This is a genomic window from Hahella sp. KA22, from assembly GCF_004135205.1.
Classification (GTDB): Bacteria; Pseudomonadota; Gammaproteobacteria; order Pseudomonadales; family Oleiphilaceae; genus Hahella.
Genome location: NZ_CP035490.1, coordinates 3,354,890 through 3,412,560, shown reverse-complemented (window position 1 = coordinate 3,412,560; position 57,671 = coordinate 3,354,890). Strand labels below are relative to the sequence as shown.

Below are 57,671 nucleotides of genomic sequence, written 5' to 3'. Positions count from 1 at the left end.
CGCACTCGCGGCGCTGTATTGGTCCAATCTCAAGGGCGCGCCCAACGCAGCAAATCAGGACCCATTTTCACCCTGGGCGCAGATCAACAACTGGCGCCTGAATCTGGTGGAAGCGTCGGAATATGAATTCTGGCTCAAGGGCGAATCATTCTCCCTGCTGCTTGAACAGCACCATGACAAGCTAAAAATTGGCGACGGCCAGCACTGGGCGGATGTCAGCTTCAACCGCAACCATTCCCATGTGGATCTGTGGGTGGATGGCGTAAAAAGCTGCTTCCGTTTCGCTATTTCCGAGAGCTGCATCGACCTGTTTAAAGACGGCGCGCATTGGCGCTTCGAGACTCCGGATGACAATACGCTGACCGAGCACCATGTGCAGGATGGCGGCTCCCTTAACGCGCCCATGGGCGGCACTATCGTCAAAACCGCCGTGCAAGCGGGTCAGGATGTGGCCAAAGGCGACATTCTGGTGGTGATGGAAGCCATGAAAATGGAGCACAGCATCCGCGCCCCCGGCGCCGGCACTGTCACGGAAGTGTTGTGCAAAGAAGGCGAAGTGGTCACCGCCAACCAGATTCTGGTGGCGTTTGAAGCCAGCGGCGAAGGAGCCTGATATGTCCTCTGAAGTGAACGCCACGCATATCACCGGCGATCCGGATTTTGTCCGCATCGTGGAGGTGGGCCCTCGCGACGGCTTGCAGAACGAAAGCAAGCTGCTGAGCGTTGAACAGAAAGTCCACCTCATCAAAGGGCTGATCGACGCGGGCGTCAGTTATATCGAGGCGGGTAGTTTCGTTTCCCCGAAATGGGTGCCGCAAATGGCCAGCTCCGCTGAAGTGATCCAGCAGTTGCCGGAACGCAAAGACGTGGTCTACGCCGCCCTCACGCCCAACCTGAAAGGCATGGAAGCCGCGCTACAGACTCAGGCCAACGAAGTGGCGGTATTTACCGCCGCTTCCGAGGCGTTTAACCAGCGCAATATCAACTGCTCCATCCAAGAAAGCATTGAACGCTTTCAACCGGTATTCGCATTGGCGCAGGAGCGCAACATCCCTGTTCGCGGCTATGTCAGCTGCGTACTGGGCTGTCCTTACGAGGGGCGCATTGAGATATCCCAGGTTCTGAAAACCACTCGACTGTTGCTGGACGCAGGCTGTTACGAAGTATCTCTGGGAGACACCATCGGCGTCGGCTCCACCCATCAGGTGGCGAACCTGCTGAAGGCCCTGCTGTCGGAAATTCAGAGCGACCGACTGGCGGTGCATTTTCACGATACCTACGGTCAGGCTTTGGCCAACATCGACACAGCCCTTAACCTCGGTGTTCGCACCGTCGACGCCTCCGTCGCCGGCCTGGGCGGCTGCCCTTACGCAAAAGGCGCCTCCGGCAACGTCGCAACGGAAGACGTAGTGTACATGCTGCACGGCAACGGCTTGAAAACAAACATTGATTTGAATCGCCTCGCCATGGTAGGTAATGAGATTTCCACCCTGCTGGCGCGCAACAACGGCTCCAAAGCCGGTCTGGCGTTGTCGCAGGCGCAATCTTCACAATAAGGATAATATTGGAGTCTTTATGACCGCGCTCCCTTTATGGCGCCCCGGGCACGAGCGAATACAACAAGCACGACTCACCGATTTCATCGCATTTTTAAAAACCAGAAAGCTGGCGCCGCCATCTCACTACGACGCATTACATGCTTGGTCCGTCGAGAACAAAGAAGCGTTCTGGCTGGGAATATGGGAATACTTTCAAGTCAAAGGCGATCTGGGCGGGACGCCGTTCCTGCGCAACGCGGACAAGATGCCTGGCGCGCAGTGGTTCCCCGAAGCCAAAATCAACTTTGCGGAAAACCTGCTTAAACATCGTGGGGAGCAACCCGCCATCATCGTCAGAGGCGAAGACGGCCGTCGTGAGGAACTCAGCTTCAACGAGCTGTACCGCCAAGTCGCCAAATTAGCGCAGTTTCTAAAAGCGAACGGCGTTGGTCCCGGCGATCGCGTCGCCGCGTTTATCCCCAACTGCGCCGAAGCAGTTATCGGCATGCTGGCCACCGCCAGCCTGGGTGGCGTCTGGTCATCCTGCTCGCCCGACTTTGGACTTAACGGCGTTATTGACCGCTTTGGCCAGATCGCCCCCAAACTATTGATCGCCTGCCGCGGTTACAACTACAACGGCAAAGTCATCGACACGACGGATCGAGTGCAGGATATCGTCGGCAAGCTTCCCGCTTTGCAAGGGGTGGTCTGGGTCAACTATTTGAAAAGTTCTAAGGCGGCGCCAACGGACTTGTCAGGCGTCACAGCGACCGCCTGGGAAGACGTTGTGAACACGCCAGGCGAGAGCGCCATCGAATTCGTCCGGCGCGGGTTTGCCGAGCCGCTGTACATCATGTACTCCTCCGGCACCACCGGTCAGCCCAAGTGCATCGTGCATGGTCAGGGCGGCACGCTGTTGCAGCACCTGAAAGAACTGGGATTGCATACCGATCTCAAACCCGGCGACCGCATATTCTATTACACCACCTGCGGCTGGATGATGTGGAACTGGCTGGTGAGCAGTCTGGCCATCGGCGCCACACTGGTGCTGTACGATGGCTCCCCGTTTCACCCGTCGCCTTCTCACCTGTTCGATATCGCCCAGGAAGAGAACATCAACGTGTTCGGCTCCAGCGCCAAATTTTACGCCGCCTGCGAGAAGAATCATCTCAAGCCGGCGCAGACCCATCGTCTGGAAAGTCTCAGAGCCATGCTGTCAACCGGCTCCCCGCTGGCTCATGAAAGCTTCGATTATATCTATCGGGACGTAAAGGCTGACGTCTGCCTGAGCAGCATCTCCGGCGGCACGGACATTGTGTCCTGTTTCGCTCTGGGATGCCCCACACTGCCCGTTTACAGGGGTGAACTACAATGCATCGGCCTGGGCATGGATGTCGAGTTTGTCGACGACTCAGGGCGTTCTCTTGCGCAAGGTAAAGGTGAGCTGATCTGCAAGTCGCCCTTCCCTTCCATGCCGGTTGGATTCTGGAATGACGAGGATGGCGCGCGCTTCCACAGCGCTTATTTTTCCTCCATCGACAACATCTGGGCCCATGGAGACTACGGCGAATTCATCAGCCATGCGGAAAACGGCGAAGTGGTGCAAAAAGGCGTCATCATTCATGGCCGCTCTGATGCTGTGCTTAATCCTGGCGGCGTGCGCATCGGCACCGCCGAAATCTATCGTCAAGTGGAGAAAATTGAAGAGGTGCTGGAAAGCATCGCCGTCGGACAAGCCTGGGGAGATGACGAGAGAGTCATTCTGTTCGTCAAGACCCGCCCTGGCATCGATCTGAACGACGAGTTATGCGGCCGCATCACCCAGACGATTCGCAAGAACACCACGCCCCGACATGTTCCGGCGAAGATCATTCAGATCGCCGACATCCCCCGCACCATCAGCGGCAAAATCGTTGAGCTGGCGGTGAAGAACGTCATTCACGGCAAAGAGGTCAAAAACAAGGACGCGCTCGCCAATCCGGAAGCGTTGCAGTTGTTTGAAGATCTTGAAGAGTTGCGCGGCTAGAACAGCCTGGAGAAGAGATCCCTCCCCGGACTGGGGAGGGAATATTCAAAACTGGCTTAGAGAACTTTATCCAGCTCAGCTTCCAGTTGCGGAACCGCTTCGAACAAGTCCGCCACCAGACCGTAGTCGGCCACCTGGAAGATCGGAGCTTCTTCGTCTTTGTTGATCGCAACGATGACTTTACTGTCGGACATACCCGCTAAATGCTGAATCGCGCCGGAGATACCAACGGCGATGTACAGTTGCGGAGCCACGATCTTACCAGTCTGACCGACCTGCATATCGTTGGGAACGAAGCCTGCGTCAACCGCCGCGCGAGATGCGCCAACCGCTGCGCCTAACTTGTCAGCCACTTTGTACAGCATTTCGAAGTTGTCGCCGTTCTGCATACCGCGACCGCCGGAAACCACGATGTTTGCGCTGGTCAGTTCAGGACGGTCGGACTTGGCCAGCTCTTCTTTCACGAAAGAAGAAATGCCTGCGTCGTGTGCCGCACCCACGGATTCAACCGCAGCAGAACCGCCTTCCGCCGCCACCGGGTCGAAACCGGTAGGACGTACGGTGATGACTTTGATCGCATCGGAGGATTGCACAGTGGCGATCGCGTTGCCCGCGTAGATAGGACGCACGAAGGTGTCAGCGGAATCAACGCGGATGATGTCGGAAATCTGAGCCACGTCCAGCAGCGCTGCAACGCGAGGCATGAAGTCCTTACCAGTGGTGCCGGCGGAAGTCAGGACATGGCTGTAGTCTTTGCCCAGCTCAGCCACCAACAGGCCCAGGTTTTCAGCCAGGAAGTGGCCGTAGGCGGCGTTGTCGGCGTGCAACACTTTCGCTACGCCAGCCACTTTGGAAGCCGCTTCAGCGACAGCGCCGCAATCAGCGCCGGCGACCAGAACGTGAACGTCTCCGCCGATTTTCTGAGCGGCTGCGACAACGTTCAACGTAGCGGGTTTCAGAACCTTGTTATCGTGATCTGCAATTACCAGAATGCTCATCTTAAATCACCTTCGCTTCGTTCTTCAGCTTGTCCACCAGCTCAGCTACGCTGCCCACTTTAATGCCCGCCTGACGTTGCGCAGGGGCTTCCACTTTCAAGGTGGTCAGTCTGGGAGCGATTTCCGCGCCAAGATCCGCAGGAGTGACAGTGTCCAGCGGCTTCTTCTTGGCTTTCATAATGTTGGGAAGAGAAGCGTAACGGGGTTCGTTCAAACGCAGGTCGGTGGTTACGATGGCCGGCAGATTCAGCGCCACAGTCAACAGACCGCCGTCGATTTCGCGAGTCACGTTGACTTTATCGCCCTCAACAACCACTTCGGATGCGAAGGTGCCCTGCGCGTAACCGCACAGCGCCGCCAGCATCTGGCCAGTCTGGTTGTTGTCGGTGTCAATGGACTGTTTGCCCAGAATCACCAGCTTGGGTTGTTCTTTTTCGACAACCGCCTTCAGCAGTTTGGCGGCCGCCAGAGATTGAATCTCTTCGTCGGTCTCCACGTGGATGCCGCGGTCAGCGCCCAGCGCCAGAGATGTGCGGATTTGTTCCTGAGCGGCTTTAGGGCCGATGGAAACAACGACGACTTCAGTAGCGACGCCTTTCTCTTTCAGGCGTACGGCTTCTTCCACTGCGATTTCGCAGAATGGATTCATCGCCATTTTTACGTTTGTCAGGTCTACACCGGTATTATCCGGCTTTACTCGTACTTTAACGTTGTAATCAATTACTCGTTTTACAGCGACCAGAACCTTCATAGATTCCTCGTTTGTGTTGTGATGTGTAATTAACGAAGCATATCCTCGCGGCTCTGGATTTTTATCCCGATAACCACCCTGTCGAAAACCGGGTTCTCGGCCAAAAACTTCAGCCGAAACGCCAGGATATGGTCCAAACAAAGCAGGCTAATACTGAACGCTTATCCCACTCAGGTCAATATTCAGGGGCGCGCCTGACGCGTCCGAAAAGGACCTGCGATCAAAGGACGATCGATTTATTGTTAACGCCGAAAAATATTCGGGTTCACTCCGTCCCGGAATTCAGGAAGCGGCCTCGCAGGCGTCGCCTGAGGCCCCGACGCTAAACGCCGGAAACGCTCGTCTTAACTGCGTGCCGCTTATTAAAGGCGATTTTCCGGGAAAATTCAAACAAACGTTTGTTTGAGTGGGCGAATGATATATGCTACCTGGACTTAATCCATTATACTTCTGACGATTTTTAATAACTGCAGCACAGCGTAGTCGGAAAAATAAGACAGGATAAAATCAGTCAGGGACGCAGCTCGACCGCATCCGCGGAACAGCATCGTCGCAGCTTTTCGCGACCCCCAAAAGCCGTGTTGCCTATAAACTTTTTAGACTGAGAGTTGTGAAGCTAAAAGGAGATCAATGGTGGAACGCGAATCGATGGAGTTTGACGTACTAATCGTGGGCGCAGGACCGGCGGGCTTATCAGCCGCCTGCAAAATTCTCCAGTTGGCCAAGGATAAAGGGCAGGAACTGACCGTATGCGTCGTGGAGAAAGGATCGGAAGTCGGCGCGCATATTCTCGCCGGCACCGTTTTCGAGCCCACCGCTCTGAACGAGCTCTTCCCTAACTGGAAAGAAGAAGGCGCTCCCCTCAATACTCCCGTCGTCCGAGACGACATATTCGTATTACGCAGCCAGGAAAACGCCATTAAGGTGCCCAATGCGTTCGTGCCCCGCAATATGCACAACGAAGGCAACTTCATTATCAGCCTGGGCAATCTGTGCCGCTGGCTGGCGGAACAGGCGGAAGGCCTTGGCGCGGAAATCTATCCCGGCTTCCCCGCCGCCGAGATTCTGTATCATGAAGACGGTAGCGTAAAAGGCATTGTTACTGGCGACATGGGCGTCGGCCACAATGGCGAGCACAAAGATTCCTACACCCCCGGTATGGAGTTGCACGCCAAGTACACTCTGTTTTGCGAAGGCTGCCGTGGTCATCTGGGCAAACAGCTGATCGAAAAATTCAAGCTGGATGAAGGTAAAGACCCGCAGCATTACGGTATCGGCATCAAAGAGCTGTGGGACATCGATCCCGCCAAACATGAACCCGGCCTTGTCGTCCACACGACTGGTTGGCCATTGGCTGAAAGCAGTTCTACCGGCGGCTCTTTCCTGTACCACCTGGAGAACAATCAGGTTTACGTCGGTCTGATCACCGACCTGGGTTACAGCAACCCGCACGTTTCTCCGTTCGAAGAATTTCAGCGCCTGAAGCTACATCCTGAAATCAGCAAATATCTGGAAGGCGGCAAGCGCGTATCCTACGGCGCCCGCGCCATCACCAAAGGTGGTTTCAATTCCCTGCCCAAGCAAACTTTCCCTGGCGGCTTGCTGCTGGGTTGCGACGCAGGCACCTTGAACTTCTCCAAGATCAAAGGCTCACACACCGCAATGAAGTCCGGAATACTGGGCGCCGAAGCAGTGTTTGAAGCGCTCCAGAAAGGATCTGAAGGCAAAGAAGACCTCACCGCCTTTACGGATAAGTTCAAAACGTCATGGCTCTACAAAGAGCTGTACGAAGAGAGAAACTTCGGTCCGGGCATGCACAAGTTCGGCAACATCCTGGGCGGCGCGCTGGCGTTCTTCGAACAGAACATTCTGCGCAGAAGCCTGCCGATCACACTGCGTGATCTGAAGAAAGATCACGAGACACTGAAGCCCGCAAGCGAGTGTCCGAAAATCAGCTATCCGAAGCCGGACAACAAGCTGACATTCGACCGTCTGACTTCGGTGTTCCTGTCGAACACCAACCATGAAGAAGATCAGCCCTGTCATTTGACCCTCAAGGACAAAGACGTGCCGATCAACTACAACCTGCCCAAGTACGACGAGCCCGCGCAGCGCTACTGCCCTGCCGGCGTTTACGAAGTGGTGGAGAATGACGACGGCGGCAAACGCTTCCAGATCAACGCGCAAAACTGCGTACACTGCAAAACCTGCGATATCAAAGACCCCACCCAGAACATCATCTGGGTCACCCCGGAAGGCGGCGGCGGTCCTAACTATCCGAACATGTAGTGAAAACAAAGCCGGCTCACGCCGGCTTTTTTATGTCTGCTGCTTACCGCAAATAATCCAGCCTGATACTCAAGCGGTCAGTCCACCTGCAACCGTACTCTGACCCTCATGGTGTTTTTCTTATCGGGTCTGGCGGCCAGGGCTTCCAGGCTGGGCCAGTATGGCATTTGTTTGTCGCCGCTGTATTCGTAGGTCAGGGTCAGGCTGTCTTTGCTTTGTTCGGTAATGAGGCCGGTGCGCGCCTCACCCAACATAGGAGCGTCGCCCAGTTGCTGTAGCGACTGCCAGACTTCCTGCTCAAACTTCTTCATCCCTTCTTTGATTTCTGCCGGATCATCTCTGCTCGCCAGGGGATAGTCATTGATGCCGTCCGCATTAAGTGTGGGATATAAGCGCAGCTTGATAGGCTCATTGCTGGAGCCGCTTTCATCCAGCACCTGATCAGCGCCCTTACGATCAGTAAGCGTGGTAATATCCCTGACATTCAAAGAAGGCTCCCATTCCGCGGAGAGTTCATAGCCTTGCCCGTACAGCGAGGGTTGCAGGGTTTTGATGGTCAAACCGGTGACCTTCCCCGATGCAGATACTTCGCGCCTGGTGCGCACATAATCCGACGCATCAGGCGTTTGCGAGTCGAAGTACAGACTGACCTTCACGTCGCCCTGCACGACCAGTTCGCTGTCGTCATTCAACGGCATATAGGGTTCTGATTCCCAGCTGCCGCGACCGTATTCAGGGTCCATGTCCGGGATCAGCTTATCCAGATCCGGCCGAATCCAAACCGCCTGATCGCCGTTGGCGACCAGGCTGTATGTCCAATCGATTTGCGTGGTTTCCGGGCCGCTCAAACCTTGATGCACTTTGTGCTCGACTCTGGAAGCCTCCTGCTCGATTTTCAGCTCCACGAACAATCGCCCTTTGCGCCAGCCATCATCGGCGGGATTCCAGTCGAGGGCGTCATCCTGGATATCCTCACCACTCTCTACGCTATAGTCCGGCTGCGCATCTACACCACCATCACTCGGAGATCCCGCGTCGGGAGAAGAGTCAGAGCAGGCGCTCAGGAACGTGACGCCCGCCAGCGTCAGGCAACAGAACAGTAAAGGAAAGGCTGCGACTATTTTCTTATTTTTCATAAGGGTGGACGACTTCCTGAAAATGAGGTGGACGTCATCGCATGCTATCAGGGAGCGATTAAATTAGAAATGTGGAGAGATCACATCTTGGAGGATCATTGACGTCGGAGCGTCACGCTCGCAGCGCTTCCATCAGGGCGGCCCGAGCCAGCAAGCGAGTGGAGTCCAGCGTCGGCAACGGACAATCATCAGGATCGATCAGCAGAGGAATTTCAGTGCAACCCAGCACCACCGCATCGCAACCGCGCTCTTGCAGTCGCTGGATCGCCGCATTGAAACGTAACCTGGATTCTTCCTTAAACACCCCATTCACCAGCTCATTGAAAATCACCTGATCAATGAGTTCGCGATCCGCCTCATCCGGAATCAGACTGTCGATATTGAACTTGCTCAAAGCTTGCGGATAGACCGGCCCGGTCATCAGAAAGCGCGTACCGGTGATTCCCAGCTTGCGATAGCCTCGCGTTTGCGCCGCCTGCGCCACGGTTTCCGCGATATGCAGCCAGGGAATGGGCGACTCGGCCTGCACCATCTGAAACGCCTGATGGATAGTGTTATCCGGGCAGATGGCGAAGTCTGCGCCTATCATCGCCAACTTGCGGGCGGACGACAGCATCAAATCCGCCACTCCGCGCCAATCGCCCTCATTCAGATAAGGCATGTAATCCGCCACGGGATGCGTATGTAGCGATACTTCCGGATGCCGATGCTCTCCCATCAACGCGGGCGCTTCAGCGCAAATAGTGCGATAACAGAGCGCAGCGCCCTCAGCGCTACATGCAACGATGCCTATATGTCGGGACATCTTTACCTACCCCTTTGCTTGCTGCAGTCGGCGCCTCGGGACATGCGCCACGCCCCAAAGCGCCTGTTCTTTCCTTACGCCAGCATCTTCATCGCAAGATAGATGAGTATGCCGAGAGCCAGCATGATCCAGCCTGTTTTGGCGTGTGACTCGCCTTCAGGCCCAGGCGCGGATGGCTGCGCTTGCTGTTGCGGGCTTATCGGCGCGGGCGCTTGCGTAGGTTCGACCTCTACAGAAGATGCAACAGGGGTCGCCTGCGCCTGCTGCGCCGCTTTCTCCGCCTTGCGCTCCTCCTTCACCTGCTCCGCCGTCTTCTCCAGTTCCGGCGCGGCGACTGCTTGCGCCTGCCACCAGTCTTCACGAGGCGCTTCGCCTTTCGCCGCCTTCAGACGCATGCGTTTTTTATTCAACGCCAACACCCGGGACGGCTTCACCTTCACGCCGTATTTCAACTTCAACTGCGCCACTTTTTGCTGCAACGGCACACCTTTTTCAGGATTCACCATCGCCACATAGTTAGCGAATCCATCGATGGCGGCGAACAGCTCTCCCCGCCCCCAGGATTTTCCAGCGGGACCGTCTCTATCGATTTGAAACAACAGTGCGCGAAACCGCTTCAGTTGTTTTCTTTCCACCGAAGCCTTGTCATTCACCACGACGCCGGTGACTTCCTGTCTGCGATGCTTGCGCATGATCCGGGTTTTGTCCGGGTGCACCACAAAACCTTCATCCTTGATGATGCTACGGCAGCGCCACAACAGACGCTTGACGTCATCGTCGGATTTGCCGTCAGCGGAGAAGGTCACGTCGTCCGCGTAACGGGTATAGGTGAATCCAAGTTTGGCAGCCATGCTTTGCAGACGGCGATCGAGTTTCCGGCAGATCACATTACTGATCGCCGGACTGGTAGGCGCGCCCTGAGGCAAGAAACGTTCACCTTCGCTGACAAACCATTTCTGGCCGTCCATTTCCACTTCCTGCACTTTCTGCTGCGAACACAGCAGCCCCAGTATCGTGGCGACTTGTTCGCTGTAGCCGAGATGGCGAAACGCGCCCTTAATGCGCGCATAGGAAACGGTTGGGAAAAAGTCTTTCAAGTCCAGGTTGATGACCACGCCTTTACCTACATGAGGCTGCGCGTTAGACACTATGGAGCGCTCGACGACAAAACCATGAGCGGCCTCATGCAGAGACAGCGGCGCCAGAATATTATCCAGAATCCAGTACTGCGCCCTCTTCATGCGCGGCATGGGAGCGGAAATTTCGCGCACGCCGCCGGTCTTCTTGGCGATGGCGAACTGTTGATAGTGGCTGAGCTTGGACACCTCTTTGTTGTAGGCGAGGAAACGCAATTCGTTGAGCGTCACGCCCATCGCGGCAGCCAGCTCTTCTGCGGCGTTAATGACCGGCAGATTCTGGCTGCGCAGACGCGCTTCGTCCGCAGTCGCGTCCTCCAGCCCCCCTGACACGCCCTCACCGAGATAGGTGATCTGATGCGCCTGCACGTCGCGCCAATGCTGCGCCCGCTGGAAGCGTTCCTCGTTGCGCTTGCGGCGCGTCTCTTCCCGCTTCGCCAACGCCGCCTGCTTGCGCTGCTTATGCATTTCCTTCAGCGCTTTCTCTGGATCGGAGTACAGCATTTGCTGCTGTCCCAACTCCCGCAACGCCGCCTGTAATTCGGTGCGTTTTTTGATAAACGCTTCAGACAAAGAAGGCTTTTCCGAGTTATCCGGCCAGAAGCCAAGGCGCACCATTTCGGAAAGAATATATTCGTCCTTGCTGGTTTCGCGGATGCGTTGGTAGATTTCCTGACGGGTCAGTTTTTTCTCTTCGCTCATCTCAACGCCCTCCTCTCAATGCCAATGACAACCGCGTACTGCAATGACCGACGCGCGCGGAAACGGATCGATTGCCGACAATGACGGATAATGAGCGAGAAGCGGGGAATGATAACGAGGACGCAAAGGAGCGCGCCGGAACGGCGCAAAAAGAAGGCGGTAGCGCGACATGGTTTCCCTTCGTAGAATTCTCAGAACTGGACTGATCAACTCGACGCCGTACGCACCACCTATCGCTCATTGGTTTCGTAGAAACCAAACCGCAATAGCGATAGGTGGTGCAGTACGGCCCAGTAAAGATCTGGCCAGTGAAGCGTGATAAGTCTAATAGCAAGAACGGCGATCCACCGCTCGGATTGCAAGGTAGTTTTGTCGCGCTACCGCCGTCGGGCAGTATAACAACCTGGGCGGAGCAAGCAAACCCCGCCGTTGATTTAACAGGAAAAATTGCGTTCATCGCCCTGCCTCCTCTGCGCCAGCGAGCACATAAGGATGCTGTATCTGATGTTGCTTACGCAGCGCCAGCATGTGTTCACAGGGGCCTTTGCGCAGACGATTGTGCACATAGAAGTGGCACTGGCATTCACCCTGACGCAGTCGTTGATCGGCGTCTATCGACACTTTGGGTCGGTAAGCGACGGCGTTGTCGGTCACTTCTCCCTGCAATGACAGCACGCCGTCGTTGACGTCCACGGCGCTCAGTTTCACTAGATTGGCTTTGTTGAAATTCTCCGCCATCTCCTCGCGCTCATTGGCGTATCGCAACTGCGTCATCGGCAACGGCTCGCGACTCAATTCGCGGATACGGTAAACCCCTTCCGCCAGATCGAACAGAACCTGTCCCTGCTGGCTATAAATGGACAGCGCGGACTGCACCACGGTCTCGTCAAGACCCAATCGGACAGCCAGACTACCGGGGCTTTCCAGCCAGTTTTCCTGCAGCCCCTGATAGACGCGGCGCAGCGTGATCTCGTCCACTTCCGCTCGCGGCGCCATCAGGTCAAAGTTACCCATACGCGACCAGTCGTTGGCGCTCCAGCCGGACAGACCCAAGGTAAAGGTCAGGTCTCCCATTTCCGCCACATAGAAACTGGGCAGGCCATCACCCATGAGATGCACGACGAACCTGTCCGCAACAGGAATCAAGCGCTCCAGAATATGCAGGCGACGACGCCCCCACACACGAATACTGCGCGCCTCATGGCCCTGGTAGATAGAACGGCTGCACACCACCTCTTCGCCCCAGGGTTCGAATATCACCCGCACCGGCTTACCGGGCTCCAGCTCGTAACGCATCGCCCGCGGTCCGACCCGCTCTTTCTTGCGACGCAGCACATAACACAGGTTATGCACGTCCATGGGCTGCAATTCGACCTTCACCATCGGCAACGTCATCGCCGAACTGACCTGCAGAAATCCGCGCACCCAGCTTTCCGGCAAGTCGATTTTCTTCTCATCGAACTGGTCGTCATCGCCAGTCTGCACGCTAAAGCCGCCAGGGTCTACCTGCAACAGCGTTTCCCGATAATCGCGGATTTTCTGGAACTCGTTATACAGACCCTGGGAGTAATCGATGTTCGTGGTGCCGCAGGCGGTATCGCTGATGGTTTCAAACACCTCGTAACCGCAGCTCAATTTGCCGTAACTGGATTCATCTTCGGAAAAGCATTCGAAGAATACCTGGTCCGGATGCACCGTGATCACCGGGTCCAGCACATACCAGGCGTCCAGGTCATGCTTGTATAGATAGTTAAAGTAATTGCGTTGAGCGTCGTAATACGGCTTGAGTACTTTGTCGCTCTGCTTGTTCAGATCGTCCAGCTCGCTGCGCAGAGAGCGAATCTCCGTCTGCAGCGATTCTTTGCGGGACATGAATTCCGCAAGCATGTTCTGCTCTTCCTGAGCCAGCCAGCGTTTGTATTCTTCTTTGTCTTTAGGCTGAAAACGCATGTCGGAAATGACCACGTTATGCAGCGCGGAAATCGCTTCGCGAAAGGCGATATGTTTTCTCAGTTTGCCGACGAAGTGGGTCGGCGGCCGCAGGCTGTCCGGGGCGAAGGACAGATCCGTCTTGCCCGCATTGCTGTCCACGCGGCTGTGTCCGTGATAACGGTAACGAAACTCCATCAACGGCTCCTTAATATTCTCTTACTTCGGCGGGCTTGACGCTGAGCGGCGTTCCCAGTTGCGGATAGTGACGACGCAGATCCAGCAAGGCCTTGATGAGGGAGGCCTTGTCTTTGTGCACGACGGTCAGGGAAATGCGGGTGAACAAGTCCGCCGCCATATTGGCCACCTGTTCATTGAGCAGCGATTGTTCGGACAAAAACGCCAGAATGCGATCCTTACAGACGCGACTGCGATTCACCTGCGACAGCACCGTGGTGAAGTAACCTTGCAGACTGAGAATGCGCTCTGGATGTCCGGCGGCGTATTCGTTGAGGAAGTTGCTGACGAAAAACTGCACATTGGCCGAAGGATGCTGACTGAGCTTCAACAGATACTCAACGCCATTCTGTTCCTGGAAGAAGCGCTGCAGCAGCTCCATACCATAACGCTGTACGTCCGGCCGCACGCTGTCGCACAGGTAGACCACCAGCTCAGGCGTCCACAGGGTTTCGCCTGCTTCCTCATAATGGCTGCGGAAGAAGACGAAGCCGAACTCGCGGCAGTCATCCCAGTCAGAGTCCAGAATGCGCAATCCGTCGCGAATCTCCGCCAGAATACGATCCGGGTTGGCTTCATAGGCGTCATAGGCGTACTGACGCACCACTACATCGGGATGCTTCGCCAACTGCGCCCACTGACGAACGCTAAACTGCAATGGACTGCGCGCCTGCAACAACAGCGCGCCTATCTGCTGCGCGCCGGTGGATTGCGCCTGCAACAGGCGCCAGCAAGTATTATCGTCCACGGCGTCGAACGCGGCGCTGAGCGCATCTTTGAAAAACGCCAGCCACTCTTCCCGCTGACCGTCCTGCTTTTCGCTGCGGAATGTATACGGCAATAAGTGATGCAGAATCGCCTCCGCCCATTCCCGTTGCGCCAGCGCCAGACGCTTCAGAATAGCGGCGGCGGCATTGCGATCATCCGCTTCGCCTTCAAAGAACTGCAGGGCGAGCACGCCCGCCTGCTTGATCAGTTCGGCGTCCGGCTGTTTGCCTAACAGCAAAGTCTGGCACGCGCGCACCGCAGACGACTCCGACTGCATAATGTGCTGCAGCAGGCGCTCAGGAATATCGCCAAAACCGACGCCATGCGCCACCAGCAAACGCGCGCCGAATAGTTGCAACGCCGTGTTGCGCTCCGCCAGCAGGCGGTCGATCAAGTGCAGAGACAACTCCCGGCAGGCGTCGGCGAAGCGGGCGATACAGAAGTCCGCCAGCCATACTGCATGGGATTCCTGCGCCAGAGCCGGCGGCAATTTAGGGGCCGCTTGCAACGCTTGCTCAATCAGAGTGTGCAGGCATTGCGCCTGATCCGCCGCCGTCCAGGGATATTGCGCGGTCTTGTCCGCCGCAAACCGGCGCACTTCTTCGTACTGCGCCAGCAACAACGCCGCCAGTAAGGGCGCTTCGACCAGGGTCGTCTGCGGCATTTGCGCAAGAATTTCCATCCCTAACGCCCGCGCTTCATCCAGACCGCTGTTCAGCAGCGCCAGCAATAAACCGTGTTCGATATTGCCGTCCAGGCGGGTCCGCGCCAACTGCAAGGCAAATCGCTGCGTCGCTTCATAGCGGCTGCGCAGTAGACGCTCAATATCAGAGACAGCAATGTCCGCGCAAAAAGACGTGTTCGCAGCCAATACCTTGCTGGCGAACTCATGCACCGGCTCACACTGGCTCTCCAACATTAAGCGCAGCGCGCAGTCGGGGCGTTGGTCCCATAAATGAGAGAAGGCTTCCTCGCGGGCGTCCGCCGCGCGCTCGTCGGAGACTTTCAACCAGGCTCGCCCGCTGGGGGCCAATTTATAATGCGCGCTATCGCCTCGTAGAATGTGATTGAACGCAATCAGGCCCGCGTAATGATCATAGAAATTACGCGCGACCAGCTTGTGCTCATAACGCCGGCCATTACGCTCCCAGCGATAGATATCCGCTTTGCGGGTTTCTCCCGCGTCCGCATCCGAAACGGTAAGCAGCATTTCCGTGGCCATGTCGACATAGCGTAAATCGCCCACCTGCCCGATGCGCTTGATACTGCGCCAGCTACGACGACGCAGGTAATTGCGGGTCTTATTCGAGTAGGCGACTTTGGGTTCGGGCTTTTTCAGCTCGCTTTTTGGCTTGAAACTGCCCACTCCCGGCAACCAGGCCCAGTCCCACTGGTATTGGAAGAATTCACGACTGGTTTCAAAACGCCGCGCCAACAGGGCGAACATACGGGCGTCCAGACGGAACTCGGCGGCTTTATAGATATAGCGCACGCCGCTGAACACGCCAGGCGCCAGTTTGCACTGACTAAGCCAGCCGTATAACGCCTCGTAAAGAGAGGGATAATGCAACGCCAGCAGATAAGCGTTCTTCAATAGATCATTAGCGCCTGCGGGTGCAGCGTTCAGACCGTTTTCCAGTTGCAGTCGCACGCCCACGTCGTCGCCGGAGGTCAGCGCCTGTTGTAATGGCGACGGCATCTGATTCCATTGCGTTTGCAACAGCGTCATCCTTTGCGAGGGATCGGTCAGGGCCAGGATCGACTCCAAGGCCATGGCGCTGACGGTGCTGTTTTTCGAGTTCTGCAAACGATGCAGATCTTCCATGTAATCTGTCGCGCGAGTGCGTCCCAGCGCCCAGGCCACCGCGAAGTCCTGTAGCCAATCGCCTTTGCCGACGCACGCCGCCAATTCTTGCCCGGCTTCAGGGCGCCCCAATTCTCCCAAACGCCATATCAGACGGGCACGCTTGCCGCTATCCCACTCCTGACGCAGCTTTTCCAGCAACTTCACCAACAGACTGGTCGGTCCCTCAGGCATGGCGGGCTTCGCCACCGCGCTGCTCACTGAGACTGCTGGACCGCCGCTATTGACGTCGTAATAGCCTTTGTTGGTTTTGGAAACGACGACGCTGTCGAACAGCCTTTCCGCCTCTTCCAGCGTCACCGGCGCAGGCGTTTTTGTGCCTTCGCGCAGCGCGCCGCCTTGACGGCCATAGCGGAAATTGACGAGGAAGCGGTCGTCCTTGCGACTTGCTACTTCACTCAGCTCAACCTCGTAAACTTTGTTGGAGTTTCCTTCCTGAAAATGCAGGCTGGCCTTTTTTATCAGCTTCATATCGGCTTTATCCTTACGGGATAACGGGATGCGTCGCTCCGAATTAGTATTGCGGCCCTCACTGGCGAAGCCTTGCGCTGATCAAAACGAGTGTCCCATCTCGCTTTCGAGAGTTACCCGGACATCGCCATGATCCACACGCGATGAACGGAAATTTCAGCCGCAGGCGCTTAGGAGCGGAGAATGAAAGGGACTAAGAATAACATAGCGAAACGAAAAGTTTAGACGTTTTTTATCCTTTGGCGACAGAGGGTTGCGCCCTGTTATTAACAGGGCGAATGAGGTCGCCGACAGGGCTTCAAGACAGGCTCAGCCCCTGTCCTGCTCGCACTCCTGGGAGCTTACGCCGCCGCCGACAATGGCTGCGCCCGCGGCGCCCGCCATGCCTTTGACGATATTCCACTCCGCCTTGATGAGATTAAGAACGCGCTCCCATTGTTCTTCCGTCTCCGGTTCGGAGATATGGGACAGCCGCTGCAAACTCTCGTAATGCCGCAAGGCTGCCTCAGCAGTAGCGCTCAGAGAAAAGCTTTCCGCCGTCAGCCGCGCGCACTCCTGCATACGCCGGCGTTCAACCCGACTCTGCGCGCCAAAGTGCTGCAGCGCGCCGATAAAGTCGACAATAGACGGCTCTTTGATCAGGTAGCCGTTTTCCTGGTCTATCACCACTTCTCGCACTCCCGCGCCGTCCAGGGCGACCACAGGAACGCCTGCAGCCATCGCCTCAGTAAGCACCATGCCCTGGGTTTCACTTTGCGAGCTGAACGCAAACACATTCATGGCGTGATAGGCGTCAGCCAGGTCAGGCAGTTGCAGCTGACCGGCGAAATGCAGTCGGTCCGCGAGACCGTAGCGTTGAAAAACCTCGCGAATTTCGACTTCCGAGGGGCCTTCTCCAACCACTAGAAAGTGCGCATAACGATCGAGCAACATAAAGGCCGCTACCGCTTCCGCCAGGAACTTCAAATTCTTTTCCGGCGCCAGACGCCCCACATGGCCAATGACATACGCCTCCTGAGAGACGCCCACGGAATGACGAAACAGACCGCCCTCGCCCCGTTGAAAATCCAGCAGTTTCACGCCGGTGGGAACAATGCTGATGGGCATGCGCACGCCGCGCTCCCGGATCAGGCTGGCGACGCTGTCGCTGGGGGCGAACACTCGGTCAGTCATATTGGCGTAGATGGTGGCCAGCTCAATTACGAAACGTTTGAACAGGGGCCTGTCCGCCGGCACGTAATGGGTGTACTCCTCATACAACGTGTGATGAGTGAACACCAGCGGCGCCTCCCTGTACCGGGCGATTCGCAGTGCGGTCATCCCCAGCAGATAGGGATGGTGCGAATGCACGATATCCGGCTGAAAGGCGTCCAGTGCGTCCCCCAGCAGGCCGGGAATGGGCAGCACCATGGAAAAGTCGCTGCCATTGAAGTTCTGAATGGCGGGAACTCTGATGACGCCCTCTTCCTCCTGGGGCTGATTGGGAAACTCCGGCGCAATCACCAACACCTTATGACCGCGTCTCCGATATTCCCGCGTAAAGCTCTCCACCGACCGGGCCACGCCGCCCACATGAGGCAGATACGTGTTGGTGACCATGACGATATTCATCGAGAATCCTCCAGATTGATATCAACGAAATTACGTTCCTGAGGCGCTTCAATGGGTGAAACGCCCGGAAGACTCACTTCCATCAGCGGCGCTGCGTCAAACCACTCCGCCTCCCAACTGACCCGCACCATACCCCCGCCGCTGACGCCCTCGCCGATCAGTTTAACGCTGATCGGCCCAAAACGGGTCGGCGTGGGTCCAAAGGTGACGGGCTGATCGCCTTCCAGCCAGCGCAGAGGGACGCCAGACGCCAAAATCAGCCTGCCCTCTTCTTCCCGCACGAAACAATTGCGCAGCAACAAAATCCATTCCACCGCCGCCCAGGCGTGCTGCCCGTCCCCCATACAACCTCCTCCGGTGGCCGGGTGCACCGCTTCCGGCCATTGTCCGGTGGGCGAAGCCAGGTTCGCCGCCGCCTGCATCAAGGCCTCGTAGCGGGGGTCCCCGGCGCGCAACAACACCTGCGCTACGTGCAGAGTCAGGTAGATATTCACGCCGGAGTGAATCACGTCCTGAAAGAACCCGCCCTTATAAAAACAGTTGGCGAGCAGGAACTCCACCGTATCCAGCAGGCGGGGATCGTCCGCAGTACAGAGCTGCAATGGATACCCGGCGGCCACTGATCCAATAGCGCCCGCGTCCAGGCGTCGATAGGGCGACGCCGGCATGCCGGGTCGACCCAATCGCTCCGAGGCGCGGTGCAGGCTGACATCGATGGCCTGCTGAAAGACTTCCGCCTCACGTTCGAATTCTTCCGCCGCCAGTTTGTCATAGCCATCCATCATGCGCGCTGCGGCGCGTAATCCGGCCACGCCCCAAAAGTCATCCCAGTAATAATAGTCATTGGGGCCCAGATGTTCCGCGCTGAATCCGGCCGGCAATAGTCCAGCGTGTGGCGCGCCGTCGTTGGGCTCGCGTTTGCGCAGTATCCAGCGCGCGCCGGCGCGGGCGGCGTCGCGCCAGGCGTTTTTCGGTCTGGTTCCCGTCAGCTCGCAGAAGCGCTGCATGATCCAGATCGCCTCGCCATTGGAATCCCACTCTCCCGCTTGGGAATGAAAATAGCCGTTAAGATCCTGCAGTTTGGGGAAACGATCTAATGCCCGCTCTGCTCGCTGGGTCAGCCCCAGACTCAGCAGGCCGTGAATAATGAACGCCGCGTCCCGGAACCAGAAACGCTTGTAGGTGTAGGGGCCGGCGTACACTTCCCCGGGAGACAGCAGAGTCAGGGTGCGCACCGCGGCGTCGTAAAGAAATTGAACCTGTTCATCCGAGGTCTGCAGCCGGCAGCATTCGCTCAGACTTTCCCGCCAGTCGCCCGGCTTCTCATCTGCCGATTCCGGCAGCGGAATCCGCGCCTGCGCCTTGCGGACGCCGCCTGCGGGGATCGTAAACATGGCGGCGGCGGTGACCATGCCGATATCGCATTCCCCGGACTCCTGGTCCCTGGCGTCGCGCAGATGAATATAAACGTCCCCTTGTCGATAGTCGGAAACGTGATGGCGATCGACGGGATCACTGAACGCCACCTGGCGCTCATTATCCACTGTCCAACCATTGCGCTGCGGGTTCAGCGTCGCTTCATGAATGAAGCGCACGCCTTCCGGGTTGTATGGGCGCAACGCCAACACCAGCCAGGCGTCGCGAGCGGAATGCCCCGTCATGTCCAGCAGGCAAACCGGCGCGCCGTCGCGCATGACCACTTGCGCCTCGACGCGCAAACGCATATCCAGCGCTTCCGTTTCCGTCACTACGCTTAAAGGCCCGGTGCGTAATTCCTGCCGGGAGTTCGTCGAGCGTGACGGCGTCAGAATGGCGCCATCGGCAGTGACGATCCAGGCGTCCAGCGACCAGCCGTCCCAAAACGGCGTCAACAACCCGCGAGGATCGACCAGCGGCGTTTCCTGCAAATCCGGCAGCCCCACCGCGGTCCAGTTGCGATGGGTCAGATTAACGTGAGTGAGACTGAAAGCGCGGGGCACGAAGGACGGGTCCGCCGGGTCAAACTGACGGGTGATCCAATACGGCCATACCCAGTCCAGGTTGTGCTGAATGACCCGGCTGTTAATGAATCCACGGGCGTGAAACACCGCGCCCGCCCGCAACAGTTCAATGGGCTCCGTCACCTCCGAGGGCTGGGAAAACCGGTGTAAATGCGACAGCACCGCCACCGGGTCCAGAAACCCGTGTGCGCGGGCGAAGCGGCTAATGATGTAACGCCAGGGCAACCATTTCATCCACGGCATCGTTCTTCTCCTTCATTCACAGGCGACACATGCGTTGCGCGCGGAACTTGCGGCGCGTCCCGCCGCTGCAGCTCATAGGTCGCCAGAATCCGTTTGGCCATGCGATTCAGATAGACGAGAAACACCGCCAATGCGGCGAATCCGCCCAGATACATCGCCCACTGCCAGGGACTGCGCTGCGCGACGCCAGCAGAGACACTGAGCGCGTCCGCCGCCAACGAGCCGACATACACGTTATGCACGGAGTACGGGAGGATTCCGATCGTGTTGCCGATGGCGAAGTCCTTGAGGGAGAACCGGCTGAGGCCAAACAGATAGTTGGACACTTTGAAAGGAAAGAGAGGCACAAGCCGGGTCAACATCACCAGCTTCCAGCCCTGGTGACTGACTTCCGCATCGATCAGTCTGATTTTGGCGTGGGAGCGCACATACGCCGTCGCCTTTTCACCGAAGCCGCGCCGGGCGATGACAAAGGCGGCGATGGAACCCAACGCCGTGCCCACGATCACGTAAATGGATCCCATGACGACGCCGAATACAAATCCCGCGCCGGTAGTGAAAAATACGCCAGGAGCCAAAACCACCACCGCAGTAGCCATCAGCGCGACGAAGATCGCTCCCGCCGCCGGCCCCTGCCGGTTCATCCACTCCAACAGATGCACGATATCGCGGTGTACGTCGAATGCGTACAGCAACGCTACGATCACGGTAACTCCGACAATTCCCAGAATCATCGAGGTCTTTAAAGACAATCCGCGCGTCATTGCGGCCCCAGTCACACTAGAATGGGTTTGACGCGCCGATCCACAGCAGGCGCTCACACGCCCGACATCCTGCAGTTTGGTTGCTTTGTACGGTTATCGCCTGATACCGCGCCATTGCAATCCTCCCTTTTCCATAAAGCGTCGCGCCGGTAATTTATCGTCCGAGAACCTCACTGGCGATAAAGGTGAAGAGCCAAACCGGCCCCTCCCGAACACGCGACGCCTTTGCATGTTAAACCGGCGACTAACACCGGTCGTTTATTGACCATACTTGCTTTAACCGTCAGTCACAAGGGCGGAGGTCGTCGCCACGCCCTGTATTAACCTTTCGTCATTATCCCCGCAAGATTAGTCGGAAAACGCCCCAACGCGCGTCTCGTCATCCCCGCCGCAATATATCAACGCCTCCCATTGCTCGGGATGTTCATTCATGATCAGCGTGCGCAAACGTCCCGCGGAGAGGCGATCGATAGGCTTGCCGTCTGTACTGCTGCGCCCCCTGACCCGCAAATCCTGCACGGGGTATACCGATAGCTCCACAGGAAATTCCATATCCAGATAGACATGGGTGAACTCCATGAAACGCCCCTCTTTACGTATGCAAATGCTCTTGGTTTCATAGGGCCACGCCAGCTCATCAAGATAGCGAAACAGAGTTTCCGGCATATCGACAAAGACATGCAGATCGATATCGCTGCTGGCGCGAATGCGACCGGTGCTGACTGAGCCAATTAGTCGCGGATTGAACGGCGTCAGTTGCTCCATCACATCCATCGTCAGGACCCGCATATCGAAGAGGCGTTGCGTCACCGCATCCGGCTCCTCAAAACGCGCCATCCGATATATTTCCTCGGATATTTCCCCATTGGAGGGCAAATGCAGCGTATAGCCGCCCACCAGCCGCTTCGCCGCCTTACGCTTGGCGTCCAGGTATTGGTCCACGCCTTCTTCATACATCAGGCGGGCGGCTTCAATGACCAAAAGACGACGAATGTGGTTATTACGTTTACTTTTCATAAATGGACCGGCGCGGATCTGCGCCGTGAAAATCAGATTGATCTCTAAATAAATCGGCGCATCAAAGCGTCTGTAGGGCGATGCGTCGCAGGATCAGGGTTGCTGCGCGCCAGCGGCGATCAAAGCATCCAGCGTCAACTGCAGCGCCTGCTCCGGGTTGCGCACTTTTGCGGTAAGCGAGCGTCCACCCAGATCCCAGCGTCGCAGGCGGATTAAGTCCTGCAGACGCGCAGAATCGCCCAGGCGTCGACGGGTTCGTTGCGGCGAAATCAACAGATCCAAATGATGAGCAATTAACCACTCCACCCGGCTGGACAACACGCCCCGCACCATGGCGGCGCCGACTGCGCAGTGGTCGCGCTGATCCACGCTTTTACCGAGGTCGTGAAAGAGCGCCGCCGCCCAAAGTTCCGGGTCCCCGGTTTCGGCATACGCCAGTTCAAACACTTGCAGTGAGTGATAGAGCGCGTCTTCTTCAGGGTGATAACGCACTGGCTGACGCACGCCGTCCAGGTCCCATAACAGACCTGACAGGTATTCTTGAGTCACTGGATTCGCCGCGATCTCGGCGGCTTGTTGCAAGGTGACTTCGGGTGAAGTCGTTGAGGAGGTGGAAGAAAAGAAAGAAGTCAAAAAATCGAAATCGTCTTTGGTGTTTCCCAATATTTTTCCGGTTGAACCGGCTGTCCGATACTTGATTTTTAGCGGAGCGAACCGCACTGAGTTGTTATCCGCCATCAATCGGCGTTGAGCGCCGACGCGCCATTATAGTGGAATATTGTGACAGGTGAACCCAGGATGTCTTTCTCACTGCCGCCGTTTCAGGCGATTTTCCAAAGTATGGGTTACACTCAAGCAGTGTGTGGCGGTACTTGCGGCGGAATGCCGCACCAGCGATTGCTTACTAAAACCGTTAACCAGAGGAGTTTTTATGACTACATGGGTACTAGCGGCGGACACCACCCACGCCAGACTGTTTTCCTGCGACACCCCCAAAGGCGCACTACAGGAACTGGAAACCCTCACCCACCCGATCAACCGACTGATGGAACAGGAAATCGTCTCAGACCGCAACGGCGGAATGATGAACGGTTCAGGCAATCACTCCTACGGCGAAGCGGATCGTAAAAAACATGAAGAAGTGGAGAGATTCGCCAAGCGCGTCAATGAGCGCCTGAATGAAGGGCTCAACAAAAAGCAGTATGACAAGCTGTACATTCTCTCCGAACCCACCTTTCTGGGCGTGTTAAGACGACAGATGAACGCCAATGTGCGTCACTGCGTGGCGGCGGAGGTCGATAAAAATCTCACCGTGCACCCGGTCAAGGACATCCGGGGACATCTGCCGGACTATTTGTAGTATTACAAACGCTTGTAGTACTACAAACGCTTAAAGTATTACAAACGCTTACAGCGTTACAGCGTCTTAAACATTACTCGTCATCACGCCCTGGGCGAGCGCCAGGCGACTAATGGGTCGCCTGGGAGCTGCTGCGGCGCGCCAGCGGCATGTTCAGATGATGCGCCACGAACATGTCATGGGCGCGAGTGTCCGAGAGACAGCTCATGCACTGCATCACGCTGGAGTTGGTGGCCGGCTCGCTGAAACGCGCCAGGTATTCGCAGGCGATGTTCAGCACTTTGTTGGACTCCACTTCATCGCCCATGTGATGAAACACATTGGACAGATAAATGCCGGATAAGGTCAGCAATGTAATCGCCGTCTTGCGCTCTTCGCCCTGTCGCGACAGCAGCAACCGGGCCAGGTCGAAAGAGCTGCCGATATAGGGCAACGCCCGGTTCCATTGTGAGTTTTGATAATAGCAGCCGGACAAATGCATCCAGTGCATCCAGTTATTCACCAGTTCCTCTTCAGGTTGTAGCGAATACCATTCTTCATGTGTGGGACATAGAAAACGCATGGGTGTGAAAGCCTCCGTCTTTTTGCAAAATCCTAAATGATAATTATTATCATTTGCAACAATAATTGACACAGTTCTGATTCCTGTCAAATCGTCCATTTTCACACCCCCTAAAACCGACCATTTGGCCGAAGCGCAGACTATCCCGCCGGACTAGAATATTCGCTTCGCATTGATCTCCCCATATAGTGGCGCAGGCTTTGCGGTAAATGGAACTCACAACCGGATTCATCAATACACGGCGATCACTATGACCAAAACCAAAGCGTTTCTGCTAAGCCTCTCCCTGGCCTTCTCCGCCCTTCAGGCGCATGCTCACCCCAACCACGACAGGCTGCAGTCAATCCCTGAGGAAACCGCTCAGGATCGCGGAGATTTCGTCATGAAGAAGATGGTCGGAGCCAAGCGCCTGGACGCAAGCTGGACCCATGCGGAAAGAGTCGAGACTTTGTATATGGACAAAGGAGAAGAGCATCTCTGGCGGGTGAGCTATAAAAACTCCAGCGCCGCCGACGCGGTCAAGCAGACGTTTTTCATCTTCCTTGACGATAACGGTAATTACGTCACGTCTAACTACACGGGTCAGCCTTAACTACCAGTTTTCTATGGGGCGCAGACATGCCCCTTCCCTCTGATAAACCTTCGGTTCGCTGATAAAAAAAGCCCCGGCGCACGCAGCAACCGGGGCTTGAAATCAGGAATCGGAATTTCCTTAGTTGATTACTTCACCAACTCCCAGGCGTCGCTCCAATAAGCGCCCACGCCGGGCTCGTAGTGATTGGCGTTGTCGCTGTATACGGTGCACCAGCCGCTGTACGGGAATGGCTTACACCGATAGATCTTGCCGTCTTTGGCCAGAACGGTGGTTCCCGCCTTGTAAGCGCTCAGGCTTTCCGGGAATACGTAATCGTAATCGCCGCTCGGAGGCGTGTCGCCGCCGTCTTCCTTCAACAGGAAGCCTTGCGTCTTCTGCACCACTTTGCCGTCTTCGCTCTCGCCTTTGACAACCAGGGAATAAGCGCCAGCTTCGGCTTTGTCGATATCGATGCGGAAATTATGCGATGCGTTATCCACCTTGGCTTCACCGAAGCCAGCGGCGGAACCGTCAGGCGCATACACATAGCTGCTCACGTTCATCGCCGCGTTGGTGGACACAGTAAAGTCGATGGTAGCCATACCATTTTCGATCATGTACTCGCCTTGCAGGCCGCTCAGCTCAACAGCCGGATCAACGGGGCCATCATCGCCTTTGACGATTTCAATCTCGACGCGATCAACATCGCTGTCCGCCTTGCCGAATACATCATTGCGACCATAGGCGGGAACGATGTCGCCTTTGGCGTTCATCTTACCGGCGCGCAGCGCGTCGGACTCTTTGTTGATGGCGGTGGCCAACAGGAACGGCCACTTGTCTTTCTTGCCTTCATCCGCGGAGTTGATATTCAGCACGGTCTGCAGTCCAGGATTCTCGCCGTTGCGATCGAAGACGCGGGTTTTCACCTGGTCCCCGGTCTGTAGATCGATAGACGGGTTGATGTCGCCAATGTCGCGCCATTCTTGCGGTTCGGACGGATCACCGCCGCCACCGCCGAAATCAACGTCGATCACTTGGTAGAAACTGTTGACGGTGTCCCCTACATCCCAAACGCCCAGGATGACCTGATAGCCGCTGCGACTGGGTACGTTACACTCATGGGACAGTTCCGTGGGCGGACGCTGGTTATTGCCGTCGTAGCTACAGAACGGCTGCGCTTCGAACGAGTTGCGGGTCAGCGGCGCATTGGGATTCCAGCCCTCTTTGGTGATGTAGTAACGCCAATCGCGGGTGGCGTGATTGGCCGTGAAGCGCCACATAAAGGTATTGGAGCCGGCCTGGATTGGCGTTTTCTTCCAGCGGTTGACGGACTGCTCATCCAACTCGGAAAAGTGGGACACCCCTGCGCTGGCGATCTTGCCGTCGGCAGGGCCGCCTTCCGGATAGCGGTCAGGACCTTCTACACTCTGCGGCTCCCACTGAATAGCGCCGCAGTTAAGGTTTTCCCCCAGTTTACATTGGTAGGAACGGGACGCAGGCTTGGAGATGTAGCCGTGCGCGAGAACGTTTTGGGCGATGAAAGGCAAAGTTACCAGACACCCAAGAACGAGTTTCTTGGTATGTGCTCGGTTCATATTAGAGCTCCCCTTATTATCAATTGGTATAGTCCTTTCTTCAAGGAAGAGCAGGGATTTTATTACGCGTATATTTTGCGCAATATCGGCTATTTACCTCATTTTTGTAAGCCTCTAAAACTAAAGGACTAATAAAATCGCATTATGCTATTGGCATGCATTTAGATCACAAAACGACCATTACTGGTATTTAATTTTGCCGTTACGCGGCGCCGAGCCCAAGCGTTAGCGCCTCCCGCGCGCCAAGCTTTGTTTGAGCGATTCTGTTTCCCATATACGGGACAATAAACCCCTGTTTTCACATTGCTTTCGACATATCGAGCCGGTAATTTTTTAAACCAATCTGACGTCAAACAGAATGTTGAGCCACTACCGGAAACGACGCCTTCGTCGCCCGGGCATGGACAGCATAAACACCCGGTTAACCAGTGTTTCCTTAACCTGAAATTAAAATACGAGGAGTATTTATGTTCGATAAAGTGAAACGCCAGGCAGGCATGAGTTTCATGCTGTTGGCCGGGTTGAGCGCGGGCGCGGCCAATGTTTACGCGGACTCTGACTTCGACGGCGAGCGTCATCGTCATCATCGTTACTTTGAAGCGGAATTCGGCTTCACCACCGACCAGACCTGCGTACGCAGTTTGCCGCAGGCGCCGGGCACTGTTTCCATTGATCCGGATACCCGTCAGTTGCTGGTGGACGCGCAAGTGGTCGACATGAGCGGAACCGGCGTGATGACGTTCAGTAAGGACGGCACCATGACCCTCGAACAAGGCTTCGCTTCCGAGATGAACAAGGGCAATCTCAGCGTCGGCGCCATGCCGATTCAGGACGGCTTCTCACCTTACTGCGAAGGCACTTACGAGCTGAAAGCGCAGAACCGTATCTCGGTGGCGTTCAACTGCGTCATCGACGTACCCGCCCAGGGGGCGACCATTCATGCAGGACCGGTGTTCGCAGACGGATTTATCGCCCGCGGCGGCCGCAGCATGTCGCTGAACCTCAAGCAAAACGTGCAGACGCTGACCGTCGACTTGCCGGGAACCTCCATCGAGTTCCAGCGTATGTGCCTGCAACGCTTTGCTTTAGAAAAAATTAAGTAGCAGTGGATTAACGAATAGAAATGAGCCGGTAATTCATTTCCTGCTCAAAAAACGACATAGTCCAAGTCCCGACAGAGGCGTATCATCGAACTGTAGTTCGGGAAATGAGCGGTCAGGACAACAACGCAGCCCCGCCGGATAGTCACTCTCCTCGACGACAAGAGGCGCGTGGCGATTCGGCGGGGCGTCATAGCAAACAAGGAGACTGTCATGGACACAGGACCAAAAACGCGGGTGCTGGTTACCGGCGCGACTGGCTTTTTGGGAAGCAACGTTATCAAGGCGCTGATGGCTCGCCCGGATGTTGAGCCCATCGCGGCCTGTCGCACCCCGTCAAAACTGATTCCCCAATTCAAAGGCGAGATACGCAGCGGCGACCTGCTGGATGCGGCTTACCGCAAAGCCATGGTGCAGGACGTCGATGTGGTCTGCCACACCGGCACCTGGGGAGCCTTCTGGGGACACGCCGCTCTGGAGCGCACCCACTTTTTCGAACCTGCAGTGGACATCGTTGATCAATGCATCAACGCCGGCGTGAAGCGCTTTCTGCTCGCCAGCACCGTCGCTATCGCGGGCATCCGCAAGGACGGCAAACCCCAGGACGATTTTTCCGAACCCCGCTACACCGGCTACTGGCCGCACGTCGACAAACTGATCGACGTGGATAACTACATGCACGAGAACAGCCAGCGTGGCACGCAGATGGTCAATATGCGTCTGGGCCACTTCGTCGGCAAGGGCAATCACCTCGGTATGGTGCCTGCGCTGGTGCCGCGTCTGCGTACATATATGGTGCCCTGGTTGTCCGGCGGACGCAGTCGTATGGCGCTGGTGGCGGATACGGATCTCGGCGAATCTTTCGCCCTGGCTTCCGTGGCGCAGGGATTGGACAACTATGAGTCTTTCAATATCTGCGGCAAGGACTTCCCCACCACTCGGGAAGTATTTGAATTTATCTGCAAGGAAACTAACTCGCCCAAGCCGATTTATAGCGTGCCGTACTTCGCGGGCTACGCCTTTGGCTGGTTGATGGAGACGCTGTTGCCCATTCTGCCGGGCTCTTCCCCGTTCCTCACCCGTTCTCTGGTGCATGTGGCGGAAGACTGGCTGTGCCCCACTGATTACGCCCACAAAAAAATCGGCTATACGCCACAAAAAGACTGGCGCGTCGCAGTAAGCGAAGCGCTCGCTGAACTCAAGGAACAAGGCTACCCCTGGCCGCATCTGTCCCAGGCCGCCTGATTCCACAGCATGTCGGACAATAAGGAACACACCGCCGTGAAACCAGGATTAAAAAACAAAATCCAGGCGGGCGACCTCGTCGCTCCCAAAACATTAACCACCATCAAAGGCCAGCCCACGCAATGGCCGGACCCGGAACGACTGGTTCATTTACAGTTCCGCCGCTTCGCCGGCTGCCCCTTTTGCAACATGCATATGCGCGCTATGACGTTAAGGCATACGGAGCTGGTCGCTGCAGGCATACGGGAAATAGTCATCTTTCACTCCAGCGAAGCCTCCATGCAGCCATTCCAGGGAGACGCGCCTTTTGACGTCATCTCCGACCCGGAGAAGAAGCTCTACCAGGAGTTTGGCGTGGAGAAATCTTTGCGCGCCCTGATGGACCCACGCGCCATCGCCGCCGCGATCAAAGGCGGCGCACGCAAGATGAAAACCGCCAACCCGGATAAGGGCGAGAGTCCGCTGGGATTGCCGGCGGATTTCCTGATCGCGCCGGATGGCTCCGTGGTCGCCAGCAAATACGGCGCCCATGCGTACGACCAGTGGTCCGTAGACGATGTATTGGAGATGGCGCGGGGCTTTTATGCCGGCGCATCAGCGCAATCGGAGCCAGCAACCTCCCCTGCGCCCAAGAATGCAACCGCCCATTAATGCGGCGATTGCATTAACGTTGTTGCGGACAAATAGAAGACCGCTATTGATCTGCAGGAAATAAGGAGGAGCAAACCATGCGCACCCCAACATGGAAGCAAGTCAGACTCTTTGCGCAACTCGTCGCAGCAGGCTGTCTGGCCGGGCTGAGCCTAACGACAGCCCTGGCGGCGGATACGCCCACCGGATCGATCGAAGTGCAGTTGCAACATTTGCAGAATAACGAGGGGGGTCTGATGGTGCATTTATACAACAACGCCGACGGCTTTCCCGACACGCCCGCCAAGGCGTCCATCAAGCTGTATGTGAAGCCCACCGACACTGGCGCTCACGCCACTTTCGCCAATGTGCCTTACGGCGTCTATGCGGTGGCGGTGTGTCACGACGCCAACAGCAATGACGACTGCGACGCCAATTTTCTGGGCATCCCCAAAGAAGGCGTCGGCGTTTCCAATAACGCCAAAGGCTTTATGGGACCGCCCAGCTTCGACAAGAGCAAGTTCACCTTGCAAGAGCCGTCCAAGTTAGTGTCCATTGATTTGGACTATTAGCGCGGAAACGTTTGGCATTTTTTCTCGTTCCGTTGCGACTACGCCCGGCAGTTTTTCGCCGGGCTGATTCGTGTAGCGCCACTCGCCTCAAGTTTAAATTTAGTGTCCTGCAAGCATTAAACTTTCCTCATAATCCCCTTATTCCATCCTCTTTTTCCGTTTCTGCAACGGGCCTAGTCTGATTGGCGTCTGGCGAAATTACGTTAACGGGCCAAACTATAAGTATCGTAGCGGTTTCTGAAGCGGCGCCCGGCGACCTCCAGCGTTGTCTAGTCGCAAAGAAGACCCAGGCGATTAACGCCGTTGGCGCTTATGCCCCTGTATTTAAAATGAATTATTGATGAATACCCTAATATTAATTCGCGAGAAAATGTTGCAGGCTGTGAGCTTTCACCCAGATCAACATCAGCGTTAAAAACAGAGAGGATAAAGAGCCGCAAAATGCTGGAAAGTTTCAAAAGTCTGATCGATATTGCGTCCACACGAGGAGTCCCCGCCACGGTAACGCTGCTGATTGCGTTAGCGTTGTTGCGTTGGGTGATTCACCGTCAGATCAAGCGCAATAACTCGCTGTCCGAAGACTTCAAGCTGCGCTGGTCCAATATCCTCAAAAACTCAACTTATCTGATTCTGATCATCGGCCTGATCCTGATCTGGGCGCCGCAGATTCAGACCTTCGCCCTGTCACTGACTGCCTTCGCCGTGGCCATTGTCATCGCCACCAAGGAGCTGATTCTGTGCGTCAGCGGTACGCTGCTGCGGGCGGGCAACCGTCAGTTCGCTGTGGGGGATATTATCGAAGCCGGCGATTATCTGGGCTACGTGGTGGATCAAAACCTGATCACCACCACGTTGAAAGAGCTGAACCGGGATTTCTATTCCAGCACGGGCAAGACCGTGGTCATCCCGAACAGCCTGTACCTGAGTTCGGCGATCAAGAATCACTCGGTATTACGCCCTTATGTGATTCATAGTTTTTGCATTACTACAGAGCCGGACTTCCAACGTTCTTATGAATACTCCCTGAGAATGAAGGAAGCGCTGGATAAATACTGGAGCGAATTCCAGAAAGAGAACAAGGATTTCATTCCTTTGATCCGCAGCCGTCGACTCATATTGCAGGACGTGATCCCGAAATTTCGTTTCACCACCACGGACGTGGCCAAGCATAAATTTGTGGTGACGCTACCGTGCCGCGCCGACGCCCGACTGCAACAGGAGCAGATGATTAATATGCTGTTGTTCGCGCCGCCAGTGGAGAACAATGAAGAGACGAGCCAGGAAACCGTGCAGACGGAAGCTTTACCCTCTCCAGATCAGCAAGCGCCGGAAACGCTTCCTGACGCGGCGCTAGTGCGCACCACCATCTAGCTAGCCTCCACTCTAGACTTCCATCGCCGCTCCCAGATTTCTGTCCCGGGGCGGCGCGCCAAATAGACGCTTAAATTCCCTGCTGAACTGCGACGGGCTCACATAGCCCACTTTCATCGCCGCCGTACTGGCGTTAATGCCGCCTCTCGCCAACAAATTGCGGGCCTGATGCAGGCGAATGCTCTTCAGATACTGCAACGGCGAACAGTCCGTCACCGCTTTGAAGTTATGGTGCAAGGTGGAGGGACTCATATTGGCCGCCCGCGCCATCGTATCAATGTCCAAAGGCTGGTCGTATTGCTGATGGATCATATTCAGCACTTTGGCGATCTGCGCCACGCGACTGTTATGATTGGCCGCGGCGCGAAGCGTCTCGCCGCGATCGCCGCATAACACACGGTAATAGATCTCACGCAGAATCTGCGGCCCCAGGATCTTGGCTTCCGCCGGGTCCGAGAGCACTTTCACCAGACGGATACAGGCTTCAATCAAGGTATCGTTGAGGGGCGTCGAGTAGATACTTTTGGGGATGTCGCCGGAGGTGCGGGAGGGCGCCTCGCCCATATCGATCAACAGATCATTCAGCGCCAGAGCATCCACCAGGATGCGCAGCCCCAGCAAAGGCGACTCCGGCGAGGCGTCATAGATTTCGCACTCAAACGGCAGCGGTACAGACAGCACCAGATAGTTATAGGCGTCGTAAGTGTAGGTCTGCTCCCCCACATATCCGCGCTTGCCGCCCTGCCCCACGATGACGATGGCCGGTTCGTACACTACCGGCTGCCGCGGCGACGGTTTAACGACCCTGAAACTGGTGACCTCCGGCAGTGGCGTCTGATTCACGCCTACCTGCGTGGCATGCTGATCCAGCAGCTCGACGAACAGGCTCTTGTTATGGGCGTCCAGACAGGCTTCGATGCCGGGCTTCGACTCACGGTTGTATATGATTTTATCGCTCATCGCCATCTCTCCCATGTCATTCTCCGGGATGCGCCATCGTTGAATTCGGTATAAAAATTCTATCAGGCCCGAACGGCCTGCGCCCCTATTGATCGCAATATACGACAGAATCAGGCAAGGACGCCGTAGAATCGTGCATTCAGTTTACGCCTGCCATCTCCTAGCATGAATAAACGTCGCCCACTAAACGGGCCCTTTAGCGACGACGCCACATCCATGAGTGAACAACCGCACAGGGAGACAGATATGAACGATTCATCACGATTAGGCAAGGTCCAGTTAGGCTCCAGCAACCTGTTTGTTTCCCGCCTGGGATTGGGATGTATGGGACTGAACGCCTTCTACCGGCCGTTTGACGGCGCTGGCGCGCACGACGAAAAGGAATCCGAACGCTTTCTACGCCAGGCGCTGGAAATGGGCATGAACTTCTTCGACACCTCAGACTTCTACGCTGCGGGCCGCAACGAATCGCTGGTGGGCCGCGCGTTGAAGCCGGTGCGTGAACAGGCCATCATCGCCACCAAGTTCGGCATCACCTGGGATGAAGCCACTCAGACTCGCGGGATTAGCGGGCGTCCGGAATATGTACGCCAATGCTGTGAAGACAGCCTGCGCAGATTGGGAGTAGATGTCATCGACCTTTACTACTATCACCGCATCGACCCGGAAACGCCCCTGGAGGACACTCTTGGCGCCATGGCGGAACTCGTCAAAGAAGGCAAAGTGCGACAACTGGGCATCAGTGAGGCGACCGGGGAGCAAATCCGTCGCGCTCACGCCGTACACTCCATCGCCGCCGTACAAAACGAGTATTCATTGTGGAGCCGCGAACCGGAAGCGGACGCTCTGCCCGCCTGCCGGGAATTAGGCGTGGCGCTCGTGCCCTACAGCCCTCTCGGGCGGGGTTTCCTCACCGGAAAAATCGCGACAGGCAACGCACTGAGCGAAGAAGACTGGCGCCGCAACAATCCCCGTTTCAGCGACGAAGCCATTGAGGCCAACAAGAAGTTTGTGGATGTATTGGCCGCCATCGCCCAGCGCCATAACGCCACCGCCGCGCAAATCGCACTGGCCTGGCTGCTGCGCCAGGGCGAAGACATCATCCCCATTCCCGGCAGCAGCCGCCTGAGCCGCTTACAGGAAAACCTCGCCGCCGCAACTCTGCAACTGGATGCGGAAGACGTGGACCTGATTAACGCCAAACTGCCAATGGGCTCTACGGCGGGTTCCAGGTACTAACTTATCTTCATGCCCGACAGTTTCGTCAAAGTAAACTGTCGGGCCCATTACTCAACTCCCATCTTCTTAATCATAAGCCGTCGACAAAGATTAATTATTCCGAAGAGTTTAAACACAACCGACTATCTTCTTCCGAAATAACGCCTCTACTGATACATTTCACTGGCCCATTTTTTAACGGTCAATGTCAGTCAAATCACGGCTCAAGGAGCGCACATGCAGGGCTACAGAATCAGTACGAATTTGGATGAGATGGATTTGGACGTCATCCACAGCTTTATCTCCACCAGTTATTGGGCCAGCGGCATTCCCAAAGAGCTATTGGGCAAAGCCATCGCCAATTCTCTCTGCTTTGGCGTTTTTGATCCGGATAACAAACAGGTTGGCTTCGCCCGTCTGATCACCGACAAAGCCACTTTTGCTTATCTGGCGGACGTTTTCATACTCGACGCCCACCGCGGCAAAGGCTTGAGCAAACTCCTGATGACCCAGGTCATGGACCACCCCGATCTGCAGGGATTAAGGCGTATGATGCTGGCCACGCGAGACGCCCACGGCCTCTATTCCCAGTTTGGTTTCACCCAAGTGCCGAATCCAGACATCCTGATGCAGGTTTGGAAGCCTGAAATATATGAAGGACTGTAAGTAATAGCACCGTTCCACTTCCAATTGAGACTTTCAGCGCTCACACCGTTGGTGTAGGCGTACAGCATATAAAGGCGACCGTCATGAACCTGAAATACATCGATAGCCCTAGCGAAGACTTCTTGTGCGAACGCTACCGCGTCACTGAAATCAACAGCTTTGAAGAACTACTCACTACGTATCGCGAGCTGACGGCCAGCCATCCTGACCACCGCTTCCTGCTGACGCTGGATGACCTCGGACAAGCCTGCTACACCTCCATGCATTCAAAGCTGTCCCATGACCTGGACAATACGGATGGCTTTGATTTATCCAAACTCCCGCCGGAATGTTTCGAGGAGGGTGAGCACAAAGGCTATCTGAGCCACAAAGACGAGTTTCCAATTCGCCGGCGCAACATGGAAGCCAAGCTCAAAGAGCACACCCTTGCCAACGTCATCGAAAAAGGCGTCAGTCTGAATGAAGACGCCCCCGAAGACATCGAAGACGTCAATGCAGACCTGTTATCCATACTCGACGCGGAAACCTACTTGCTGAAAGTCCCAGTCACCGCCAGCCACGAAGCGATTTTCGCCTTTCCCAACGGCTACTTCACCTGTGACCTGAATCCATTTGAAAACGTGGTGCTCGCCAAACACCTGGACGACCATTTCGGATACCAACTGATGGGACTCGGCGCCTCCTACCTCGCATTCCTGAAAACCAAACCGCTCGACCACAACGCCATACAAAAACTGATCAACACACTGGATCAAATCTATCGCGATGAGTTTGATGACGAAATGAAGGAAATGCTTCGTCGGATTATTGCCAACAGTCCAGTTTTGGTTTTAAAATATACGGAATAGATTCAGGTTGAACAGCCACGCCCCCTCATTCAGTTTTCCACAGATAATGGCCTCATAATACTGCATTGGAACCAGTTCCCAGGTATCCCAATACCGCACTGGCCAGGTACGCCAAACTGAAGAGGAAAAGATCAACGACGGCGATTTAATACAATCGCCCTTTACGATTATTAGTTTCAATGTGCGAGACATTGCCCCCTAATCCCTATAAGACAATGAACTTGAAGGGAAGCATAAATTGTCGAGGGAAGTTATCAGAAAAAGCTAGAACAGAAAATTTTTCAGCTCATAGAACGGAATCAAATAAAGTTATATCTTACTATGGGCTAGCGCCAAGCGTTACAGTTTCCCCTATTTCTGTTTAACAATACAAACGGGCTCTATTATGTTTGAACGATCAGGCGTCAACTGGAATGGATATATCAGCGGCTCCTGCCCAGTCCTAGGTTGCGGTATTGTTGACAACTACCCATGGTACTTCAGAGCGCGCGGCGATTCATGGTCAATGGAAATCGCGGAGGATCAGAGCATTGACTGTGAGTGCCTGCCGCTAGTGGGCCCTTACCCAGGCTGGCTTATAGAAGATTCGTGGGGGAAATGGCCTGAGGCTGGCTATATGGAGGCGGCTGTAGCATGGGAGCTAATAGAAAGGGTCTTTGAACAGTTCAGAAACAATGAGCTTCCGTATATTGTTGGCGACCAGACTGACTAACGGCTGTAAAAACATTCGTACTAAAGTTCTAGCTATATACCGGCGGCAGTGATGGAAGTACCTCGTCAATCTGTTCCGACCAACCTTTCTCCCAGTATAGCTGGCGGGCTCGTTTATCGGCTCCATATCTTGCCCCGTTCATCCAATGGAACGTACCGGGTCGATCATAACCAGACGTTCCTTTAGCAAAACATCGGATGCGTGTGATGCATGGTAGATGCCTCAGCACTATCCACCTAACGCGCTTTAATTGCCAGCGTAGTTTACTAAACTAAATATGCGCGACGCCTCCACCAAGCAGCGACTCGGTAGGAATGTCTATGAAAGTCCTTTCTGGAATCTGGTTTCTCGTCTGTGTAATAACGTCCGCCAGCGCGGCGTCGGAACCGCAAGAGGTTCTGAGAATCGGAGCGAACGATGAGATCGCGCAATTGTATGCGCCTTATCAGAGATTCGTTGAAGCCGCTTTTCGGGATACCCCTTGGAGTATCGAGTGGGTGAACCTTCCTTTGGCGCGCTCCATACGCGCCGCCAATGAGGGCAGTATTGACGGCGATTTCATAAGGATTAAAGAGGTGACGGAGATTTACAGCAACTTAGTGGCCATACCTTGGCCACTGAATCACCAGCGCTTTTATCTGTATATACCGACCTCATTGGACTGCCCCGACACGCAGAACATAGACCAATTAGTAGTCGGAAAATTATTAGGCATCTCCGCATACGATCACTTTCCAGAAAACATCAAGAGGAATATGGTCTTTTCCCCCAATCTGGAGTCTTACGTGAACATGGCGATGGCTCACCGTATAAGCGGTATCGCCATCACCGATGGTCACTATAAAAAGATCAAAAGGAAATTCGATGTTGATTTCAAGAAGTGCAACGACCACATGCTATATGAAGCCGTTACTTATATGATGCTCAATATTAAGCACAAAGAAAAAATCCCTCAGATAGTAGAGGCTTTTTCAAAACATGTAGAACTTCTTCCAGCTGAAGATCGGGTGCAATGAAACAATCTTTATAAAGCGTCCATCGTATTTAACCTTTCATCAACCTTGCACCCAACATATCCATCATCCAATTACATACATACTGACTGAGCCCAGTGCTGTTCAGTAATAATTACAATGGGAACGCCATTATTCCTATACGTCATGGCCTTCTCAATTTTCCGCCCAAAATTTTCATGAACCCAGCTATCCTTCACATAGGTTCCTATCACCAGATAATCCAGTGATTTCGTAACGTTTTTGGCAATCTTGCCTCCACGCGCCACAGTCGCTTCCTCGCATTGTTCCCGCGTCCCAAGCGCACAGGTTCCGCTAAAAAGAAACGATCGTCCCTGAAAAGTAATGGGCGGCATAGGTTCAATAATAGGCAGTCTGGTTGCTTTAGCGACCTCGCCGAGATAGGACTCATCGCCAGAGATTCTTTTCAGAACACTTAGAAGCTCGGAGGACTCTTCTCTATCCAAAACACCGTCTTCCAACATAATGCTAACTCTATCTAACAGGTTAACGATAATTGGATTGTCAGAAGCGCTCCTGCTCTGCACCAGCCAAGTTTGCAGAAACTCCGCTTCCGCCTGTTCAACCTTTCCATCGGCGACAATGCCTTTACTCAGACCGATCAGTGTATCTATTTGCCTGTCCTTAATTTTATTCAGATTGAATTCGGTGAAAATATCCATAAATATTCCCTCTCTAAAATGATTGAAACTTAAGGCGCGAATATTTCTAAAACTGAAAAGCGGCCATACGCCAATGGATAATATTCAGATTATCCCCTGCACTCGCGATAATAGTATTCTATCTTTTGTAAAGACATTAAGTGTCGCTAAAAACAAGGACAACGCCCAAAAAAGTAGGCATCTAACTAGATCAACGCAAACTGAAGGCCGCAACCGGATCGATCCAATACAGCTTTTAGCAAAGCGCTTTTTAGATTAGCTTTTAGGCGTCAGTGTGGTAAAAACAGTTTATGCTTGGTAGTCAGAAACCTACCAAGCATAAATCAGAAACTACTTCCTTGGTGGAAAGGGATTTTAATAATTTCCCTGAGGCCGTATCGATCGCAAGATATCGGAGTGCTCCTGCTTTCCTCTCTTGAATGATTAATACCCCGTTACAAACTTTAGGGGGAGTATTTCGCCAATTGGCATTCACACTCCATTTCTTGAATACTGAATAACAACTTCCAGTTCCGTTGGCAACTTTAGCCATAGGAGTAGGATTACACGCAATAATGTCTTGGCTAGTGGAGACTATTATCGAGTCGGGTTTAAATGTCAGGTCAGTTAGCTTCCAGTCATTGCCGTCAAGCTGAAACGCACTACCCTCTGAATCTACTATGTATAAGTCGCTTTCATACTCAAAAAACTGCTCGACCATTGCAGTGAGAGGCCAGCTTCTTTTCTCCTTCAAACTGCTACCGACAAATACAATATACGGGTAATTCACGCTATCCTTATCAATTTTGAAACCAGCCAAATAAATACCATTGGGAGTTTCAAACGCAGAGTAAGCATTTTGAAGCTCTGTAGAGATTGTGACTCCATTGCTTACAACGGAGCCATCGTACCTCCAGTCGAATGACTGTTGGGCGCAAGCAGTTAGAGAAAGAAAGAGTGTCGATGTAAAAAAAGCTAATCTAAAATTTTTCATGGTATTCATGGACTATAAAACGTGTTCCTTGTTTAAATGCACTCAAACTCATTAGTTTATCTCTATCTCCAGGTTTGAGATGAATACAGCCGTGTGAAGGAACCAAGTTAACAGATAATCCACGTGCGGTCCTTGCTTCATCAATAGGAGTGGTGTGAAACATCTGGCCTGATAGAACTTCTTTCCCATCCAGCTTGTTGTTCTTGTTCGTATCTTTGTACCAACGAATCGCCACTGGTCCAAAATCGTTGAAGACCCACTTATCAGGAACCTTGTTTACACTATAAAGATCAAAATACTGCTTAATGATTTCGTTTCTTGACAGGCCAAGATCATTCTTAACAGATGCCCACATTCCATTGGACATTTGGTACCAAACATCGTTTTTTCCCGGCATGTCTTTCAGAGGAGTTCCCCATTTTAGCCGAGATAATAACCAAGAAGGAGTATGATAAGGATGGGCTTTATCTATTACATATTCGCCAGCCCAAGTCGGCTCTTCAGGCATACGAGGATCGCTCCCAATAGACGCAGGCCCTCCCATTGCCTCGAATTTTGCAATAACCCTGGCTCCGTTTAGTACCACGAGGAGGTGTTGTCCCGGATAGAAATGAACTTCCATATTAGTAACACTTTTCTGTAAGAATTTGAGCTTTAATTATTATTGAGGTGAGCTTAAATCTACATGACGTAAATGACCTAAGCCGCAACGCATAACACAATCCTATTTGAAGAATGAACACTCCTTAAAGCCCTTTTTACACTATCCGTATACGTCTATTCATACAAAACTGGTGGAGAATAGGCGTCATTTGATGCTTTCGCTACTTATAGTCCATTGCGCAATTCACACCTCCCCACCCGCCGCAAACCCGGACGCCCAGGCCCACTGGAAGTTGTGGCCGCCCAGGTGGCCGGTGACGTCGACGACTTCGCCGATGAAGTAGAGGTTGGGGATGTCTTTGGCGGCCATGGTTTTGGAGGAGAGGCAGTCGGTGTCGACGCCGCCCAATGTGACTTCAGCGGTGCGGTAGCCTTCGGTGCCGTTGGGTTTGATCTTCCAGCTTTTCAGGGCGTCGGCGACTTCCTGTAGTCGTTGGTTGGAGCATTGCTGGAAGGTTTCGCTCCAGTTTTTCCATTCGGTGAAAATCTGCGCCAGTCGTTTGGGAAGCTTGGCGTTGAGGTAGGTTTCCAGGCGTTTGTTGGGCGATTCCTGCCGCCAGGCTTTCAGCTCCGCCAGCACATCGTCGTCCGGCAGTAAATCGATTGTGATATCCTGACCGGGTTTCCAGAAACTGGAGATTTGCAGCATGCTTGGGCCGCTGAGACCACGATGAGTGAACAGCATCGGTTCTTTGAAGGTCACGTCATTAACGCTGACGGAGACCGGACAACTGACGCCGGACAAAGGCGCGAAGCGCTGCAAATCTTCCGGCTGCAACGTGAACGGCGCCAGTCCCGCCCGCGTCGGCAATACCCTAAGGCCAAACTGTTCCGCGATTTTATAACCGAAGGGCGATGCGCCCAGCGTGGGAATCGACAGCCCGCCGCTGGCGATTACCAACGACTCGCATTGAATAACGCCGCTTGAGGTTTGCAGACGGAAGCCTTCGCCGTCCTGCTCCACTGCATCAATGCTGCACTGCAGACGAATTTCCGCGCCGGCCCAGTCGCATTCGGTCAGCAGCATATTGAGAATATCTTTACTGCTCTCGTTGCAAAACAACTGCCCAGGCGTTTTTTCATGATATTCAATGCCATGGCGCTCCACCCATTCCACAAAATGCTGAGGGGTATAGCGTCTTAGCGCAGAGATGCAGTAGTGGGGATTATTGGATAAATAGTTGGCCGGCGTGGAATTCAGGTGGGTGAAGTTGCAGCGCCCTCCCCCGGACATAAGAATTTTCTTGCCCGCTTTATTGGCGTGATCCAGCACCAGGACCTTCCTGCCGCGATATCCTGCGGTAATCGCGCACATCAAACCGGCGGCGCCGGCGCCAATTATGACCACATCTACTTTTTCAACCACGAAAGACTCCACACTGACTGTCTGCAAACCAGCGCATTGTAAGCCTCTCAAGCTCTTCCGACGAATTTATTTATGTAGTCTTGGCAAGGTATGAATTAACGTAAAGGCGCGCGAACGCCTTTCTATTGGCACAGGTAACGAATATCCGCCAACAAGGTCCGCTCGCTGTCCAGCACCGTACTGATGGTCTGGCACAAAAAGCCGGTGTTGGTGTCCCGGTACGGTCGCGAATTGATGACTCGCCGTTGCAACAGACGCTCAATCGCCAACATCTGATAGAAATAAGGTCTGGCCGCCCAGTTCACCCCTTGATTGCCCATATGCTGCAGCCAATGTGCGCCATCGCTATCCCAGTCAAAGTTGGGCGTGATTTGCACTCCGGTGTGATCGCAGATATAAAACCGCAGGAAGCCTTCCGGCGGGTGCGGCAGCGCGCCTACAAAGTTCTCATGGCGCAGCACGCAGTCCTTGATATCGAGCACGCATTTTTCCATCTGATGGATGTAGTAAATGTGTCGGCGCTCCTCTTCCACTTTGCGATGGATAAAGCTCTCCAACAACATACCGACTTTCGACTGCGGCGCATCCGGCGCCAGGAAACGCTCCAGCGCCGGGTTAAAGATGTAACCCTGAATGTAACGGGCGCCGCATTCCATGGCGAAACGGAATTCGTCCTCCGTCTCCACCCCTTCGCAGATGATCTGACTGCCCGCTCGCTCCGCCAGGTAACCGACAGACTGCACAACTTCGCCGGAAATGCCGCCCCGCGCCGCGCGCTTGAACAGACGCATATCCAGCTTAATAAGATCCGGCTCCAGAGAAATGATGCGGTTCAATTGCGAATAGCCGGCGCCGAAATCATCAATGGCGATTCGCATGCCCGCGCGCCGGTATTCAGCCACCTGCTCCACCAGCGCGGCCTCGTCGCCGCCGTTCTCGGTAAATTCCACCACCACACGCTGCGGATCAATGCCAGCTTCATGAATCATGCGGATCGTGGGAACCTGCTCTTCGTCGCAATTTTTGCGCATCCATTCGGGGGAAATGTTGAGAGTGAGGAAACAATCGGGAGGGAGGGTTTGAGCGGTTTCTAGCGCCTGCTTGCGCACCATGCGGTCAATATTCAAAAGCCGCCGTCGGTCAACGCCGGGATCGGAGAATAAGGGCCCGGCGGACGTCACCGTACCGTCATCGCGTCGAATGCGCGCCAAAGCTTCATAACCCGCCACCATTCCCCGGTTAATATCGACGATAGGCTGAAAAAAAGGGAGGTACTGATTACGTTCAGGTTGGACCCCGTCACAGGGCTCGTTTGGGACTCCATCGGGATCTGTCCGCAAACTCGATATGCGCTTCGCAACCGAATCCATTTTTACTCCGAAAGTAAAGAAGGAGGCCAGTAGTACAGCCGATTAGGTTAGGCCATTTGATCATAACCTACTGTAAAGGTTTGAATATTTAGGTGTACTTTAGTAACTGCCACGCTGTCTGGGCAATTTATACTGTGTAACATCCATATTGCAAGGCGGCGCTCCAACATACGGAGAAAAATAAACTCTATTTAATCCGCACCCCTTCAAACCTGAGTTCCACTCGCATCCCATCCGGTCGGCGCTCGATTTGCAGCGACCAGGCCATGGCTTCCGCAATTTCCTGACAAAGCTTGAGGCCAATGCGATTACTTTCCTCCCGCTCTGTTGCGTCAGAGTGCCCATCCACCTCTTCGTCAACGTTGAGAACAACCAGGCTGTTCTCATTCAGCGTCACAGTGACGGAACCTGCTGCGGTGTGCTGAAACGCATTGCGAACCAGATTGGCGGAGATGATGGTCCAGGGCGTAATAGCTATCGGCGTCACACATGTTTGCGGAACTTCCAGAGTGACAGACACCTGTTTGCTGTGCAGCAGATAGCGATGAAAATCAATCTGCTCCCGAATCGCCGCCGCCAGATCCTCATCGCGGCGAGGCGCGCCTTCCCGTTGCTCCCGTCCCAGCCACAGAAGCGTTTCTGTCATGCTTTGCATGCCATAGGCGGCGCGCTCGATACGCGCCAGCGACGGGGTCAGTTCTTCCGGCGGATTGCGGCGTTGCAGCAGCTCGACGTTGTTGCGCACCACCGCAATAGGCGTGCGTAGCTCATGGCTGGCGTGCCGTAAAAAGTCCTTTTCCCGCTGCAGAGCGGTGCGTAGCCGGGCGAAAGCGCTGTGCAATTTCTCAGCGATATCCGAAAATTCCGCGAAACCCATCTGCGGCGGCTTTTCCGTCAGGGTATCCAGATTCAGGTTATGCGCCCAATGCGCCAACCGGTCCACACGTCGCCCCACATACAGCAAAAACAGATGTGTGAGGATGATAACGCTCAGGATCACCGCAAGCGCCAGAATGACCTGACTCACGCGAATGCGCCAGATCTGATGGCGCACGTCATGCTGCAACGCGCCCGGCGTAGGATGCCGGGTGATGTAGAGCCATTCGTCGTTCGACAGATGAAAAGGAAACAGGAAGTAGATATCCCGCGGAGCTTTCGGCTCTGAGGTTTCATTGCGAAACAGGACCTCCAGATTGGCGGAAACCAATTCGGACTGATCTAGCCGCGATTGATAGGGCTCAGGCACCTCGGACCAGTCCCGATAAGACTGCACATACAGACCTGACGGCAGTTCCGCCTCAGGATTATTGGCGAGACGCTGATCGTAATCCTGCGCCAGAAAGTACATCTCCACCGTCATCGCCTGCTCCAGGCCACGTCCAAAGTATTCTTTCAGCAACAGGGTGTAGATGATCACAATCAGCGTTGCGATTCCCAACAGGTAATAACGAAAAACCCGTCTGACGCCAAACTCTTTAGCGAATTTCAAAGCGCTGCCTCTCCGTCGCGCTCCGCCTCACCGCAACGGACGCCCTGCCCCGGCACGGTATGAATCAGCGCGCTGGCGAAGGGTTTGTCCACCGCCATGCGTAATTTATACAAATGCACTTTGAATGCATTGCTGTCCGGCGGCGAATCCGGCCATAACAACTGTTCCAGATCGCTCTTGCTCACCACGCCCGGGCTGTGTCGCATCAGCTTTTCCAGCAACTGCCAGCCTGTCGGCGTCAGCGTCAACGCTTTACCCTCGCGCCGCACCTGCCGCTGATCCAGATCCATCTGCAACGGCCCCACCGTCAACAAACGCGCCTGGCCGCTGCGGCGGCGGGACAACGCCTGCAAACGCACAATCAACTCCGCAAAGGCGAACGGCTTCACCAGATAATCATCGGCGCCGGCGCGAAAGCCTTCCACCTTGTCATCCAGGGTGTCCCGCGCGGTGAGCATCAGCACCGGGGTATCCACGCCCTCTTCTCTCAGTTTGCGACACATGGCCAACCCGTTCATGCGCGGCATATTGATATCCAGCAGCATCACATCGTAAGCGTTGGCCCGCGCAAGATTAAAGCCCGCCACGCCATTGGCGGCGTGATCGCAACTCATGTTCTCCAGCGCCAGATAATCCAGCACGGTGGTGGCCAGATCGATATCGTCCTCCACCAGCAGCACTCGCAAATGGCCGCTCATAGTCTTTTTCCCATCATCAAACCGCTTCATCAGGCGCGCCCAACACCGCACTGGCCAGGCTGTTGTCGTCCGCCTGATGGCGTCGTCCGCCAATCAGGCTGCGCATATCCTCACTGATAGCCAGCAATACCGGAATCAACACCAAAGTGATGACCGTTGCGAAAAGTATACCGTATCCCAGCGCCACCGCCGCCGGGATGAGGAATTGCGCCTGCACGGACGTTTCATATATCAATGGGGCCAGTCCCACGAAAGTGGTGCTGGAAGTCAGCAAGATCGCGCGCAAACGGCTGGCGCAGGCGTGCTTCACCGCCTCTTTGACCGCCATGCCGCTCTGACGCGCTTCATTGAATTCCGCCACGATCAGCAAACTGTCGTTCACCACCACGCCGGATAACGCCAACACGCCAAACAGAGATAGCAGACTCATGGAGATACCCACCATCCAGTGACCCAGAATCGCCCCCACCACGCCAAACGGAATGGCGGTCATGATAATCAAGGGCTGGCCATAAGAGCGCAGGGGAATCGCCAGCAGCGCATATATGCCGAACAACGCCAGGGCGAACGCCTTGATGAAAGAGGCGCTGGTTTCCGCCTGCTCCGTGGCTTCGCCGCCGAAATTGACAGTCAGTCCCGGGTAATCCAGTTGCAGTTTGTGCAACTCGCCGTTCTGCAGCACAGTGAGAATCTCTTGAGGCGACGTGATGTTTTTGTCTACGTCCGCCGTCACCACCGCCACCTGTTTACGATCCACCCGGGTAATCTCGTTGGCGACATAGGACGACTCCAGTTTCGCCACGCTCAGCAGCGGCAGCACGCGTCCGTCATCAGTGCGCACGCGGGCGTTGACCAGATCGTCCACATGACTGCGATCACTGGAGGGATAACGAATCTTCACTTTCACTTCGTCTTTACCACGCTGAAAGCTCTGCGCTTCATATCCCTGGAAGTTCTGCTGCACTTGGGCGGACAACTGCGCCGTAGTCAATCCCAACGCGCGCCCGGAATCAGTCAGTGACAGCGTAATCTGCGGCTGCCCGACTTTGAGGGTGCTCTCCATATTCTCCACCCCGGCGTACTCTTGCAGCGCAGCGATCAGTCTGTCATTGGCCAGCGTCAGAGTTTCGTTATCGTTGGAGGCCAGCTCAACACGCAGGTCTTCCGGTCCATCAAACGCAGTGATGAACTTCACTGCCCGCGCGCCTTCCACTGCGCCGACTTTTTTCTGCCACAGGGCGGCCACTTCGTCGATAGTCAGAGCGCGCTGGCTCTGCTCCGCCAATTCGGCGGTGATAGACACGTCGGTCTCCGACGCCACCCTCACCTGCAGGTTGGCGATGATCGGCGTCGCCATTTGCTTTGACTCGATCAACTCAGCGTTCAGATCCTGCGCCGCCTGCTCAATACGCAGCGCCTCGCGCTGGGTCAGGCCATATCCGACATCGTCCTGCATGGTCAGTTGCACGTTGATGACATCCCCCGGCACATTAGGGAAGAACACAAAGCGCACCGCGCCCGAGGGTATCAGCCCCGCGACGACGATGAACAACGCCAGCATCGCCGCCAGCGTGGCGTAACGGTATTCCAAAAGCACATGCAAAGCGCGGCGATAGTAGCGATGGGTGAAATGCTCCAACCCCAGACGCACTTTCTCCTGCACCGCTTCCAGCCAGCGCGCGGCGAAGTGCTTGCGTCCCTGCTGTTTCTTTTCCCGCACATGGGCCAAGTGAGCCGGCAAAATCAGCTTGGACTCGATCAGGGAAAACACAAGACAGAAAATCACCACGATGCCGAACTGGGCGAATAACTGTCCCATCTTGCCTTCCACCAATTGCAGGCCGGCGAACGCCACGATCGTAGTCAACACGCCAAAGGTGGCGGGAACCAACACGCGCTGTACGCCACGGATGGTGCTGGCCACATTAGCGCCGCGCTGGCTTTGCTCGGTATGAATGCTTTCACCGATCACCACCGCATCATCCACCACGATACCCAGCGCCATAATGAAACCAAAGGTCGTGAGCGAATTGATAGTCATGGCGGACAAACCATCCCCCATCAAAAATACGGCGCCGGCAATTGAGATCGGAATGCCAGCGGCGACCCACAGGGCCACACGGAAGTTCAAAAACAACGCCAGTAGAACCAGCACCAGCAGAATTCCCTGGAAGCTGTTTTTGTACATCAGATTCAAGCGATCCACGATGGCGCTGCTTTTGTCATACCAGGTCGCGCTGGAAACGCCCTGCGGCAGGTTTTCACGAAACGCTTCAGTAATCTGCGCAGCTCGTTCCGAGACCTTCATGATATCGGAGTCGCCGACCATCTCCACTTTCAGCGCGATAGAAGGTTCTCCGTTGAAGCGAGACAGCACTGGCGTGTCGTCATAGGCGTCATTGACCTCGGCGATGTCTCCCAAAGTAATACGCGCGCCGTTGGTCTGTTCTTTCACCACGATGCTTTCGAAGTCGCGACGACGGTATTTCTGATCGTCCGCCTTGATGACAAGATAACCATCCGCACTGCGCAGTTCGCCGCCGCTGCGAATCAGCGATGAGCCGTTGATCGCATTGGAAACCTCCGCCAACGTCAAACCGTATGATTGCAGACGGCTTTCACTGATCTCCACCGTAATTTCCGGCGTGCGGTCGCCATAGGTGGTCACCCGTTTGATTTCAGAATCCGCGAGCAGTTCGTCCCTTAACTGGTCCGCCAGATCCTGCAGCACATCCTGGTCAGCGTCGCCATAGATCTGCGCCCAGATGGCGTGATCCACATGCTCAGCCTGACTGATGACGGGCTTTTCCGCCGCTTCCGGCAGGTTCTTGATGGCGTCCACGCGGATCTTGACGTCCTGATTAAGCTTATCAAGATCGTAATCGCTCTCTTTCTCAATGGTCACTGTCACCGACGAGGTGGAGGACTGACTGGTAATCTGCTTGATGCCCTGCACGCTTTGCAGGGCTTCTTCGATCTTGATGGCGACGCCCTCTTCCGCCGCTTTGGCGGAGCCGCTGGAGTAGCTGACGCTGACGGTGACTTCATCCGGCGGCAAGGAGGGAAAGCCTTCCTTGCGCAGTTCAAATGCGGTCACTGCGCCAGCCAGCAGAATCACCGCCATCAATAAGTTGGCGGCGACGGGATTACTCACAAACCAGGCGACCCAGCCGCCGCCGGCGTTGAACTGTTTGGAGCTCATTGCGCAGTCTCCCGCACCGGGTGGACTTGCGCGCCCGGCGTATAACCCGCCAGCGGATTACGCACCACCGCCAGGGTCGCGGCGCTTTCCGCTTTCACATAAATGGATTCATCGCCAGCGAACAGGATTTCCGGAGTTTCCCGCGCCAGCTTGTCGTCCTGATCCACGTACCACAGATAGCCGCCGGCAGTGACCGCCGAGGCCGGCACCTTCAGCACATCAGCCATATCCACGCCACGAATGTCAGCCTCAACAAAGGAGCCTGGCAGCAACATGGTTTCCTGTTGCAAGGGCTGCTGCACTTCCACCAACAACCCACGCAAACGAGTGGAGGCGTCGATGTAGTTATCCAGACCGACTACCTGAGCGCTCCAGGTCGCACCGTCGTCGTCAATGGAGCGCAGGATGACGGTTTCCGGCAAGCCCTGTTGCAGCATTCCCCATTGTTGCTGGGTCAGAGACAGACGCACCTGAACCGCTTCCACGGAATACAGCGTCCCAGCCTCAGAGCCTACGTTGACGTAATCTCCCAGGGCCAGGCTACGGCTGACCACCACGCCATCGAATGGCGCTATCACCCTGGTGCGCGCCAGATTGTTGCTCGCCTGCTCCACCGCCGCCTGCGCGGCTTCGAACTTGGCTTTGGCGCTGGCCAGTTGCGGTTTATGCAAGGTTAAGTCCGATGCCGGCGTTTTAATGCCGGAACGCTTCCAGTCTCTTTCCGCCTGCTCGGCCTCGCGTTGCTCCTGTTGCAGCGCGTAATCGGCTTCGGCGAGCGTCTGTTTGGCGCTGGCGAGCGCTGCGCGATAATCGGTGGCGTCGATAACGAACAGTAATTCCCCTTTGGTGACTTGCGCTCCTGCGGTGAATGCTTTTCCCACTTCAGTCACTTTGCCGGCCACATCCGCTTTTAGCTTCAGCTCATACTCTGGCGTCGCTTCTCCATTCAGCGTGAGCTGGTAGGGGTAGGCGCCAGGGGTGCTTTCAATCACCGTCACTGCAGGTAAACTTTGGTGCTTCTCACTTTGCATCGGCGCAGGCTTGTTGTTGATAGCGTAGGCGGTCGCCCACAGCGCCAGAGGAATCGTCGTCAGGGCCAGTAGAGACACCCAGATTTTCTTGCCGCGGCGGGCTTTGGCTCCGATATTTTGCGACGGGGTCGCAGAGGCGTCAGAGGTAGGTTTTACAATGGCGTTCATAGTGTCAGTCCAAGGGCCAGGCCCAATGTAATACGGTTGCTCATACGGTCGCGGCGCGTTTCCAGTAATTGGTTCTGGGCGTCGAACAGACTGCGCTGCGCTTGCAATAAATCAGTGATGTCGGCCAGGCCTTGAGAGTAAAGTTCCTGGTAGTGATTGAGGCTGGACTCGGCGTGTTCCCTGGCGCTTTGATAGTGAGTTTGCTGCGCGCTCAAGCGACGCTCGCTTTCCAATGCGCTTTCCACTTCATTGAGCGCGTTCAGCAGGGTTTCCCGGTAATTCCACCAGGCCCGCTCCGCCACACTGGCCTGCGCGTCCGCATTAGCTTTGATTTTTCCGCCGTTAAACAAAGGCGCCGTCATTGAGCCAAGCAGACTCCAGGCCGGACTTTGCTGGAACAGGTCGCTCACGCGCTCTCCACTGTCGGATAAAGAGGCGGACAAAGAAAAACCTGGCAGCAGGTTCTTGTAGGCTGCACTGGCGCGAGCGTCTTCCGCCAGAATTCGACGATAGGCGGCCTTCAAATCCGGTCGCGCGCCGATCACCTGCATAGGCGTGTCCGCCTGCGGCAACGTCACCTCCGGCAAGATTTCTGTAGTTTGATTCGGCGTTTGCGGCAGTCTTCCCAACAACACATTCAGCGTACGCTGACGGTCATGAAAGGTTTGGCTCAATTGCTCCAGCTGAGCTTTGGCGTTGGCGGTGGATAAACGGGCCGCATCCAGATCGGCGAGGTCGCCAAGTCCGTTCTGAAAACGCTCAAGGATAGTGGCTTCGGTGAGTTGCAGACTGTCTAAGCGCGCTTTTTGAATGTCCAACCGGCTCTGGTCAGCGGACAAAGCAATCCAGGTCTGCATTACCTGCGCCGCCAGAGAGGCTTTGGCGGCGTTCAAGTCTTCTTCCGCAGCGGCATAGTCAGACTGTGCGGCGTCGCTTTGATCGCTGAGACGCCCCCAAATATCCAGCTCCCAGGACAGGTTCAAGCCAGCCGAGTACGTGCTGCGGGCGTCGACCTCGTCGCTTCCTGAGCGCTCGCCTTTGCCGCTGGCGGACACTTCAGGTATGCGGGAAGCGTTCTGCGCTGTCAGGCTGAACCCGCTTTCACGCAAACGCAGCGCCGTCTGCCGCAAGTCAGGATTGGCCTGCATGGCCTCCTGCAACAGACCTTGCAACTGCGCGTCGGCAATCAGGTCTGTCAGACTATCCAGCGAGACGCCCTCACCCAGCGCCTGATCCCAGGCGGCGGGCGTTTCTAAGTTTTCCAGGTTGCCTGCCTGCTTAACCGGCGTCAAACTGCAGGCGGTCAACGACAGCAGCAACGCAGGAATAATGCATCGTTTGAATTGAAGTACTACGGACAATTTCGTCGACCCCGATATGATTGATACGACAATGGCGACATCCTATCGGGAAACGGGTTAACGGCCGGTTAACGCTGGCGTGGATACCGCAGAAATAGCGGATGCGCCGCCAAAGCCGATCAGATTCATCGTTTCAGCGACTGATCAAGCCTTTTCGAATAAGCAGAAGGATTCAACATGTTATTATTAATCCGGCAGACAAATAGCTTCCTTCTATTTGTCTGCAACGACAGGGCCTGCACAGGTCAGGCCCTGTCTCCCGCGGCTTCTCGCCGCGCAGGCGCGTCCATGCGCCTGGTTATTAACATGCCAATATCATTGCCATGTTAATAGAACTCGCTATTGGCGACGCTTACGGCGCTGGTTTCGAATACGCTTCCAACAAGATTGTGCGCGAGAACAACTTCGGCGAGCAGTACATCCAACACCAGCGACACACCACTATTCTGCCGGGCCAGTACACCGACGACGCTCAAATGGCGATCGCCGTGGCGGAGGCCCTGATCGCCGAACAGCACTGGAACGAGACTATTCTCGCTGGCTACTTTCTTAACGCTTTCAAGCGTGACCAGAGAGAGGGTTACGCCAAAGGCTTCTATGATTTTCTCTGTAGCGTAGAGACGGCGGAGGAGTTCCTGGAGCGCATCAAGCCCGACAGCGAGAAAAGTGGAGCCGCGATGCGCGCCAGCCCCATCGGCGTCCTGGCGGATGAGAAGCAAGTCATCGAATACTGCGCGCTACAGGCGAAGCTCACCCATAACACCCCGCTCGGCGTCAACGCCGCCCTCGCCGCCGCTTTGATGACGCACTATTTCATTTACGACCTCGGCCCGAAACAGGACCTTGGCGAATACATCGCCTCCAAAGTCTCCGGCGACTGGAATGTCCCCTGGAAAGGTAAAGTCGGCGCCTTGGGCGTGGATTCCACTCGCGCCGCCATCACGGCGGTCATAGCGGAAAACGACCTCAAGTCCATTCTGCTTAAATGCATCGCTTACACGGGGGATACGGACACCGTCGCCACTATCGCCCTGGCTGCAGCCGCGTGCTCGAAAGAAGTAGACAAAAACCTTTCACAGTCGCTTTACGACAACTTGGAAAGAGGCGCATACGGCTATGATTACATCGCTAGGTTGGATAAAGAGCTGATGGCGCGGGTGAAATAAAAGTCGCTTACGCCTGACCGAACACTCAGGCGTAAGCCTAACGAATTATTATGTGACGCTCGGCGGTTTTTCGTTACTTTTTCATTGCATATCAATCGCTTGAAAAGCATAAATGGCGACTGATAAGAATCGGATAAAGTGTAACGGAGTACGCGCCAAAAATTGCCTCTCCCTGCCCGTCATACTGTTTCAAACAATCTCAAATGCACACAGTAAGTGGTAACAGGACATGCCAGTCTTTGCATATCAGTCGTTAAACTCCAACGCCAGTAGCGACCATGGCGTCAGCGCATCAAACTCGCAACACTTTACACGGATGACCCACGATCATTCCGCTACCAATCATCAGGGCCCCTGGCTGCTGGTGCCGCCGACGAATCCCAACGTCGAACCGCATGAACTGCTTCATGGCCCTTCTCAGGTGATTTCTACGGCGTCTGCTGGGCATAATGAATAAAGGACAACACGATAACGCTTCCTTTCGGAGCCTGGTGGAGGGCAAGGCGCGCCTGAATCATCAACATTTGGGACAAGCTTTCGGACAGAGTTGCGACCTGATGGTTTTTGGTGAATTGAACAGCGAACATGCAGAATGGGCCACACTGAAAAATAGCGCCGGCCCGATATTCAAAACGTCGACGCCCGCCAAAGCATGTAACTGCTTCAGTGTGCACGCCACCAATAACAGCCAGCATCGCTTCGTGGGCGACGGCCAGGGTTGGATCGCCATAAAGAGCTACGGCGTCCTGGCGGTCTTCGTACACGTTCCCAACTCAGTCGCCAAATCAGCAGACGCAGCCAAGGTATTTTACGGCGCCATTCGCAAACCAATTACTGCAAAGCAACGCAGGGGTTATCGACATCATCATGGGCGACACCAACCAGGGAAGTAACGACTTTACCCACACCGTAGTCAGCGAAGCCCTGGGACAAACCTTCGCTGATGCGCACACAGGCTCATCGATACAGCCCTTCGACGCTCACAATAGAGAGTTTCAAGGCACAAACAGCACGGGAACCAAAAAATACGACGTGGCGGTTTACAATACCCAATCAGTTAGGGTCAATCGCCTGATCTACCTTTCTCAGTTCGCTCCCACCAGCCACCAAAGCTGGGAAGCCGTGGCCATCACCGACCATATGGGTATCGGTGTGGAGGTTGAGCGGATATAACTGCGCGACAACAGCTCGAATAGCTTTCAGATTGGGGACTCCATAAACGGTCCCTTACTCAACTTCCGTGTTCAAACCTAAATTCTCTTCGCTCCTATTTACCCAATAGAGGCTAGTCTCTACGCCCTATTCTTCCAGTTTGTTAAGTTTTGTAACATGAATTTTTCGTTAGTGTGCAATCAAGGTTTGGAAGAAGATGAGCAGAATGGATTTTGATGTTGAAGTAAAACTACTCAAGACATCTCCCGATACCATATTAACCCCTCTATGCATCCCTGATTTCCAGGAACTCAAGTCGAATACCACAAAAAACAAAGACTTTATTACCTTTGAAATACAAGTAAAGAATCAGCCTGTTGATAAACTTTACATCAATATTTCTGATGGTGATTTTCTCGTATTTCAAATAGAGTTACCTGCAAGCATGCGCGAAATAGGCACCCATAGGTGGGAGTGGGATGGCTACGACAGAGTAGGCACCCTTGATACGAAGATACTAAAAAGCAGCAAGCTTAAAGTAACTGTTACTGCCCAAAAAGATCATAAAAAAAAGTTCAGTACTTTATTTCTTAAAGGGGAAGCCGCCCAAGAAGACTGGCTGGACCTGAAAATTGACAGGAGTGATAGGCGAGTATACGTCGAGTTGAGATTAAACTTAAAAGATGGCGGGGCTAGAGGCGTAGGAAAGCTCCCGCCAGAAGAAGCATTCCAAGGAAAGGAAAATATGCATTGGAGCGATGCTTTCACTGAAAGACACATAAGACACAAAAGCTTCACAGACCTAAAACATTTAGTCTTCCTTGGTGTAAAGAAATATTGGTCCAGAAGTGTAAGCATCAATACAGGGCACCAATGTACATCCTACAAAGTAATACTGAATCCCATTCCAAATTTAGACAAGGCTATGGATGATATTTCCATATCCTACAACACTAATGGACCAATTCTCAGATCAAGTAACCCAGGAAAAATTAGAGGATTAATTTCACTAATTGGAAATATAGCTCCTGAAGATATCGTTTATAATGTAGGTTGGGTTAAAATCAGTGGAATATGGCGCTTCTATTTCGCCTCACATGCAGATCAAGAGTTTATGTCCACAGCTGCACATGAGATTGGCCATGAGCTATTAAGCGCCTATAGTGGAGCAAATAATTCATACAGTCACAAAGGCTCATCTTTTCTACTGACACAGTCTCCTAAGCCTACTTTTATGGGAGGGAGTTCTTATCCTGAGAGTTCAGAAATAGATTTGATGAAATACTACAATGGCGCAACACCTTCTGATTTTTATGATAGGCAAATTGCAACTGAAAAAGATGTCCGCTCACTAATCTGGATTTCAAGGATAAAGTTCAAATGAGAAAAGCTTTAGTAACCGCAACTGCCATACTAGCCTTATCTGGTTGCTGCCTTGACTCCTCTTACTCAGTCAGAGGAGTAGTTCCAACCAATATTATCATTAAAAACAATACAAATAACACTATTAATATAGAAAAGTTCTATGCCGCACCAGACGCTAACGCTATGTTTTCAATGGAAAGCTTTCGCCTACATCCAAGCGAAGACTCAGAAGTATTACAAATGACCATCTCCTCGTTTGATGCTATCGTCGATAGGAAGTTTTATTTCTTTGGTGCATGCGAGGGATCAGAGAGCCAGTTATCTCCTGGTGAAAACTTTAGACTTGAGAGATCTGAAGGATACTGGCTAGCGACAATAATCATTGATGATTGCAGCTATTTTCACCCACAGGAAAAATTATAAGGAAGAGACATGAAAACCTCGGCAATAAGTCTGCTTTTTCTTTTATCGACAGGTATCACAGGTTGCTGCACAACTTATATTCCGGACGTAGATATCCCTTTAACAGCTGAGCTTAAATTGAGAAACGTATCTGACAGTTCTCTGATCATAAAAAAGCTGCAGTCAAAGGAAGATAAGCAGCGTATTTTTTCCTTCCCACCGACTCAACTGGCCTCAGGAAAGACAGTTTCGTTCCCAGTGTCAGAGAAGACATATTCGCTTGTCAAAGCTGGGGATTTCGAAGTTAGCTATCAATGCTCAATGGCGGAAAGATATTTTGGAAAAGAGTCTGTATCAGTTGCCTCCAATGATACCGCCGCCTTACAAAGTGTGGAAATAGAGTTCAGTCAATGCGCCACGGAGGGTGAGTGAGCAGGGGTTTTCTCTTACTCTTACCTATTCTCCTCGGCGGCTGTTGTCTTGATGGCCCTTATCAATACAACAGCTTTGTTCCTGTGGATTTGGTCGTCAAAAACCAAACAGACCAAGACGTATATATCAGAACTGTCTATAACTTTGATACCAGAGTCGCAGGTTTTACAACCAGAAGCATGTCCTTAAGCCCAGGAGAGCTGTCTGAGACTGCAAATGTCGCCGTAAACAGCTTTGACGCCATTGTGTCTGACCAATATTTTGTTAGCGGCGCATGTGGCGAGTTTGATAACAGTCAGGTTCCTGGGAGCCGATTCCGGGTAGAAGCTTCAACTAAGCCAGTGTATCGGTTATTAATCGTCATTGATAACTGCGACGCGTTTAAGTAAATATGAAACTGACTAACACTGCCTTATTCTTCATTACGACCATTACGCTGTCAGGATGCTGCAATTACCAACGACCAAATATTGATATTCCGCTTTCTGAAACGATTGAAATAAGCAACCCATCAGCCCTGCCGCTGACCATTCTGGAAATTCGAAGTACGCCGGATAGCCCTTATAGATTCAAGTTCCCTCGGGTATCAGTGGAGGCTGGCGGTCGCATTAGTTACCAGATTACAGAAGAGTCTTACTTAGGATTCAGTCAGGGGGCGTTTACTGTAAGGGCTCAATGTGGCGGCTCTGAAACCGTGTTCGGAAAAGAGCGGTTTGACACAGACGCCAAGGCGCTGGATAACCACCAGCCTATCTCTGTTACGTTGCTAAACTGCCCTGGCGGCTGATTGCAGTTCGCAAAATCACAACGACAACGCCTTCTTCACCGCCGCTAATAATGTCTCCGGCAGTTCTTTATTTTTGGAGAGGATGGCGTCGAATTGGGTTTCTTCTGTTTTGAGGCCCTGCCGGCTGGTGATGAGTATGGCGGGGATTTTGTGGTTGCGGGTTTGCGATGCGCGTAAAGCGGCGACCACCGCAAGGCTGTTGAGTTCTTTGAGTTCGCCGCCAGCGATAATGAAATCGAAATGCTCCCGAAGCAGGCGACCCAAAGCGCTCAGACCGTTCTGCTCCCAAACCAGACGCACTGGGAGAGGCTCTAACGCTTGTTGATAGTAACTGGCCAGAGTTTGCGAAGATTCAGCCAGCAGTCCGGATTTGCGTTTCTCCAGCACCCGGTGATGCAATCGCTCCAACTCAGTTTCGATATCCGACTGCTGTATGAGTTCGCTGCGGTGAACGACGCTGACCCGGCGTAGTAAATCAAGATAAGCCAACGCATTGTTGGCGGAACTGGCGTCCAGGGCGGCGTTGGCGCCCAGCTCAGCAAGAAAGCTTTCCAATTGATGGCAAATGGTGGTCACCACATTCAGTCCATGGGTGCCCCCTGCACCTTTGATATTGTGGATACCGCGATAAAGTTCGTTGAATACTTCCTTGTTCGCGCCGTCTCTTTCCAGCGTAAGAATGAGCTCCTCAAGCTTATTGCAACGCTCATCCAGCTCCTGCAGAAAACGTTCCCGCATATTCGCCAAAATGGCGGCGAAGGTTTCGGTATCCATTGCCATCCAGACCACCTTCTTTCAATAGCATTCACCAATGCTAATTTTAATTGAATGCTATTAATCCTAGCACTTCCAGCGCAGAGTTATTGTAAAGATTGCGATATCGGAATTTCGCGTCGAACAATGTGTTTATATTTGCTCAGGCGGAACGCTGCACATCAGTGTTTGCAACTGACTTCTCCAGTTTATGGCGATGTCTGAGGCGGGAGACCGCTCAAGGCGCTCCAAGTCTTGTTTGAGCGCAATAAGCCTCGTTTGATGCAATACATCAGCCTCGGCGTCAACTTCTTCCAGCAAACTCCATAGCGCCAGGAAACTCTTTGCCAAGCTGAGAGAACCCACCAGCTTGCGTCGCCCGGTATTAAGCTCCAAACCAGTGTTGACCAATCCCGTATTGGACAACCGTTGGGCGGCGTTGCCAGCAAAGTTCCTATCGACCATGGACACTGTAGCGGCGATCTGCGGAGCCGCCCAGGATTGTCCGGCTAGCAACTCCCATAGGGATTCGACCAGAGTGTCGTTGCGAGGCAAATAGCACATCGCCAAACAGCCCACGATGTGGGGGCGCCAATTACGTACGCTGAACAGTACTTTTATGTCCTCTTCGGGATTCTCTGCGTCAGCCAATACTTGCTTCATGATGCGTATTTCTGCCTCGGCGGCGTCCATACAGGGAGTATTTAACATCAGCAAATAGTTGATTCGAGACACTACCGTCTCACGGCCATCGACCTCATGTTTATTGAAAAATATCGTCTGACACAGTTTTTCATCTTCGGGATGTATAATGATTTGCTTCATCTTCCAGGGCGTCTATCCATAAATCGGAACCGGAAATTTTAATAGCGCCGTACTGGGATTACATCTATTCTTAATATGTTCATTCCCGGACGGATAGGACGCCGCCATGTCGACAGAGGATTTGCAGAAAGCATTCCAGCTCTCTGCTGAGTTGTTGCAAAACCAGTCTTATCACGATTTAACGCAGAACCTGATCAGCCTCCTTCGTAGCATCGAAGGCGTTGACGAAGTTTCCGCTTACGAGATATTCAGCGCCGCGCCGCCGGCCTCCCTTAGTTCAAACCAGCGCAAAGAGATGCTGGTCCGACGCTTTCCTCTTATCGCCAACGATGATTTCGACAACCAAAACGCTGACGAGCTCAAGAAGATAGCCGCTGAGTCTCACGGCGGCGTGGGATATTGGGTGGGAAGCGCCGCGCCGACGATATATTACGATGTCGCCAGCGCGCAGGAACCTCGTCGGATCATCTTGATAAAAGGCGCAGTCAGCACTTACGATTTTGAAGTGATCAGAGGCTTATTCGGCATCTACAGCAATCAGGTGGCGTTGCTTGACGCCAGAGAAAGAGACCCGCTCACCCGCTTGCTGAACCGGGACACCATGGACAGAACACTGGAACAGGTGGTCGACTTCTATCATCTGAAGCAACCTGAAGAAACAACCCAGTCTTCCTGGCTCGCTCTGCTGGATATCGACCATGCAACGCCCGCTAATGGAAGCAATGGCGATGAGACCCTGCTGCAGGTGTCGTTACTTCTGAAAAAAGGCTTTCGTTCTTCCGATCTGCTATTTCGCTTTGACGGCGAGGAATTTGTGGTCATCGTGAATCAGACGGACAAGGAAGGCGTAGAAACCTCCCTGGAGCGTTTCCGCAAAAATGTCGCCTCACACCCCTTCCCCGCCGGCAAAATCAACGTCAATATCGGCTTCACGCGGGTCACTCCGGAATGCCCGACGCCACTGCTAATCGAAAGCGCTGATCTGGCGTTGTATCAAGCGAAATCCGACACAAGCGCCGCCATCGTGTACAACGATGCGCTGAGCCATAAACAAAGTCCGATGGATGATGTGGA

General features: G+C 54.3%; 52 protein-coding genes (2 of these 52 running past the window's edge). 25 read left to right on the top strand and 27 right to left on the bottom strand.

The window, feature by feature from the left end; genetic code table 11:
- The 3 genes in view from EUZ85_RS15245 to EUZ85_RS15235 are tightly spaced (at most 19 nt apart) and all read left to right on the top strand, a layout consistent with a single transcriptional unit that may run on beyond the window.
- Positions 1-613, top strand: the end of a protein-coding gene (locus tag EUZ85_RS15245) for an acetyl/propionyl/methylcrotonyl-CoA carboxylase subunit alpha (RefSeq protein ID WP_127970103.1). Its footprint begins 1,382 nt before the window's first position; the window shows 613 of its 1,995 coding nt (coding positions 1,383-1,995); the start codon falls outside the window, past its left edge; it ends in the stop codon at positions 611-613.
- A gap of 1 nt (position 614) precedes the next feature.
- Positions 615-1,556, top strand: a complete 942-nt coding sequence (locus tag EUZ85_RS15240; RefSeq protein WP_127970102.1) for a hydroxymethylglutaryl-CoA lyase — start codon at positions 615-617, stop codon at positions 1,554-1,556.
- A 19-nt stretch (positions 1,557-1,575) separates the two neighbouring features.
- Positions 1,576-3,564: an acetoacetate--CoA ligase gene (locus tag EUZ85_RS15235; RefSeq protein ID WP_127970101.1), complete on the top strand. Its 1,989-nt coding sequence runs from the start codon at positions 1,576-1,578 to the stop codon at positions 3,562-3,564.
- Positions 3,565-3,620: 56 nt separating this feature from the next.
- Here the strand turns inward: EUZ85_RS15235 and EUZ85_RS15230 are convergent, their stop codons facing one another.
- Together EUZ85_RS15230 and EUZ85_RS15225 are read right to left on the bottom strand one after the other, a co-directional pair.
- Positions 3,621-4,562 carry an electron transfer flavoprotein subunit alpha/FixB family protein gene (locus EUZ85_RS15230; RefSeq protein WP_127970100.1) on the bottom strand — a complete coding sequence of 314 codons (942 nt, stop codon included), beginning with the start codon at positions 4,560-4,562 and terminating at the stop codon, positions 3,621-3,623.
- 1 nt (position 4,563) lies between these two features.
- Positions 4,564-5,313, bottom strand: coding sequence for an electron transfer flavoprotein subunit beta/FixA family protein (locus EUZ85_RS15225; RefSeq protein WP_127970099.1), 750 nt, complete (start codon positions 5,311-5,313; stop codon positions 4,564-4,566).
- 630 nt (positions 5,314-5,943) lie between these two features.
- On the opposite strand from EUZ85_RS15225, the gene EUZ85_RS15220 reads away from it, so the two are divergent.
- On the top strand, positions 5,944-7,602 hold the full coding sequence (locus tag EUZ85_RS15220; protein WP_127970098.1) for an electron transfer flavoprotein-ubiquinone oxidoreductase: 1,659 nt from the start codon (positions 5,944-5,946) through the stop codon (positions 7,600-7,602).
- A gap of 77 nt (positions 7,603-7,679) precedes the next feature.
- Here EUZ85_RS15220 and EUZ85_RS15215 read toward each other — a convergent pair whose 3' ends face one another.
- The 10 genes from EUZ85_RS15215 to EUZ85_RS15170 all read right to left on the bottom strand — a co-directional run bounded on the left by EUZ85_RS15215 (position 7,680) and on the right by EUZ85_RS15170 (position 22,948).
- Positions 7,680-8,738 carry a hypothetical protein gene (locus EUZ85_RS15215; RefSeq protein WP_127970097.1) on the bottom strand — a complete coding sequence of 353 codons (1,059 nt, stop codon included), beginning with the start codon at positions 8,736-8,738 and terminating at the stop codon, positions 7,680-7,682.
- A gap of 112 nt (positions 8,739-8,850) precedes the next feature.
- Positions 8,851-9,543: an aspartate/glutamate racemase family protein gene (locus EUZ85_RS15210; RefSeq protein WP_127970096.1), complete on the bottom strand. Its 693-nt coding sequence runs from the start codon at positions 9,541-9,543 to the stop codon at positions 8,851-8,853.
- Between the two features lie 74 nt (positions 9,544-9,617).
- Positions 9,618-11,381: a reverse transcriptase family protein gene (locus EUZ85_RS15205; protein ID WP_127970095.1), complete on the bottom strand. Its 1,764-nt coding sequence runs from the start codon at positions 11,379-11,381 to the stop codon at positions 9,618-9,620.
- Between the two features lie 453 nt (positions 11,382-11,834).
- A complete protein-coding gene (locus EUZ85_RS15200) occupies positions 11,835-13,508 on the bottom strand; it encodes an SWIM zinc finger family protein (protein WP_127970094.1) in 1,674 nt (557 codons plus the stop codon).
- 10 nt (positions 13,509-13,518) lie between these two features.
- On the bottom strand, positions 13,519-16,650 hold the full coding sequence (locus EUZ85_RS15195; protein WP_127970093.1) for a WGR domain-containing protein: 3,132 nt from the start codon (positions 16,648-16,650) through the stop codon (positions 13,519-13,521).
- Between the two features lie 309 nt (positions 16,651-16,959).
- A complete protein-coding gene (locus EUZ85_RS15190; RefSeq protein WP_127970092.1) occupies positions 16,960-18,261 on the bottom strand; it encodes a glycosyltransferase in 1,302 nt (433 codons plus the stop codon).
- The gene (locus EUZ85_RS15185; protein WP_127970091.1) at positions 18,258-20,504 is read right to left on the bottom strand and encodes a hypothetical protein; all 2,247 of its coding nucleotides are present in this window, start codon (positions 20,502-20,504) and stop codon (positions 18,258-18,260) included. The genes EUZ85_RS15190 and EUZ85_RS15185 overlap by 4 nt, the downstream gene beginning before the upstream one ends.
- Positions 20,492-21,268 (bottom strand): TVP38/TMEM64 family protein, encoded by a 777-nt coding sequence (locus EUZ85_RS15180; protein ID WP_127970090.1) that lies wholly within the window; start codon positions 21,266-21,268, stop codon positions 20,492-20,494. The genes EUZ85_RS15185 and EUZ85_RS15180 overlap by 13 nt, the downstream gene beginning before the upstream one ends.
- Positions 21,269-21,616: 348 nt before the next feature.
- The gene (locus EUZ85_RS15175; protein WP_241567043.1) at positions 21,617-22,285 is read right to left on the bottom strand and encodes a nucleotidyltransferase; all 669 of its coding nucleotides are present in this window, start codon (positions 22,283-22,285) and stop codon (positions 21,617-21,619) included.
- A gap of 93 nt (positions 22,286-22,378) precedes the next feature.
- Positions 22,379-22,948: an HD domain-containing protein gene (locus EUZ85_RS15170; protein ID WP_241567042.1), complete on the bottom strand. Its 570-nt coding sequence runs from the start codon at positions 22,946-22,948 to the stop codon at positions 22,379-22,381.
- A 268-nt stretch (positions 22,949-23,216) separates the two neighbouring features.
- On the opposite strand from EUZ85_RS15170, the gene EUZ85_RS15165 reads away from it, so the two are divergent.
- Positions 23,217-23,645 (top strand): host attachment protein, encoded by a 429-nt coding sequence (locus EUZ85_RS15165; protein WP_127970088.1) that lies wholly within the window; start codon positions 23,217-23,219, stop codon positions 23,643-23,645.
- A gap of 109 nt (positions 23,646-23,754) precedes the next feature.
- Here EUZ85_RS15165 and EUZ85_RS15160 read toward each other — a convergent pair whose 3' ends face one another.
- On the bottom strand, positions 23,755-24,207 hold the full coding sequence (locus tag EUZ85_RS15160; RefSeq protein ID WP_127970087.1) for a hypothetical protein: 453 nt from the start codon (positions 24,205-24,207) through the stop codon (positions 23,755-23,757).
- A 250-nt stretch (positions 24,208-24,457) separates the two neighbouring features.
- Here EUZ85_RS15160 and EUZ85_RS15155 point away from each other — a divergent pair, with 250 nt between their 5' ends.
- Positions 24,458-24,799: a DUF6488 family protein gene (locus EUZ85_RS15155; protein WP_127970086.1), complete on the top strand. Its 342-nt coding sequence runs from the start codon at positions 24,458-24,460 to the stop codon at positions 24,797-24,799.
- A gap of 128 nt (positions 24,800-24,927) precedes the next feature.
- Here EUZ85_RS15155 and gbpA read toward each other — a convergent pair whose 3' ends face one another.
- Positions 24,928-26,376 carry an N-acetylglucosamine-binding protein GbpA gene (gene gbpA / locus EUZ85_RS15150; RefSeq protein WP_127970085.1) on the bottom strand — a complete coding sequence of 483 codons (1,449 nt, stop codon included), beginning with the start codon at positions 26,374-26,376 and terminating at the stop codon, positions 24,928-24,930.
- A 467-nt stretch (positions 26,377-26,843) separates the two neighbouring features.
- Between gbpA and EUZ85_RS15145 the strand changes: the two genes are divergently transcribed.
- The 5 genes from EUZ85_RS15145 (at position 26,844) to EUZ85_RS15125 (ending at position 31,294) form a co-directional block, all read left to right on the top strand.
- The gene (locus tag EUZ85_RS15145; protein WP_127970084.1) at positions 26,844-27,479 is read left to right on the top strand and encodes a hypothetical protein; all 636 of its coding nucleotides are present in this window, start codon (positions 26,844-26,846) and stop codon (positions 27,477-27,479) included.
- A gap of 210 nt (positions 27,480-27,689) precedes the next feature.
- Positions 27,690-28,721: an NAD(P)-dependent oxidoreductase gene (locus tag EUZ85_RS15140; protein WP_127970083.1), complete on the top strand. Its 1,032-nt coding sequence runs from the start codon at positions 27,690-27,692 to the stop codon at positions 28,719-28,721.
- Positions 28,722-28,757: 36 nt separating this feature from the next.
- Positions 28,758-29,372 carry a peroxiredoxin-like family protein gene (locus EUZ85_RS15135; RefSeq protein ID WP_241567041.1) on the top strand — a complete coding sequence of 205 codons (615 nt, stop codon included), beginning with the start codon at positions 28,758-28,760 and terminating at the stop codon, positions 29,370-29,372.
- 77 nt (positions 29,373-29,449) lie between these two features.
- Positions 29,450-29,923: a DUF2141 domain-containing protein gene (locus EUZ85_RS15130; protein ID WP_127970081.1), complete on the top strand. Its 474-nt coding sequence runs from the start codon at positions 29,450-29,452 to the stop codon at positions 29,921-29,923.
- Between the two features lie 441 nt (positions 29,924-30,364).
- Positions 30,365-31,294, top strand: coding sequence for a mechanosensitive ion channel family protein (locus tag EUZ85_RS15125; protein WP_127970080.1), 930 nt, complete (start codon positions 30,365-30,367; stop codon positions 31,292-31,294).
- A 12-nt stretch (positions 31,295-31,306) separates the two neighbouring features.
- Here the strand turns inward: EUZ85_RS15125 and EUZ85_RS15120 are convergent, their stop codons facing one another.
- The gene (locus tag EUZ85_RS15120) at positions 31,307-32,254 is read right to left on the bottom strand and encodes an AraC family transcriptional regulator (protein ID WP_241567040.1); all 948 of its coding nucleotides are present in this window, start codon (positions 32,252-32,254) and stop codon (positions 31,307-31,309) included.
- Positions 32,255-32,500: 246 nt separating this feature from the next.
- Between EUZ85_RS15120 and EUZ85_RS15115 the strand changes: the two genes are divergently transcribed.
- The 5 genes from EUZ85_RS15115 (at position 32,501) to EUZ85_RS15095 (ending at position 36,714) form a co-directional block, all read left to right on the top strand.
- The gene (locus tag EUZ85_RS15115) at positions 32,501-33,493 is read left to right on the top strand and encodes an aldo/keto reductase (RefSeq protein ID WP_127970078.1); all 993 of its coding nucleotides are present in this window, start codon (positions 32,501-32,503) and stop codon (positions 33,491-33,493) included.
- A gap of 216 nt (positions 33,494-33,709) precedes the next feature.
- Entirely contained in the window at positions 33,710-34,138 is a 429-nt protein-coding gene (locus tag EUZ85_RS15110; RefSeq protein ID WP_127970077.1) for a GNAT family N-acetyltransferase, read from the top strand.
- A gap of 83 nt (positions 34,139-34,221) precedes the next feature.
- The gene (locus EUZ85_RS15105) at positions 34,222-34,986 is read left to right on the top strand and encodes a hypothetical protein (RefSeq protein ID WP_127970076.1); all 765 of its coding nucleotides are present in this window, start codon (positions 34,222-34,224) and stop codon (positions 34,984-34,986) included.
- A gap of 385 nt (positions 34,987-35,371) precedes the next feature.
- Positions 35,372-35,698, top strand: coding sequence for a hypothetical protein (locus EUZ85_RS15100; RefSeq protein ID WP_127970075.1), 327 nt, complete (start codon positions 35,372-35,374; stop codon positions 35,696-35,698).
- A 320-nt stretch (positions 35,699-36,018) separates the two neighbouring features.
- Positions 36,019-36,714, top strand: a complete 696-nt coding sequence (locus tag EUZ85_RS15095) for a hypothetical protein (RefSeq protein ID WP_127970074.1) — start codon at positions 36,019-36,021, stop codon at positions 36,712-36,714.
- 71 nt (positions 36,715-36,785) lie between these two features.
- Here the strand turns inward: EUZ85_RS15095 and EUZ85_RS15090 are convergent, their stop codons facing one another.
- The 10 genes from EUZ85_RS15090 to EUZ85_RS15045 all read right to left on the bottom strand — a co-directional run bounded on the left by EUZ85_RS15090 (position 36,786) and on the right by EUZ85_RS15045 (position 49,715).
- Positions 36,786-37,394, bottom strand: coding sequence for a BRCT domain-containing protein (locus tag EUZ85_RS15090; protein WP_127970073.1), 609 nt, complete (start codon positions 37,392-37,394; stop codon positions 36,786-36,788).
- Between the two features lie 301 nt (positions 37,395-37,695).
- Positions 37,696-38,376, bottom strand: a complete 681-nt coding sequence (locus tag EUZ85_RS15085; RefSeq protein ID WP_127970072.1) for a hypothetical protein — start codon at positions 38,374-38,376, stop codon at positions 37,696-37,698.
- Entirely contained in the window at positions 38,354-38,989 is a 636-nt protein-coding gene (locus EUZ85_RS15080) for a L,D-transpeptidase family protein (RefSeq protein ID WP_127970071.1), read from the bottom strand. Before EUZ85_RS15080 ends, EUZ85_RS15085 begins: the two co-directional genes overlap by 23 nt.
- Positions 38,990-39,214: 225 nt before the next feature.
- On the bottom strand, positions 39,215-40,396 hold the full coding sequence (locus EUZ85_RS15075) for an NAD(P)/FAD-dependent oxidoreductase (RefSeq protein ID WP_127970070.1): 1,182 nt from the start codon (positions 40,394-40,396) through the stop codon (positions 39,215-39,217).
- Positions 40,397-40,518: 122 nt separating this feature from the next.
- Positions 40,519-41,766, bottom strand: a complete 1,248-nt coding sequence (locus EUZ85_RS15070) for an EAL domain-containing protein (RefSeq protein WP_127970069.1) — start codon at positions 41,764-41,766, stop codon at positions 40,519-40,521.
- 187 nt (positions 41,767-41,953) lie between these two features.
- Positions 41,954-43,255 carry a HAMP domain-containing sensor histidine kinase gene (locus tag EUZ85_RS15065; RefSeq protein WP_127970068.1) on the bottom strand — a complete coding sequence of 434 codons (1,302 nt, stop codon included), beginning with the start codon at positions 43,253-43,255 and terminating at the stop codon, positions 41,954-41,956.
- Entirely contained in the window at positions 43,252-43,953 is a 702-nt protein-coding gene (locus EUZ85_RS15060) for a response regulator transcription factor (RefSeq protein WP_127970067.1), read from the bottom strand. Before EUZ85_RS15060 ends, EUZ85_RS15065 begins: the two co-directional genes overlap by 4 nt.
- A gap of 16 nt (positions 43,954-43,969) precedes the next feature.
- Positions 43,970-47,155 (bottom strand): efflux RND transporter permease subunit, encoded by a 3,186-nt coding sequence (locus EUZ85_RS15055; protein ID WP_127970066.1) that lies wholly within the window; start codon positions 47,153-47,155, stop codon positions 43,970-43,972.
- Positions 47,152-48,354, bottom strand: coding sequence for an efflux RND transporter periplasmic adaptor subunit (locus tag EUZ85_RS15050; protein ID WP_127970065.1), 1,203 nt, complete (start codon positions 48,352-48,354; stop codon positions 47,152-47,154). The genes EUZ85_RS15055 and EUZ85_RS15050 overlap by 4 nt, the downstream gene beginning before the upstream one ends.
- Entirely contained in the window at positions 48,351-49,715 is a 1,365-nt protein-coding gene (locus tag EUZ85_RS15045) for a TolC family protein (RefSeq protein ID WP_164887255.1), read from the bottom strand. The genes EUZ85_RS15050 and EUZ85_RS15045 overlap by 4 nt, the downstream gene beginning before the upstream one ends.
- 323 nt (positions 49,716-50,038) lie before the next feature.
- Here EUZ85_RS15045 and EUZ85_RS15040 point away from each other — a divergent pair, with 323 nt between their 5' ends.
- The 8 genes from EUZ85_RS15040 to EUZ85_RS15015 all read left to right on the top strand — a co-directional run bounded on the left by EUZ85_RS15040 (position 50,039) and on the right by EUZ85_RS15015 (position 55,019).
- Positions 50,039-50,881: an ADP-ribosylglycohydrolase family protein gene (locus tag EUZ85_RS15040; RefSeq protein ID WP_127970063.1), complete on the top strand. Its 843-nt coding sequence runs from the start codon at positions 50,039-50,041 to the stop codon at positions 50,879-50,881.
- Between the two features lie 229 nt (positions 50,882-51,110).
- Entirely contained in the window at positions 51,111-51,338 is a 228-nt protein-coding gene (locus EUZ85_RS31375; protein WP_206618072.1) for a hypothetical protein, read from the top strand.
- Positions 51,331-51,774, top strand: a complete 444-nt coding sequence (locus tag EUZ85_RS31370; protein ID WP_206618070.1) for a hypothetical protein — start codon at positions 51,331-51,333, stop codon at positions 51,772-51,774. The genes EUZ85_RS31375 and EUZ85_RS31370 overlap by 8 nt, the downstream gene beginning before the upstream one ends.
- Positions 51,749-52,054, top strand: a complete 306-nt coding sequence (locus tag EUZ85_RS31365; RefSeq protein WP_206618068.1) for a hypothetical protein — start codon at positions 51,749-51,751, stop codon at positions 52,052-52,054. Before EUZ85_RS31370 ends, EUZ85_RS31365 begins: the two co-directional genes overlap by 26 nt.
- Before the next feature lie 196 nt (positions 52,055-52,250).
- Positions 52,251-53,417: a hypothetical protein gene (locus EUZ85_RS15030; RefSeq protein WP_127970062.1), complete on the top strand. Its 1,167-nt coding sequence runs from the start codon at positions 52,251-52,253 to the stop codon at positions 53,415-53,417.
- A complete protein-coding gene (locus tag EUZ85_RS15025) occupies positions 53,414-53,821 on the top strand; it encodes a hypothetical protein (RefSeq protein WP_127970061.1) in 408 nt (135 codons plus the stop codon). The genes EUZ85_RS15030 and EUZ85_RS15025 overlap by 4 nt, the downstream gene beginning before the upstream one ends.
- A gap of 9 nt (positions 53,822-53,830) precedes the next feature.
- Positions 53,831-54,232 carry a hypothetical protein gene (locus tag EUZ85_RS15020; RefSeq protein WP_127970060.1) on the top strand — a complete coding sequence of 134 codons (402 nt, stop codon included), beginning with the start codon at positions 53,831-53,833 and terminating at the stop codon, positions 54,230-54,232.
- A 391-nt stretch (positions 54,233-54,623) separates the two neighbouring features.
- Positions 54,624-55,019, top strand: a complete 396-nt coding sequence (locus tag EUZ85_RS15015) for a hypothetical protein (RefSeq protein ID WP_127970059.1) — start codon at positions 54,624-54,626, stop codon at positions 55,017-55,019.
- A gap of 15 nt (positions 55,020-55,034) precedes the next feature.
- Here the strand turns inward: EUZ85_RS15015 and EUZ85_RS15010 are convergent, their stop codons facing one another.
- Both EUZ85_RS15010 and EUZ85_RS15005 read right to left on the bottom strand, forming a co-directional pair.
- Positions 55,035-55,799 (bottom strand): Hpt domain-containing protein, encoded by a 765-nt coding sequence (locus tag EUZ85_RS15010; RefSeq protein WP_127970058.1) that lies wholly within the window; start codon positions 55,797-55,799, stop codon positions 55,035-55,037.
- A gap of 126 nt (positions 55,800-55,925) precedes the next feature.
- Positions 55,926-56,597, bottom strand: coding sequence for a hypothetical protein (locus tag EUZ85_RS15005; RefSeq protein ID WP_127970057.1), 672 nt, complete (start codon positions 56,595-56,597; stop codon positions 55,926-55,928).
- Positions 56,598-56,703: 106 nt separating this feature from the next.
- On the opposite strand from EUZ85_RS15005, the gene EUZ85_RS15000 reads away from it, so the two are divergent.
- Positions 56,704-57,671 carry the 5' portion of a GGDEF domain-containing protein gene (locus tag EUZ85_RS15000; RefSeq protein WP_127970056.1) on the top strand. 10 nt of this gene lie beyond the right edge of the window, so only the first 968 of its 978 coding nucleotides appear in the window; the start codon lies at positions 56,704-56,706; its stop codon lies off the right edge, out of view.

What these genes read in the sequence shown, in the direction of transcription:
- EUZ85_RS15205 (WP_127970095.1), bottom strand. Translation starts at nt 11,381, where the DNA reads ATGAGCGAAGAGAAAAAACTGACCCGTCAGGAAATCTACCAACGCATC.
- EUZ85_RS15235 (WP_127970101.1), top strand. Translation starts at nt 1,576, where the DNA reads ATGACCGCGCTCCCTTTATGGCGCCCCGGGCACGAGCGAATACAACAA.
- EUZ85_RS15145 (WP_127970084.1), top strand. Translation starts at nt 26,844, where the DNA reads ATGTTCGATAAAGTGAAACGCCAGGCAGGCATGAGTTTCATGCTGTTG.
- EUZ85_RS15175 (WP_241567043.1), bottom strand. Translation starts at nt 22,285, where the DNA reads ATGAAAAGTAAACGTAATAACCACATTCGTCGTCTTTTGGTCATTGAA.
- EUZ85_RS31375 (WP_206618072.1), top strand. Translation starts at nt 51,111, where the DNA reads ATGCCAGTCTTTGCATATCAGTCGTTAAACTCCAACGCCAGTAGCGAC.
- EUZ85_RS15180 (WP_127970090.1), bottom strand. Translation starts at nt 21,268, where the DNA reads ATGACGCGCGGATTGTCTTTAAAGACCTCGATGATTCTGGGAATTGTC.
- EUZ85_RS15100 (WP_127970075.1), top strand. Translation starts at nt 35,372, where the DNA reads ATGTTTGAACGATCAGGCGTCAACTGGAATGGATATATCAGCGGCTCC.
- EUZ85_RS15185 (WP_127970091.1), bottom strand. Translation starts at nt 20,504, where the DNA reads ATGCCGTGGATGAAATGGTTGCCCTGGCGTTACATCATTAGCCGCTTC.
- EUZ85_RS15010 (WP_127970058.1), bottom strand. Translation starts at nt 55,799, where the DNA reads ATGGCAATGGATACCGAAACCTTCGCCGCCATTTTGGCGAATATGCGG.
- EUZ85_RS15015 (WP_127970059.1), top strand. Translation starts at nt 54,624, where the DNA reads ATGAAACTGACTAACACTGCCTTATTCTTCATTACGACCATTACGCTG.
- gbpA (WP_127970085.1), bottom strand. Translation starts at nt 26,376, where the DNA reads ATGAACCGAGCACATACCAAGAAACTCGTTCTTGGGTGTCTGGTAACT.
- EUZ85_RS15160 (WP_127970087.1), bottom strand. Translation starts at nt 24,207, where the DNA reads ATGCGTTTTCTATGTCCCACACATGAAGAATGGTATTCGCTACAACCT.
- EUZ85_RS15240 (WP_127970102.1), top strand. Translation starts at nt 615, where the DNA reads ATGTCCTCTGAAGTGAACGCCACGCATATCACCGGCGATCCGGATTTT.
- EUZ85_RS15165 (WP_127970088.1), top strand. Translation starts at nt 23,217, where the DNA reads ATGACTACATGGGTACTAGCGGCGGACACCACCCACGCCAGACTGTTT.
- EUZ85_RS15090 (WP_127970073.1), bottom strand. Translation starts at nt 37,394, where the DNA reads ATGGATATTTTCACCGAATTCAATCTGAATAAAATTAAGGACAGGCAA.
- EUZ85_RS15115 (WP_127970078.1), top strand. Translation starts at nt 32,501, where the DNA reads ATGAACGATTCATCACGATTAGGCAAGGTCCAGTTAGGCTCCAGCAAC.
- EUZ85_RS15055 (WP_127970066.1), bottom strand. Translation starts at nt 47,155, where the DNA reads ATGAGCTCCAAACAGTTCAACGCCGGCGGCGGCTGGGTCGCCTGGTTT.
- EUZ85_RS15195 (WP_127970093.1), bottom strand. Translation starts at nt 16,650, where the DNA reads ATGAAGCTGATAAAAAAGGCCAGCCTGCATTTTCAGGAAGGAAACTCC.
- EUZ85_RS15200 (WP_127970094.1), bottom strand. Translation starts at nt 13,508, where the DNA reads ATGGAGTTTCGTTACCGTTATCACGGACACAGCCGCGTGGACAGCAAT.
- EUZ85_RS15210 (WP_127970096.1), bottom strand. Translation starts at nt 9,543, where the DNA reads ATGTCCCGACATATAGGCATCGTTGCATGTAGCGCTGAGGGCGCTGCG.
- EUZ85_RS15025 (WP_127970061.1), top strand. Translation starts at nt 53,414, where the DNA reads ATGAGAAAAGCTTTAGTAACCGCAACTGCCATACTAGCCTTATCTGGT.
- EUZ85_RS15120 (WP_241567040.1), bottom strand. Translation starts at nt 32,254, where the DNA reads ATGAGCGATAAAATCATATACAACCGTGAGTCGAAGCCCGGCATCGAA.
- EUZ85_RS15050 (WP_127970065.1), bottom strand. Translation starts at nt 48,354, where the DNA reads ATGAACGCCATTGTAAAACCTACCTCTGACGCCTCTGCGACCCCGTCG.
- EUZ85_RS15220 (WP_127970098.1), top strand. Translation starts at nt 5,944, where the DNA reads ATGGTGGAACGCGAATCGATGGAGTTTGACGTACTAATCGTGGGCGCA.
- EUZ85_RS15190 (WP_127970092.1), bottom strand. Translation starts at nt 18,261, where the DNA reads ATGAATATCGTCATGGTCACCAACACGTATCTGCCTCATGTGGGCGGC.
- EUZ85_RS15080 (WP_127970071.1), bottom strand. Translation starts at nt 38,989, where the DNA reads ATGGAAGTTCATTTCTATCCGGGACAACACCTCCTCGTGGTACTAAAC.
- EUZ85_RS15030 (WP_127970062.1), top strand. Translation starts at nt 52,251, where the DNA reads ATGAGCAGAATGGATTTTGATGTTGAAGTAAAACTACTCAAGACATCT.
- EUZ85_RS15070 (WP_127970069.1), bottom strand. Translation starts at nt 41,766, where the DNA reads ATGGATTCGGTTGCGAAGCGCATATCGAGTTTGCGGACAGATCCCGAT.
- EUZ85_RS15085 (WP_127970072.1), bottom strand. Translation starts at nt 38,376, where the DNA reads ATGAATACCATGAAAAATTTTAGATTAGCTTTTTTTACATCGACACTC.
- EUZ85_RS15040 (WP_127970063.1), top strand. Translation starts at nt 50,039, where the DNA reads ATGTTAATAGAACTCGCTATTGGCGACGCTTACGGCGCTGGTTTCGAA.
- EUZ85_RS15125 (WP_127970080.1), top strand. Translation starts at nt 30,365, where the DNA reads ATGCTGGAAAGTTTCAAAAGTCTGATCGATATTGCGTCCACACGAGGA.
- EUZ85_RS31365 (WP_206618068.1), top strand. Translation starts at nt 51,749, where the DNA reads ATGGGCGACACCAACCAGGGAAGTAACGACTTTACCCACACCGTAGTC.
- EUZ85_RS31370 (WP_206618070.1), top strand. Translation starts at nt 51,331, where the DNA reads ATGAATAAAGGACAACACGATAACGCTTCCTTTCGGAGCCTGGTGGAG.
- EUZ85_RS15060 (WP_127970067.1), bottom strand. Translation starts at nt 43,953, where the DNA reads ATGAGCGGCCATTTGCGAGTGCTGCTGGTGGAGGACGATATCGATCTG.
- EUZ85_RS15020 (WP_127970060.1), top strand. Translation starts at nt 53,831, where the DNA reads ATGAAAACCTCGGCAATAAGTCTGCTTTTTCTTTTATCGACAGGTATC.
- EUZ85_RS15225 (WP_127970099.1), bottom strand. Translation starts at nt 5,313, where the DNA reads ATGAAGGTTCTGGTCGCTGTAAAACGAGTAATTGATTACAACGTTAAA.
- EUZ85_RS15215 (WP_127970097.1), bottom strand. Translation starts at nt 8,738, where the DNA reads ATGAAAAATAAGAAAATAGTCGCAGCCTTTCCTTTACTGTTCTGTTGC.
- EUZ85_RS15110 (WP_127970077.1), top strand. Translation starts at nt 33,710, where the DNA reads ATGCAGGGCTACAGAATCAGTACGAATTTGGATGAGATGGATTTGGAC.
- EUZ85_RS15140 (WP_127970083.1), top strand. Translation starts at nt 27,690, where the DNA reads ATGGACACAGGACCAAAAACGCGGGTGCTGGTTACCGGCGCGACTGGC.
- EUZ85_RS15105 (WP_127970076.1), top strand. Translation starts at nt 34,222, where the DNA reads ATGAACCTGAAATACATCGATAGCCCTAGCGAAGACTTCTTGTGCGAA.
- EUZ85_RS15130 (WP_127970081.1), top strand. Translation starts at nt 29,450, where the DNA reads ATGCGCACCCCAACATGGAAGCAAGTCAGACTCTTTGCGCAACTCGTC.
- EUZ85_RS15005 (WP_127970057.1), bottom strand. Translation starts at nt 56,597, where the DNA reads ATGAAGCAAATCATTATACATCCCGAAGATGAAAAACTGTGTCAGACG.
- EUZ85_RS15230 (WP_127970100.1), bottom strand. Translation starts at nt 4,562, where the DNA reads ATGAGCATTCTGGTAATTGCAGATCACGATAACAAGGTTCTGAAACCC.
- EUZ85_RS15095 (WP_127970074.1), top strand. Translation starts at nt 36,019, where the DNA reads ATGAAAGTCCTTTCTGGAATCTGGTTTCTCGTCTGTGTAATAACGTCC.
- EUZ85_RS15155 (WP_127970086.1), top strand. Translation starts at nt 24,458, where the DNA reads ATGACCAAAACCAAAGCGTTTCTGCTAAGCCTCTCCCTGGCCTTCTCC.